At 69.1% G+C, this 56,165-nt stretch carries 52 protein-coding genes, 1 rRNA gene and 1 riboswitch (1 of these 54 running past the window's edge); of the genes, 31 read left to right on the top strand and 22 right to left on the bottom strand.

The genetic code is table 11. The features are described 5' to 3' along the window. The 4 genes from ACWESM_RS31520 to ACWESM_RS31505 form a co-directional block, all read left to right on the top strand. On the top strand, window positions 1–725 hold the 3' portion of the coding sequence (locus ACWESM_RS31520; protein WP_355078479.1) for a hemolysin family protein. The gene continues 340 nt to the left of window position 1, outside the view; only the last 725 of its 1,065 coding nucleotides appear in the window; its start codon lies beyond the left edge, outside the window; it ends in the stop codon at window positions 723–725. A 37-nt stretch (window positions 726–762) separates the two neighbouring features. Next, entirely contained in the window at window positions 763–1,677 is a 915-nt protein-coding gene (locus ACWESM_RS31515) for a 3-methyladenine DNA glycosylase (protein ID WP_452494901.1), read from the top strand. Between the two features lie 153 nt (window positions 1,678–1,830). Next, window positions 1,831–3,405: an LVIVD repeat-containing protein gene (locus ACWESM_RS31510; protein WP_452494867.1), complete on the top strand. Its 1,575-nt coding sequence runs from the start codon at window positions 1,831–1,833 to the stop codon at window positions 3,403–3,405. Between the two features lie 14 nt (window positions 3,406–3,419). Further along, window positions 3,420–4,049 carry a DUF305 domain-containing protein gene (locus ACWESM_RS31505; RefSeq protein ID WP_397281836.1) on the top strand — a complete coding sequence of 210 codons (630 nt, stop codon included), beginning with the start codon at window positions 3,420–3,422 and terminating at the stop codon, window positions 4,047–4,049. 12 nt (window positions 4,050–4,061) lie between these two features. Here ACWESM_RS31505 and ACWESM_RS31500 read toward each other — a convergent pair whose 3' ends face one another. After that, entirely contained in the window at window positions 4,062–4,820 is a 759-nt protein-coding gene (locus tag ACWESM_RS31500) for an NAD(P)H-dependent oxidoreductase (protein ID WP_355078482.1), read from the bottom strand. Between the two features lie 165 nt (window positions 4,821–4,985). On the opposite strand from ACWESM_RS31500, the gene ACWESM_RS31495 reads away from it, so the two are divergent. Then, the gene (locus tag ACWESM_RS31495; protein WP_452494865.1) at window positions 4,986–5,720 is read left to right on the top strand and encodes a PaaI family thioesterase; all 735 of its coding nucleotides are present in this window, start codon (window positions 4,986–4,988) and stop codon (window positions 5,718–5,720) included. A gap of 28 nt (window positions 5,721–5,748) precedes the next feature. On the opposite strand, the gene ACWESM_RS31490 is transcribed toward ACWESM_RS31495, so the two are convergent. Together ACWESM_RS31490 and ACWESM_RS31485 are read right to left on the bottom strand one after the other, a co-directional pair. Continuing rightward, a complete protein-coding gene (locus tag ACWESM_RS31490; protein ID WP_355078484.1) occupies window positions 5,749–6,264 on the bottom strand; it encodes a hypothetical protein in 516 nt (171 codons plus the stop codon). 618 nt (window positions 6,265–6,882) lie between these two features. Then, a complete protein-coding gene (locus ACWESM_RS31485) occupies window positions 6,883–9,063 on the bottom strand; it encodes a malate synthase G (RefSeq protein ID WP_452494863.1) in 2,181 nt (726 codons plus the stop codon). A gap of 242 nt (window positions 9,064–9,305) precedes the next feature. Here ACWESM_RS31485 and ACWESM_RS31480 point away from each other — a divergent pair, with 242 nt between their 5' ends. From ACWESM_RS31480 to ACWESM_RS31470, 3 genes are read left to right on the top strand one after another with little or no spacing between them, the layout of a single operon-like run. Then, window positions 9,306–10,046 carry an SDR family NAD(P)-dependent oxidoreductase gene (locus tag ACWESM_RS31480; RefSeq protein WP_452494862.1) on the top strand — a complete coding sequence of 247 codons (741 nt, stop codon included), beginning with the start codon at window positions 9,306–9,308 and terminating at the stop codon, window positions 10,044–10,046. Then, window positions 10,043–11,092 (top strand): zinc-binding dehydrogenase, encoded by a 1,050-nt coding sequence (locus tag ACWESM_RS31475; RefSeq protein WP_412808306.1) that lies wholly within the window; start codon window positions 10,043–10,045, stop codon window positions 11,090–11,092. Before ACWESM_RS31480 ends, ACWESM_RS31475 begins: the two co-directional genes overlap by 4 nt. Beyond that, a complete protein-coding gene (locus tag ACWESM_RS31470) occupies window positions 11,089–11,727 on the top strand; it encodes a TetR/AcrR family transcriptional regulator (RefSeq protein WP_355078488.1) in 639 nt (212 codons plus the stop codon). Before ACWESM_RS31475 ends, ACWESM_RS31470 begins: the two co-directional genes overlap by 4 nt. 206 nt (window positions 11,728–11,933) lie before the next feature. Here the strand turns inward: ACWESM_RS31470 and ACWESM_RS31465 are convergent, their stop codons facing one another. Continuing rightward, the gene (locus tag ACWESM_RS31465; protein WP_452494859.1) at window positions 11,934–12,632 is read right to left on the bottom strand and encodes a winged helix-turn-helix transcriptional regulator; all 699 of its coding nucleotides are present in this window, start codon (window positions 12,630–12,632) and stop codon (window positions 11,934–11,936) included. A gap of 89 nt (window positions 12,633–12,721) precedes the next feature. Between ACWESM_RS31465 and ACWESM_RS31460 the strand changes: the two genes are divergently transcribed. From ACWESM_RS31460 to ACWESM_RS31425, 8 genes are all read left to right on the top strand, one after another. Continuing rightward, window positions 12,722–13,861 (top strand): acyl-CoA dehydrogenase family protein, encoded by a 1,140-nt coding sequence (locus ACWESM_RS31460; RefSeq protein WP_397281851.1) that lies wholly within the window; start codon window positions 12,722–12,724, stop codon window positions 13,859–13,861. Window positions 13,862–13,941: 80 nt separating this feature from the next. Beyond that, window positions 13,942–14,478: a DM13 domain-containing protein gene (locus ACWESM_RS31455; RefSeq protein ID WP_355078492.1), complete on the top strand. Its 537-nt coding sequence runs from the start codon at window positions 13,942–13,944 to the stop codon at window positions 14,476–14,478. A 34-nt stretch (window positions 14,479–14,512) separates the two neighbouring features. After that, window positions 14,513–14,740: a hypothetical protein gene (locus ACWESM_RS31450; protein WP_355078493.1), complete on the top strand. Its 228-nt coding sequence runs from the start codon at window positions 14,513–14,515 to the stop codon at window positions 14,738–14,740. 54 nt (window positions 14,741–14,794) lie between these two features. After that, a complete protein-coding gene (locus ACWESM_RS31445; protein WP_356968594.1) occupies window positions 14,795–15,340 on the top strand; it encodes an HNH endonuclease in 546 nt (181 codons plus the stop codon). 28 nt (window positions 15,341–15,368) lie between these two features. After that, entirely contained in the window at window positions 15,369–15,641 is a 273-nt protein-coding gene (locus ACWESM_RS31440) for a WhiB family transcriptional regulator (protein ID WP_355078495.1), read from the top strand. A gap of 178 nt (window positions 15,642–15,819) precedes the next feature. Then, window positions 15,820–17,424, top strand: coding sequence for a VWA domain-containing protein (locus tag ACWESM_RS31435; RefSeq protein WP_364436654.1), 1,605 nt, complete (start codon window positions 15,820–15,822; stop codon window positions 17,422–17,424). A 77-nt stretch (window positions 17,425–17,501) separates the two neighbouring features. After that, a complete protein-coding gene (locus tag ACWESM_RS31430) occupies window positions 17,502–17,843 on the top strand; it encodes an ArsR/SmtB family transcription factor (RefSeq protein ID WP_452494856.1) in 342 nt (113 codons plus the stop codon). Then, window positions 17,840–18,322 carry an SRPBCC family protein gene (locus tag ACWESM_RS31425; protein ID WP_356968600.1) on the top strand — a complete coding sequence of 161 codons (483 nt, stop codon included), beginning with the start codon at window positions 17,840–17,842 and terminating at the stop codon, window positions 18,320–18,322. The genes ACWESM_RS31430 and ACWESM_RS31425 overlap by 4 nt, the downstream gene beginning before the upstream one ends. Before the next feature lie 25 nt (window positions 18,323–18,347). Here ACWESM_RS31425 and gcvP read toward each other — a convergent pair whose 3' ends face one another. From gcvP to ACWESM_RS31385, 8 genes are all read right to left on the bottom strand, one after another. Beyond that, a complete protein-coding gene (gene gcvP / locus ACWESM_RS31420) occupies window positions 18,348–21,158 on the bottom strand; it encodes an aminomethyl-transferring glycine dehydrogenase (protein WP_397281860.1) in 2,811 nt (936 codons plus the stop codon). A 157-nt stretch (window positions 21,159–21,315) separates the two neighbouring features. Beyond that, window positions 21,316–21,416: riboswitch (glycine riboswitch) on the bottom strand. Window positions 21,417–21,518: 102 nt separating this feature from the next. Next, on the bottom strand, window positions 21,519–22,871 hold the full coding sequence (locus tag ACWESM_RS31415; RefSeq protein WP_452494853.1) for a M14 family zinc carboxypeptidase: 1,353 nt from the start codon (window positions 22,869–22,871) through the stop codon (window positions 21,519–21,521). A gap of 112 nt (window positions 22,872–22,983) precedes the next feature. Next, complete coding sequence (locus ACWESM_RS31410) at window positions 22,984–23,541, bottom strand: MerR family transcriptional regulator (protein WP_067811025.1); 558 nt, start codon at window positions 23,539–23,541, stop codon at window positions 22,984–22,986. Between the two features lie 187 nt (window positions 23,542–23,728). After that, window positions 23,729–24,202, bottom strand: coding sequence for a bifunctional nuclease family protein (locus ACWESM_RS31405; protein WP_039797829.1), 474 nt, complete (start codon window positions 24,200–24,202; stop codon window positions 23,729–23,731). 159 nt (window positions 24,203–24,361) lie between these two features. Beyond that, window positions 24,362–25,165 (bottom strand): transcriptional regulator FtsR, encoded by an 804-nt coding sequence (gene ftsR / locus ACWESM_RS31400; RefSeq protein WP_364436709.1) that lies wholly within the window; start codon window positions 25,163–25,165, stop codon window positions 24,362–24,364. Between the two features lie 93 nt (window positions 25,166–25,258). Continuing rightward, window positions 25,259–25,744 carry an oxoglutarate dehydrogenase inhibitor Odhl gene (gene odhI / locus ACWESM_RS31395; RefSeq protein WP_043690204.1) on the bottom strand — a complete coding sequence of 162 codons (486 nt, stop codon included), beginning with the start codon at window positions 25,742–25,744 and terminating at the stop codon, window positions 25,259–25,261. 168 nt (window positions 25,745–25,912) lie between these two features. Further along, on the bottom strand, window positions 25,913–26,311 hold the full coding sequence (gene gcvH, locus ACWESM_RS31390; RefSeq protein ID WP_355078501.1) for a glycine cleavage system protein GcvH: 399 nt from the start codon (window positions 26,309–26,311) through the stop codon (window positions 25,913–25,915). Between the two features lie 42 nt (window positions 26,312–26,353). After that, window positions 26,354–26,947 carry a CDP-alcohol phosphatidyltransferase family protein gene (locus tag ACWESM_RS31385; RefSeq protein WP_355078550.1) on the bottom strand — a complete coding sequence of 198 codons (594 nt, stop codon included), beginning with the start codon at window positions 26,945–26,947 and terminating at the stop codon, window positions 26,354–26,356. 219 nt (window positions 26,948–27,166) lie between these two features. Here ACWESM_RS31385 and ACWESM_RS31380 point away from each other — a divergent pair, with 219 nt between their 5' ends. The 3 genes from ACWESM_RS31380 (at window position 27,167) to ACWESM_RS31370 (ending at window position 31,321) form a co-directional block, all read left to right on the top strand. Continuing rightward, window positions 27,167–28,861 (top strand): GMC oxidoreductase, encoded by a 1,695-nt coding sequence (locus ACWESM_RS31380; RefSeq protein WP_452494851.1) that lies wholly within the window; start codon window positions 27,167–27,169, stop codon window positions 28,859–28,861. Window positions 28,862–28,911: 50 nt separating this feature from the next. After that, entirely contained in the window at window positions 28,912–30,309 is a 1,398-nt protein-coding gene (locus tag ACWESM_RS31375; protein ID WP_397281864.1) for a DUF2252 domain-containing protein, read from the top strand. Between the two features lie 115 nt (window positions 30,310–30,424). After that, complete coding sequence (locus tag ACWESM_RS31370) at window positions 30,425–31,321, top strand: nuclease-related domain-containing protein (RefSeq protein WP_364436677.1); 897 nt, start codon at window positions 30,425–30,427, stop codon at window positions 31,319–31,321. 31 nt (window positions 31,322–31,352) lie between these two features. Here ACWESM_RS31370 and ACWESM_RS31365 read toward each other — a convergent pair whose 3' ends face one another. Continuing rightward, window positions 31,353–33,305 (bottom strand): acyl-CoA dehydrogenase family protein, encoded by a 1,953-nt coding sequence (locus tag ACWESM_RS31365; protein WP_452494848.1) that lies wholly within the window; start codon window positions 33,303–33,305, stop codon window positions 31,353–31,355. Between the two features lie 102 nt (window positions 33,306–33,407). On the opposite strand from ACWESM_RS31365, the gene ACWESM_RS31360 reads away from it, so the two are divergent. The 3 genes from ACWESM_RS31360 to ACWESM_RS31350 are packed head-to-tail and all read left to right on the top strand — an operon-like array spanning window position 33,408 to window position 36,624. Beyond that, a complete protein-coding gene (locus ACWESM_RS31360; RefSeq protein WP_356968613.1) occupies window positions 33,408–34,061 on the top strand; it encodes a TetR/AcrR family transcriptional regulator in 654 nt (217 codons plus the stop codon). Then, complete coding sequence (locus tag ACWESM_RS31355) at window positions 34,061–34,993, top strand: ABC transporter ATP-binding protein (protein WP_364436684.1); 933 nt, start codon at window positions 34,061–34,063, stop codon at window positions 34,991–34,993. Before ACWESM_RS31360 ends, ACWESM_RS31355 begins: the two co-directional genes overlap by 1 nt. Next, the gene (locus ACWESM_RS31350) at window positions 34,990–36,624 is read left to right on the top strand and encodes an ABC transporter permease (RefSeq protein ID WP_452494846.1); all 1,635 of its coding nucleotides are present in this window, start codon (window positions 34,990–34,992) and stop codon (window positions 36,622–36,624) included. The genes ACWESM_RS31355 and ACWESM_RS31350 overlap by 4 nt, the downstream gene beginning before the upstream one ends. Before the next feature lie 153 nt (window positions 36,625–36,777). Here ACWESM_RS31350 and ACWESM_RS31345 read toward each other — a convergent pair whose 3' ends face one another. Then, window positions 36,778–37,632: an LLM class F420-dependent oxidoreductase gene (locus tag ACWESM_RS31345; protein ID WP_355078551.1), complete on the bottom strand. Its 855-nt coding sequence runs from the start codon at window positions 37,630–37,632 to the stop codon at window positions 36,778–36,780. Between the two features lie 260 nt (window positions 37,633–37,892). Between ACWESM_RS31345 and ACWESM_RS31340 the strand changes: the two genes are divergently transcribed. The 4 genes from ACWESM_RS31340 (at window position 37,893) to ACWESM_RS31325 (ending at window position 44,168) form a co-directional block, all read left to right on the top strand. After that, window positions 37,893–39,290, top strand: a complete 1,398-nt coding sequence (locus ACWESM_RS31340; RefSeq protein WP_364436716.1) for a threonine/serine exporter family protein — start codon at window positions 37,893–37,895, stop codon at window positions 39,288–39,290. A gap of 106 nt (window positions 39,291–39,396) precedes the next feature. Next, complete coding sequence (locus tag ACWESM_RS31335) at window positions 39,397–40,053, top strand: biliverdin-producing heme oxygenase (protein ID WP_355078510.1); 657 nt, start codon at window positions 39,397–39,399, stop codon at window positions 40,051–40,053. An 85-nt stretch (window positions 40,054–40,138) separates the two neighbouring features. Beyond that, window positions 40,139–41,842: a bifunctional metallophosphatase/5'-nucleotidase gene (locus ACWESM_RS31330; protein ID WP_452494843.1), complete on the top strand. Its 1,704-nt coding sequence runs from the start codon at window positions 40,139–40,141 to the stop codon at window positions 41,840–41,842. A 301-nt stretch (window positions 41,843–42,143) separates the two neighbouring features. After that, on the top strand, window positions 42,144–44,168 hold the full coding sequence (locus ACWESM_RS31325; protein WP_355078512.1) for an SDR family oxidoreductase: 2,025 nt from the start codon (window positions 42,144–42,146) through the stop codon (window positions 44,166–44,168). A 69-nt stretch (window positions 44,169–44,237) separates the two neighbouring features. Here ACWESM_RS31325 and ACWESM_RS31320 read toward each other — a convergent pair whose 3' ends face one another. Both ACWESM_RS31320 and ACWESM_RS31315 read right to left on the bottom strand, forming a co-directional pair. Then, on the bottom strand, window positions 44,238–44,894 hold the full coding sequence (locus ACWESM_RS31320) for a cutinase family protein (RefSeq protein ID WP_452494841.1): 657 nt from the start codon (window positions 44,892–44,894) through the stop codon (window positions 44,238–44,240). 147 nt (window positions 44,895–45,041) lie between these two features. Then, window positions 45,042–46,040: a zinc-binding alcohol dehydrogenase family protein gene (locus ACWESM_RS31315; RefSeq protein ID WP_452494899.1), complete on the bottom strand. Its 999-nt coding sequence runs from the start codon at window positions 46,038–46,040 to the stop codon at window positions 45,042–45,044. A gap of 197 nt (window positions 46,041–46,237) precedes the next feature. Between ACWESM_RS31315 and ACWESM_RS31310 the strand changes: the two genes are divergently transcribed. Then, window positions 46,238–46,876: a TetR/AcrR family transcriptional regulator gene (locus ACWESM_RS31310; RefSeq protein WP_355078514.1), complete on the top strand. Its 639-nt coding sequence runs from the start codon at window positions 46,238–46,240 to the stop codon at window positions 46,874–46,876. Further along, a complete protein-coding gene (locus tag ACWESM_RS31305; RefSeq protein ID WP_355078515.1) occupies window positions 46,873–48,552 on the top strand; it encodes an FAD-binding dehydrogenase in 1,680 nt (559 codons plus the stop codon). The genes ACWESM_RS31310 and ACWESM_RS31305 overlap by 4 nt, the downstream gene beginning before the upstream one ends. Window positions 48,553–48,555: 3 nt before the next feature. On the opposite strand, the gene ACWESM_RS31300 is transcribed toward ACWESM_RS31305, so the two are convergent. The 3 genes from ACWESM_RS31300 to ACWESM_RS31290 all read right to left on the bottom strand — a co-directional run bounded on the left by ACWESM_RS31300 (window position 48,556) and on the right by ACWESM_RS31290 (window position 50,789). Next, window positions 48,556–49,422: an expansin EXLX1 family cellulose-binding protein gene (locus ACWESM_RS31300; protein ID WP_356968628.1), complete on the bottom strand. Its 867-nt coding sequence runs from the start codon at window positions 49,420–49,422 to the stop codon at window positions 48,556–48,558. A gap of 226 nt (window positions 49,423–49,648) precedes the next feature. Further along, complete coding sequence (locus ACWESM_RS31295) at window positions 49,649–50,386, bottom strand: IclR family transcriptional regulator (RefSeq protein WP_452494839.1); 738 nt, start codon at window positions 50,384–50,386, stop codon at window positions 49,649–49,651. A gap of 142 nt (window positions 50,387–50,528) precedes the next feature. Continuing rightward, on the bottom strand, window positions 50,529–50,789 hold the full coding sequence (locus ACWESM_RS31290) for a three-helix bundle dimerization domain-containing protein (protein ID WP_355081428.1): 261 nt from the start codon (window positions 50,787–50,789) through the stop codon (window positions 50,529–50,531). Between the two features lie 254 nt (window positions 50,790–51,043). Between ACWESM_RS31290 and ACWESM_RS31285 the strand changes: the two genes are divergently transcribed. Next, window positions 51,044–51,520, top strand: a complete 477-nt coding sequence (locus tag ACWESM_RS31285) for a nuclear transport factor 2 family protein (RefSeq protein WP_355081427.1) — start codon at window positions 51,044–51,046, stop codon at window positions 51,518–51,520. A 73-nt stretch (window positions 51,521–51,593) separates the two neighbouring features. Then, a complete protein-coding gene (locus ACWESM_RS31280; protein ID WP_356968636.1) occupies window positions 51,594–52,646 on the top strand; it encodes an aminotransferase class V-fold PLP-dependent enzyme in 1,053 nt (350 codons plus the stop codon). A gap of 531 nt (window positions 52,647–53,177) precedes the next feature. Here the strand turns inward: ACWESM_RS31280 and ACWESM_RS31275 are convergent. After that, the gene (locus ACWESM_RS31275; protein ID WP_364439636.1) at window positions 53,178–54,251 is read right to left on the bottom strand and encodes an NAD(P)H-dependent amine dehydrogenase family protein; all 1,074 of its coding nucleotides are present in this window, start codon (window positions 54,249–54,251) and stop codon (window positions 53,178–53,180) included. A 1-nt stretch (window position 54,252) separates the two neighbouring features. Next, the gene (locus ACWESM_RS31270) at window positions 54,253–55,044 is read right to left on the bottom strand and encodes an SDR family oxidoreductase (protein ID WP_364439633.1); all 792 of its coding nucleotides are present in this window, start codon (window positions 55,042–55,044) and stop codon (window positions 54,253–54,255) included. A 98-nt stretch (window positions 55,045–55,142) separates the two neighbouring features. On the opposite strand from ACWESM_RS31270, the gene ACWESM_RS31265 reads away from it, so the two are divergent. Then, window positions 55,143–56,024, top strand: a complete 882-nt coding sequence (locus ACWESM_RS31265) for a helix-turn-helix domain-containing protein (RefSeq protein ID WP_452494836.1) — start codon at window positions 55,143–55,145, stop codon at window positions 56,022–56,024. 59 nt (window positions 56,025–56,083) lie between these two features. On the opposite strand, the gene rrf is transcribed toward ACWESM_RS31265, so the two are convergent. Next, window positions 56,084–56,165 (bottom strand): 5S ribosomal RNA (rrf, locus tag ACWESM_RS31260); the annotation flags it as partial.

Raw genomic sequence — 56,165 nt, 5'->3', positions numbered from 1 at the left:
TCCTGCACATCCTGTTCGGCGAGATGATCCCGAAGAACATCGCGCTGGCCGGGCCGGAGCGCAGCGCGCTGCTGCTGGTGCCGGTGCACCTGATGTGGCTGCGGCTGGCCCGCCCGCTCATCGCGCTGTACAACCTGGCCGCCAACCTGTCGCTGCGCCTGCTGCGGGTCGAGCCGAAGGACGAGCTGGAGGCCACCGTGTCGACGGTGGAACTGGCCGAGATGATCGGCGAGTCCCGCTCGGAGGGGCTGCTCGACGAGGAGGAGCACCGCCGCCTCACGCAGGCGCTCGGCACCAGCGACCGGGTGGTCGCCGACGTGATGGTGCCGCTGGACGCGACCCGATCGATTCCGCTGCGCGGCAACGGGACCACACTCGGCGACATCGAATCCGCGGTCGCCGAGACGGGTTTCTCCCGCTTCCCGGTGCGGGCGAACGACGGCTCGCTGGTCGGCTACCTGCACGTCAAGGACGTGCTCGACAAGGTCGCCGACGAGAGCGCCGGTCCGGGGACGCCGATCCCGCGCACCGATATCCGCCCGCTGCCGACGGTGGGCATGGGCGCCACGCTCTACGAGGCGCTGGCGCGGCTGCGGCGCACCAACAGCCATCTCGGCCGCGTGGTCGACGACCGGGGCAACACCACCGGCATCGTCGCCTTGGAGGACTTGGTGGAGGAATTCGTCGGCACCGTCCGAGACGGAACACATCGGGTGGGCGAATGACGATTCGGGCAGCGTGCCCGCGCGGGGTGCGATGACCATGCGGGTGTTGTCCGGTGCGCGGTGGCGGGAGTCCGCCGCCGCGCACCGGGCCCGGCTGGACGATCTGGTCGGGCCCTATCTCGAGCGGCGGGCGCAAGGTTCGTCGCACCCGGTGATCGACTTCTTGTTCACCTACTACGGGCACAAACCCGCCCAGTTGCGGCGCTGGCATCCGGGATACGGCATCGGGATGGCCGATGCCGCCGAATACCGCGATGCGCGGGGGTATCACCGCGTCGTCACCGATTCCGGCGCTGCGGGCTTCTGCACCGCCGATCCCGCATACCTGGACAAACGCCGCGATACCGTCGCGTTCGTCGCGGAGTTGCTGCGGGCCACCGCGTCCCGGCCCGCTCATCTGTCCTGCTTCGGGCTGCACGAATGGGCGATGGTGTATCGCACCGACGACATCCGCCACCAGAGGGTGCCGCTGCGGCTGGGACGCGCGGGCACCGACAGCGTGCTCGACTCGATGTCGCTGCGCTGTACGCATTTCGACGCCTACCGCTTCTTCACCCCGGACGCCGTCGGCCGCAATGCCGAGCCGCTCACCCGAGCCGACCAGCTGCGTCGCGAACAGCCGGGCTGTCTGCACGCGAATATGGATCTGTACAAGTGGGGCTTCAAGCTGGTCCCGCTGATCTCGTCGGAGCTGCTCCTGGATTGTTTCGAGTTGGCTTGCGCCGCAAGGGAACTGGACATGCGCGCCAGCCCGTACGACCTGTCCGGCCTCGGCTACCAGCCGGTTCGCATCGAGACACCCTCGGGGCGGGCGGAGTACGTCCGCGCCCAGGCCGAGTTGGCGGAACGCGCAGCCGGACTACGATGCGTCTTCCTGGGTGCCTGCGACGAACTCCTGTCGGAGCACCCGAATTCGGCCACGCTCGGCACCGGACCGACCCAGTCGCGCTGACCACGCGGACCGGAAAACTTCGCGAATCGTCTGCGATTCGACGAAACTCACCCTCGGGCCGACGGAAATCATTACCATTCAGTCAGTTCAGCGGTGACTGTCCCAGTCACCCTGGGTAGCCAATCTCGACGACGAAGTTGGGGGGTCGCGACGATGCGCCCGTTGGCCAGACTGTGCCGTGCCAAACCGCTGGCTCTGCTCACCATCGGCATGGTTACGGCCGTGCTGCTGCCCATGAGCGCTTCGGCCGATCCGCCATCGGACGTTCGTAACGCGGTCGAGGAGTTCCTCGACGTCGGGCGCACTTCGGTTCCCCGCGCCGACTGCGGCCCCGGCGCCGCCCCCGAGAGCGGACTGCAAGGCGATGTCACCGCCGCCGACCGCGACAGCGGGCGCAGCACGCAGGGCTACCGGTGCAACATCTCCTACGTCGGCGGCTACGCGGGACGCGGCGCGGGCATCACCTCCACCAGCTTCGAGCATTGCGCCTATCTGGGCTCGTTCTTTCCCGGCGACCTGATCAGCGAGGGCCGTGGCGTCCAGGTGCTCGACGTGTCCGATCCGGCGAATCCGCGTCCGACGGCGACTTTGACCGAGCCCGCGATGCTCGCGGGCACCTGGGAGAGCCTCAAGGTCAACACCGAGCGCAAGTTGCTGGTCGGCACCGGCGTGCCGGTCGGCGAGGGTGTGGGCTACCTGTCGGTCTACGACATCTCCGATTGCGCGCATCCGCGGCTGCTCAATCCCGGTCCGGGGACGAATCTGGCGATGCCGCTGCCGATCACCACGCACGAGGGCGGCTTCTCCCCCGACGGCAACACCTATTGGGCCTCGGGAGTCGCGCCCGGCTTCGTCAGCGCGGTGGACCTGAGCGACCCCGCCGACCCGCATGTGGTGTGGCAGGGCTTGACGGGCATCGAAGCGCACGGATTCGGCATCAGCCCGGACGGCGATCGGATGTACATCTCCGCGCTCGGCGGATTCACCGTCCTCGACATCAGCGCGGTGCAGCGCCGCGACCCCAACCCGCAGGTGCATCATCTGGGCCGGGTGTTCTGGACGGACGGCTGGGCGACCCAGCACAGCATCCCGGTCTTCTACGACGGCAAGCCCTACCTCTACACCGTCGACGAAGGCGGTTCCGGCGGCGTCAAACTCATCGATATCTCCGACGAGACGGCGCCCAGGGTGGCCAACAAGATCAAGCTCGAGATCAACCTGCCGCAGCACATCGACAGCAATATCGGTTCGTCGATGGGCGGTTCCGCCTTCGCCTACGAATCGCACTACTGCGCCGCCGACCGGCAGGACAACCCGACCGCCTTGGCCTGCGGATGGATCTCCTCCGGCATCCGGGTGTTCGACATCCGCGACCCCTACGCCATCCGCGAGATCGCCTACTACAACCCGCCCGCCCGCACCGGGCAGAACATGAGCCTGTGGAACTCGCCGCACGCGCTCGCCTCGCTCATCGGCGTTCCGCTTATGAGCACCCCTCCGGCGGTACGCGCCGTACTGGAGGGACAGTTCAACCCCTTGGATGCCACCACCCCGCGCACCGGCCGCCTCGCCTTCGGCGATGTGTCCACCGACTGGTGCTTCTCACCACCGGAATGGCGCGGATCACAGCTGTACGTCGCGTGCTCGGACAACGGGTTCATGGTGCTGCGACTGGACGACGACGTGTACTCGCCACCGGCGGACCAGCGGTCGATCGTCGGGTCGTAGCGATGCGGCGCTGGATGTCGACCGCCGCCCTGGTCTCGGCGGTCTTCGCGCTGCTCGTGCTCGGCGCCGCTCTGCGGCCGCTGGTGTTTCCGGAAAGTCGTTCCGCCGCACCGGTGCTCACCGATGTCGAGATCGGCTTCGTACAGGACATGACCACCCATCACCAGCAAGCGCTGCTGATGGTGCAGCGGCTGGATCGCTCGGTCGATCCGGCGGTCGCCCGGCTGGCCGAACAACTCGACCGCACACAGCGCCTGGAGATCGGCACCATGCTCGGCTGGCTGCGCCTGGCGGACGCGCCGCCCAGCTCCGTACACCCGATGGCGTGGATGCACGGCGCGGACGCGTCGGCGCATGGCCATCAGGCGACGGCCGCGCAGACGGCACCGCTGATGCCCGGGATGGCGAGCACGGCGGAACTGGACAATCTGGCAGCGGCACATGGCCGGAACGCGGAGATACTGTTCCTTCAACTGATGTTTCGCCACCACCAGGGCGGTGTCGCGATGGCCGAGGCCGCCGACGGTCTCCTGGGCTCCGGGCCGGTCAAAGAGATCGCGCGTTCCATGATCCATGGGCAAGGCCAGGAGGCGGGGGTGATGGGCATGCTGCTCACCCAGCGCGGAGCGACCCCACTGCCCTGATCACCCGGGCGGCTACGACGCCACGTGCAACCCGAAGCCGGTCGCTCCCCGCGCTTCGCGACCAGCCACGAGACGCAGAGTCCGGTCGTAGTCGCCGCCGCCCTGCGGGCGGTACCGGATCGGCTCCAGTTCGGCCAGCTCCGACATCCGCCGCCGCAGGTCGTACGCGACGTCGTCGAAGCGCGCGGCGTCGAGGCGGATCGTGTCGTGCACCACGAACGGCGGCAGCACGTCCATGCCGGTGTAGTAGAGGATGCCGTGGTGGATCGGGAACAGCAGATCTTCGACGGGGCCGTTGATCCCGCGATCGGAGTAGGACGGCTGCCTGCCCCCGACCGAGACCACCAGCATCGCGCGCCGCCCGGCCAGGACGCCCGCCCCATATCTGGGCAACGCCTTACCCCCGGCTCCATAGGCGAAATCGCAGGTGAGAACCCGGTCCACCCAGCCCTTCATGATCGCGGGCATGCCGAACCACCAGAGTGGGAAATGCAGGACGACGGCGTCGGCCCACAGCAGTTTCTCCTGCTCGGCGCGTATGTCGGGACTCAGCGTCCCGTCGCGGTAGGCCACACCCGAGGCCAGCATGAAGTTGGGCTCCTCGACCGCGCCGAAATCGTCGGTGTCGGCGGCGGCCTTCCACCCCATCGCGTAGAGGTCGGTGATCCGCACCTCGTGCCCGTCCGCCCGCAACTGGCGCACCGCAACGTCTTTCAGAGCGCCGGTGAGTGAGTCCGGCTTCGGGTGGGCGTACACGATCAGTACGTTCATTCCAGCGTTCGTCACATGTCGGCGCAACAGCGTGCGGAGCGTCGGATATTCCGTCGTCCCCTCGACCTGCGTCGACAGGTGGCCCGGCGACGGCCCGGCGACACCGCGACGGTATGGTCGGCTGAACCGGGTCATGATCGTCGGCCGGGAGAGGTTGGGCAACAGATGATTCGGACCGATGCGATCAAGGTGCCCGCGCACGTGCGCGGATACCCGGGTGTGGCGTTCGGCGGGTATGTAGCGGGACTACTCGCCGCCGCGAGCGGCGCCACGCAGGTGCGCGTCGACTTCCGCCGCGGCGTGTCCGTGGACACTCCGCTGGTACTGGCGGCCGACGGCTCCGGCGGCGCGTCACTCACCGACCTCGACGGTGCGGTACTCGCCGAAGCGTCCCCATCGACGGTCACGGTCACGCCGCGGCCCGCGCCCAGCTGGGAACAGGCTCGAGCGGCGAGCGCGACCGCAGGCGCGCTGCGCAAGATGAGCCACTGCTACGGCTGCGGTGCGGCCTGCGCGCCCGGACGTGGATTGCGCTTGTCGCCTTGGGCCATGTCCACGCACGACATGGTCATCGCCGCCTGGACACCGGATCCCGCGCTCGCCGGACCCGATGGGTTCCTCTCCACCGAGAACATCTGGTCCGCTCTGGATTGCCCCGGCGGCTGGGCCGCGATGGCGCTGCGCGACCTGCGCCCCGGAGCGGTCACCGCCGCTCTCACCGCCACGCAGCTCGAACCGGTCCGCGCCGGCGACCCCTACCTGTCCTACGGGTGGCCGATCTCATCGGACGGCCGCAAGCACACGGTCGGCGTGGCCTTGTCACGAAGCGACGGAACGCTGTGCGCCCTCGCCGAAGCGCTCTGGATCGAGCCCCGCCGACCGCTCCCGTTCGAATGGTGATCGGTCCCCCCGAATCTGCCGACCGCGCTCAGTGAGTGTCGACGAAGCGGTACCACTGGCCGTCGAAAGCGGCGTATTCGATGCCGTTGGTGGCGGGTGGGCCGAGGTGCGGTGGGGTGGCCGGGTCGCGGAAGAAGGCGAAGCCCTCCGAATTCGAGTCACCCGTTTGGGTGTAGAACAGGCAGCCGCCGTCGCGGGGCGTGATGAAGGTGATCGTGTAGACGCCGAGGCGGCTGCGGTGGCCGGAGTGCGCGCAGTCGACGGCTTGATCTTCGAGGATCCCGCGGGAGAGGCGCCAGCCGGTGTCCTCAGGGACGTCGTAGAGGGCCGACGCCACGAGGGCCGCGATGAGCACGGGCGAGGCGAGACTGTGGAACACGGCACGGTAGCGCAGCAGCCCGAGCAGTCCGAACAGGACGGCGATCCCACCGAGCACACCGAGCACCGCCCAGAGCACGACGAGGGTCGGGAACGTGCCCTCCGCGGCGAGTTGCCAGAACAGCGCCGCGCAGCAGAGCGCGACCAGGGCGGTCAGGAGCCCCATCCACAGAACGAACCAACGAGGAATACGCGACCGTGTGCGCACGGACCCTGCGGAGTTCACGTGTTCAAGATACGAGGGGCAGGAGCTTCGCGCGCGGGATCGGCGGCGAAATCCCCCGGGGCACTGGCGATCACGGCGACGCGGGAAGCGGGCGGAAAGCCGCGCGGTCCAATTCCGGAGACCGCGCCCGAGTTCGCATGGTCCAGATGTCCGGCGAATTCCGGCACCGATGACTACGCACTTCACCAGGCGGCGAGATCCATCAGTGTGAAAACAAACAATTCGGAACGTTTCCCGATTCCGGACGGAATAGAAATCCCCCGGCCAGCACACCTGACCAGGGGATTTCACTACTCGCAGCAGATCGTGGACCGCACGTTCACAGCGGAGGGAAGCCCGCCGATCCGGTGGCCATCCAATTCCAGAACATCGCCGCGCGATTAACGACCAATGCCACGATGTCGAGCACAACGCTTCCCATGAATCTTCCTCACAAATCGACGATCTCGTGCGGCCCCCAGAGTAACGGACCGATATACAAGAGTCGAAACTCCTGGTCGCCCGAGAAAGCGCGAATCCCCCGGCCGACGGGACCGGGGGATTCGCGGCGCGCGGAGACTAGACGCAGGCCAGCGCCTTCGCCTCACGGCGACGGCGGTGCAGGATCGGCTCGGTGTACCCGTTGGGCTGCTTGGTGCCCTCCAGGATCAGTTCCTTGGCCGCCTGGAACGCGATGCTGCCCGCGAAGTCCGGCGCCATCGGCCGATAGTTCCGGTCGCCCGCGTTCTGCCGGTCGACGACCGGGGCCATCCGCTCCAGGCTGGCCACCACCTCATCGGCGCTGACGATGCCGTGGCGCAGCCAGTTGGCCATCAGCTGGCTGGAGATGCGCAGCGTCGCACGGTCTTCCATGAGCGCGACGTCCTTGATGTCGGGCACCTTGGAGCAGCCGACGCCCTGGTCGATCCAACGCACCACGTAGCCGAGGATGGACTGCGAGTTGTTGTCCAGCTCCTGGCGCTTCTCCTCGTCGGTCCAATTCGGCGCGGCGGCCAGCGGGATCTCCAGGATCTCGTCGACGGTGGCGCGGCGACCGCCCTTGGCGATCTCCTGCTGCCGCTTGAACACGTCGACCAGGTGGTAGTGCGTCGCGTGCAAGGTCGCGGCGGTGGGCGAGGGCACCCACGCGGTGTTCGCGCCCGCGCGCGGGTGACCGATCTTCTGGGTGAGCATGTCGGCCATCAGGTCCGGCATGGCCCACATGCCCTTGCCGATCTGCGCCTTGCCGGGCAGGCCGGCGGCGAGACCGGTGTCGACGTTCCAGTCCTCGTAGGACAGGATCCACTGCTGGGACTTCATGTCCGCCTTGCGGACCATCGGCCCGGCCTCCATGGAGGTGTGGATCTCGTCGCCGGTGCGGTCCAGGAAGCCGGTGTTGATGAACACCACACGTTCGGCGGCGGCCTGGATGCAGGCCGCGAGGTTCACCGTGGTGCGGCGCTCCTCGTCCATGATGCCGATCTTGAGCGTGTTGCGGCTCAGCCCGAGCACGTCCTCGATCCGGCCGAACAGCTCGTCGGTGAACGCGACCTCGTCCGGGCCGTGCATCTTCGGCTTCACGATGTAGACCGAGCCGGTGCGGCTGTTCTTCAGCTGCACGTCGTCGGCCAGGCTGTGCTTGGCGATCAGCGAGGTGATCAGCCCGTCCATGATGCCCTCGGGCACCTCGTTGCCCTCGGCGTCCAGGATGGCGTCGGAGGTCATCAGGTGACCGACGTTGCGCACGAACAGCAGCGAACGGCCGTGCAGCGTGAGTTCGCCGCCGTCCAGCGCCGTGTACACGCGGTCGGGGTTCATGGTGCGGGTGAAGGTCTTCTCGCCCTTGGTGACCTTCTCCGCGAGGTCGCCCTTCATCAGGCCGAGCCAGTTGTGGTAGCAGAGCACCTTGTCCTCGGCGTCCACGGCGGCGACCGAGTCCTCGAAGTCCATGATCGTGGTGACCGCGGACTCCAGCACGACGTCCTTGACGCCCGCGGTGTCGGTGCTGCCGATCGGGGACTGCGGGTCGATCTGGATCTCGATGTGCAGACCGTTGTGCTTCAGCAGCACCGAACTCGGCGCCTCCGGATCACCGAGGTAGCCGACCAGCTGGGAGGCGTCGGCCAGACCGATGCTGGTGCCGTCCTCGAGGCCGACCTCGAGCTCGCCGTCGACGATCTTGTAGGACGTCGAGCCGATGTGCGAACCGGTGATCAGGGTGACCGAGTCGTCGAGGAAGTTGCGCGCCCACTCGATGACCTTGTCGCCGCGCACCTTGTTGTAGCCGGTGCCCTTCTCCGCGCCGCCCGCCTCGGAGATGGCGTCGGTGCCGTAGAGCGCGTCGTAGAGCGAGCCCCAACGCGCGTTGGCGGCGTTGATCGCGAAACGGGCGTTCATCACCGGCACCACGAGTTGCGGGCCCGCGGTCGCGGCGATCTCCTCGTCGACGTTCTGGGTGGTGATCTGGAAATCGGCGGGCGCGGGCCGCAGGTAGCCGATGTCGGTCAGGAAGTTCTTGTAGGCGGCCTTGTCGTAGTTCGCGCCGGGGTGCTCCGCGTGCCAGGCGTCGACCTTGCCCTGGATCTCGTCGCGTTCGGCCAGCAGAGCGCGGTTGCGCGGAGCGAGATCATTGATGACCTGCTCGGCGCCGGCCCAGAACGCGGCGGAATCCACGCCGGAACCGGGGAGCGCCTCGTTCTCGACGAACTCGTGGAGAACGCGTGCCACCTGGAGCCCGCCGACCTGAATCCGCTCTGTCATCTACTGCCTCACTTCCGAGAAAACCGAGTGGGAAAACAGTGTCATGTTACCCGTGGGTAGCGGTGTAACCGCGCGCCGGGTCGCCCATGCCTGTGCCCGAATCCGTCGCCACGCCGAGGTGAGCTGTTCGTTGCGCCCGGCGGGTCGTGAGCCGTCGGCGGTCGGCCGGACAGCCCCTTGATCGTAACGCGCGCCGGATTTAATGTACTGATCGGAACATTTTCGGAGATGCAGGAGTCAAGGTGCCACTCACCGACAAGGTCGTTGTCGTCACCGGGGGAAGCCGGGGGCTGGGCAAACAGATGGTGCTCGCGTTCGCCGAAGCGGGCGCGGACGTGGTGATCGCAAGCCGCAAGCTGGACGGCTGCGCCGCGCTGGCCGATGAGGTGACCGAGCGGTTCGGCCGCCGCGCCCTGCCGGTGGCCTGCAACGTCAGCGACTGGTCGCGGTGCGACGCCCTGGTGCAGACTGTCTACGACACATTCGGCCGGGTGGACGTGCTGGTCAACAACGCGGGCCTCTCGCCGCTGTACCCCAGCCTGGACCAGGTCACCGAGGCGCTGTTCGACAAGGTCATCGGCGTGAACCTCAAAGGACCGTTCCGGTTGTCCGCTCTGATCGGCAGCCGGATGGCCGCCGACGGCGGCGGCTCGATCATCAACGTCTCCTCGATCGAGGCGATCCGGCCGGAACCCTTCGCGGTCCCTTATTCGGCGGCCAAGGCCGGTCTCAACGCCCTGACCGGAGGGCTGGCTCAGACGTTCGCGCCGAACGTGCGGGTCAACACCATCCAGTGCGGGCCTTTCGAAACCGACATCGCCACGGCGTGGCCGGACGAGTTGCGCGCGGAACTCACCGAACACAATGCCCTGCGCCGGGTCGGCAGGCCGGAGGAGATCGTCGGTGCGGCGCTGTTCTTCGCCACCGAGGCCTCGGCGTTCTGCACCGGCGCCACCCTCCCGATCGACGGAGGATGGCGATGAAGGCGCTGACTTATGACGGACCGCGACAGATCTCCTACGGCGACCGGCCCGATCCCGCGCTGCCCGGCCCCGACGGCGCGATCGTCCGGGTCACCGCGGCGGGCATCTGCGGCAGCGATCTGCACATTTACGCCGGACACGGATTCGTCGCGGGCGCCGGTTACGGCGTCGGGCACGAAGCCGTCGGCGAGATCGTGGAAGTGGGGCCGTACACCCGAGGATTCTCCGTCGGCGACCGCGTGCTGGTCGCCGCCTCTGCCGGTTGCGACAGCTGCGCGCAGTGCCGAGCCGGGATCGTCACCGCGTGCGCTCGCCACCCGTTGCCGGTGGATGCCTGCTACGGGCTCGGCGGCGCACTGGCCGGATGCCAGGCCGAGTTGCTCGCCGTCCCGCACGCCGCGGGCAATCTGGCGAAGTTGCCCGACGAGGTGAGCGACACCGCCGCCGTCGTGCTCACCGACAACGCGCCCACCGCGTGGTACGGAGCCCGGCGCGCCCGGATCGCGCCGGGCGACACCGTGGTGGTGATCGGGCTCGGCCCGGTCGGTCTCATGGCGGTCCAGTCCGCGTTCGCGATGGGCGCGGCGCGGGTACTCGGCGTCGACCTGCTGGCCGAACGCCGCAAGCGCGCCGCCGAGCTCGGCGCTGAGCCGGTCGAATCGGACGATCCGAAGCAGGCGATCCGCGAAACGCTGCGCGGCGGAGCGGATGTCGCGATCGAGGCGGTCGGGGCCGACGAAACCATCAAGCTGGCGATCAGCGCCGTCGGGCACGGCGGCCGGGTCAGTGTGATCGGCGTGAGCCACAACCGCGCCTACCCGTTCCACATGATGGCGGCGCAGGTGAAGGACCTCGAATTCCACATCGGGCTGTGTTCGATCCAGTACGAACTGCCCGCGCTGCTGAAGCTCACCGCGGGCGGCAGGCTGCGGCCCGAGGCGGTGGTCACCCACCACCTTCCGATGTCCGACGGGTCCGCCGCCTACCGGATGTTCGCCGAGCGGGCCGACGGGGTGGGCAAGATCGTGCTGGACCCGTCGAAATGACCGCACCGTCCCGTAGGCGGGGCCGTCCGCCCGCGGCCGAATCGACCGCGAGCGACACCAGGGCGCGGATCGTGCGGGCCGCGATCGACCTGTTCGCCGAACGGGGCTTCCACGGCACCGGTGTGGCCGAGGTCGGCGAGCGCGCCGACGTGCAGCGCGGCGCTCTATACTACCACATCGGTTCCAAAGAAGAGCTGCTCTGGCAGATCCTGCGCGACTACACGCAGCTCATGTTGACCGAGGCCGAACAGATCGCCGACGGGCCCGGCGATCCGGTCGCCAAGCTGCGCAAGCTGATCGACAGTCACGTGCGGCTGATCGTGCGGCATCAGCGCGAGGTGGCCATCCAGCTACGCGACGTCGGCGCGCTCACCGGCGAGCGCGCCGCGCAACTGCAAGACCTGCGCGACCGGGTGCAGCAGTGCTGGCAACGCGTCATCGACGCCGGTCACGCCGAGGGGCTGTTGCGCACCGACGACCACGTGGTCACCAACAGCGTGCTCGGCATGTTGAACACGGTGTCGTTCTGGTACCGCCCGCACGGCGGCCGCTCCCCCGGCGAGATAGCCGACATCCTCGCGACCACTTTGCTCGACGGCGTGGTGACCGGCACCGCGCGGGACACGAAAGGCTGACCGGGGCTTGGGATTTCGAGGCCAACCCGGAGCACCGGCGGAAGCTGGACTCGGCCGCGGAGTTCGTCCGCACCGAAGAGGAACTACGCCCCGGGCGACCCGGTGTATCCGAGCGGGTACCGGCCGCGCTGCGCGAGAAGGCCCGCGAACTGGTGGCCCAGCGCCTCGAACGCATCGGCGGGAATCTCTGAGCAGGCCGCCGGAGTTCAGGATGCGCGCTGAGCGGTGGCGTCCGGGTGCGACGTGTCCGCGTACCCGGCGACGGGGCTGAGCCGCAGCACCGAGGGCATCCGGCGGGTGAGCGCGGGCGTGCCGGTGAACGCCACCCGGCCCGTCCGCAGCGCGTGCGCCAGCGGCAGCCGCCCCAGCCACACCTGGTACAGCGAGGCGACATCGGAGCTGATCGCGACGTCAACGGGATAGCCGGGATCGGATTCGCACACCGAGGGCACCCCCGCCTCGATCACGATCCAGAATCGGCGCAGGTCGTCGGTGAAACGCACGTGCAGCACGTGGCGACGGCCCGGGAACGACGAGGTGTCGACCCTGGTGTGCATCCACCACACCAGCAGAGCGGGGTCACGCTCGTCCTCGCGCGGCGTGCCGAAGGTCCAGCGCGCACCCCATTCGCCGAGGCCGAACAGGATGGGCTCCAGTTCCCGCCCGGCGTCGGTGAGCAGGTACTCGCCGACCAGTTTCTCCACGAGCCCGGCTCGCTCGAACTGCCGCAGGCGTTTGGCCAGCAGGCTGCGCGACAGGCCGGGCAGTCCGCGCGCGAGGTCGTTGAACCGGGTGGTGCCCAGCAGCAGGTCGCGCAGGATCAGCAGTGACCAGCGCTCGCCCACCACGTCGAGTGCCCGGGAGATCGGGCAGTACTGGCCGTAACTCGGCGTCGAAATCGTCATGGCACCTCGCGAACGCGGTCTCGGTTCTGGACCGGGGCGGTCCACTTTCTGCACTATCCGGTTATCGCGGCCGTTCCTAACTTCGAAACATGACCACTACAGCTCCTGCCCCCACCGACACCACAACCGACTGGATCGCCAGCGCACGCCGCGTCGGCGAGGCTCTTCATCCCGAGGTCGCCGCCCGCGACCACTCCGGCGAGATCTCTCTCGCCGCGTTCGATCTCCTGCGCGAGAGCGGACTGTCCGCGGCGCTCGTCCCCGCCGAGTTCGGCGGCGGCGGGGTCACCCACCGCGAGATGGGCGCGATCCTGCGCGAGCTGGGCCGCCACGACCCCTCCACCGCGGTCGCCTTCGCGATGCACACCCACCTGGTCGCCGCCCAGGTGTGGCGGCACAACCACGGCATCGATGCCGCACCACTGTTCGCCAAGGTGGTCGCGGGTGCGATCCTGGTCAGCACCGGAGCATCGGACTGGGTCGGCTCCAACGGCCGCGCCGAGCGGGTCGACGGCGGCTACCGGGTGCACGCGCGCAAAGCGCCTGCCAGCGGATGCGAGGCGGGCACCGTCCTGGTGACCAGCGTGCGCTGGGATGACGCACCCGACGGCCCGCAGGTGCTGCACTGCGCCATCCCGTTCACCGCCGACGGCGTACGGATCGAGAAGACCTGGGACACTTTGGGTTTACGGGCGAGCGGTTCGCACACCGTGGTGCTCGACGATGTGTTCGTGCCCGACGCGGCGGTATCGCTGACCCGCCCGGCATCGGTGTGGCCGCCGTTGCTGAACGTCGTGATCGGCGCGGCGATGCCGCTGGTCATGGCGGCCTACCTCGGTATCGCCGACGGCGCGGTCGATATCGCGACCACGCTCGCCGCCGGGCGGGCCGACGCGCCGACCGTCCAATTGGCCGGCGAGATGGCCACCGCGCACACCACCGCGGGCGACCTCGTCGACGCCATGTTCACCGGATCGGAGAACCTGCACTTCGCCAACACCGATCAGTACGCGAGCCGGACGCTCAGCCGTAAGACCGCCGCGGCGGACGCACTCGTGCACACCGTGCGCCTGGCCATCGAAACCGTTGGCGGACTCGGCTATTCGCGCGACTGCGAGCTGGAGATGCGCTACCGCGACGTGCACGGCTGCCTGTTCCACCCGCTGCCGCGGGCCAAGCAGACCCACTTCACGGGCCACGTCCTGCTCGGACACTCCCCGATCGGATGACGTTCTTCCGTCGACGCCACCCCCGCTCGCCCCCATAATCGGATGGGGGCGAGTTTCCCTGAACACTCCGAGGAGAATCCATGGCGTCCGCACGGGGCATCGCTCGATCGCCGATCACCTGGGCCGTCGTGGCGTTGCTGATCGTGGGGCTGGGCGCGGGACTGGCCGTTTTCCAGCCATGGCGGCTGTTCACCGACACCACCGTGCAGGAGGCCGCACCGTCGGCATCCCCGGCGCCGGGTCCGGGCGGGACCGAAGCCCAGCCGCGCACCATCGCCCGGGGCAGGTTCATCTCGCACGAGCACGCCACCGCGGGCACCGTCGCGGTCCTGCGACTGGCCGACGGCAGCAGAGTGTTGAGACTGGAAGACCTCGACACCTCCGACGGCCCCGACCTGCACGTCTGGCTCACCGACGCGCCGGTGCGCGAAGGCCGCGACGGGTGGTTCGTCTTCGACGACGGCAGTCACACCGACCTGGGCAGGCTCAAAGGCAACCAGGGCAACCAGAACTACCCCATCCCCGCCGACGCCGACCTGGCCCGGTTGACCAGCGTCGCGATCTGGTGCGACCGGTTCAACGTCTCCTTCGGCGCCGCCGAACTGCGACCGGCCTGACCGCCGGATCACCCTCCGTAGCACCGCCCAAAAAATGACCCGACAACGGCGGGTGCGCTGTGCCACCATGTGTTTCGACACCGGCCACCACCTCGAGGTGGCCGCCGAGCAGTGGAGAGGAGGGGCGGCAGTGATTCCGGAGACGACGAAGCGAATGAATACCCTCGCGGCGCGATCGTCGGCCGCGGGCGACGCGATCGGCAGGCCGTTGCGCGCACGGCGCGGCGAACCGGTCGACAGCCGCCTCCAGATCCTCGGCTGATCGCCGCATCGCTCTCCTCCTTCGCTCGAATCCGCACGAAACATGGTGATTCCCATGACGTTCCGCCGTGCCGCCGATCAGGCGGCGACAACCGCAGACAACTGGATACACAGCGGGGTACTCGTCCTGAACGCCTCCTACGAGGCGCTCGACGAGATCAAGGCCGACCGGGCCGTCGTGCTGCTGGTCGCCGGCGCCGCGGAGACCGTGGCCGACCGCAGGCCGCACTTCCCGATCCGGTCGCGGCACGTGGAAATCGCTCTGCCACAGACCATTCGGTTGCTGCGCTACGTCTACCTCGAGCACGCCGTGCTGGTGCACGACGAGAGCAGGGCAACCCTGGCGGGCGTGCTGCGTCGCGACCGGAACCGGTGCGGCTACTGCGCCGGGTGGGCGCGCACCGTGGACCACATCCGGCCGCGGTCGAGGGGCGGCCCGAACACCTGGGGCAACCTCGTGGCCTGCTGCGCGCCGTGCAACACGGCCAAGGCGGACCGCACCCCGGAGGAGGCGGGCATGCGCCTGCTCTGGGAGCCGAAGGCCCCTACCCATCGGATCCGGCAGCAGCGCCGGATCTGGAAGCAACTCGCCGCGACCTGACCACGAGCCGAGAAAGGAGAAGATCGCGATGACGAGCGCCGAGACCACCGCCGTCGCGGAGCCGACCCTGGCCGACCTGCTCCCGCTCTCGGATTCCCGAGGGTGGCACCGGGCGGCCTGCCGCGGCGACCCGAACCACGAAGCCTGGTTCCCGTACCCGTCACAGGACTTCGACTACGCCCGGGAAGTCTGCGCGCGCTGCCCGATCCGGGATGCCTGCGGTGACTTCGCCGCGCGCACCGGGCAATCCGGCGTCTGGGGCGGGCACGAGTTCGACCGCGGACGGGTGATCCGCCACTGAGCGGTCCCGCCGTCGTGCCGTGCGGCACGGCGGCGGGACAACACGACCGCGCGCACCCGCGCCGGTATCGGGGAGCCTCGCCGACTTCGTTCGGCGCCGCTGACCATACACTGACCGCGTGGGCACTCATCGCAGCGCAACCAGATCCCGGGGCGTCAGCAAAGGTCCGGTTATCGCAGTGGTCGTCGTTGCGTTACTGGCCGCGATCGTCGTCGTCTGGTTCCAGCTGCGCGATCGCGCGGCGAACCAGGACAGTGCGGCGGCGGCCGAATGCGTCGAGGGGCCCGCGACACTCTCCGTGACGGCCGATCCCGGCATCGCCGCGCAGGTGCGGGCCGCCGCGGACAGCTACAACGCCACCCGGCCGAAAGTACGCGACCACTGCGCGCGGGTCGAGGTGACCGCACAGCCGTCCGCGGCCGTCGTCGCCGCGTTCACCAGCGGCAAGCCATGGGACAAGGCGCTCGGCCCGCAGCCGGCGCTGTGGATCGCCGATTCGACCCGTTCCATCGAGTCCATGCGGGTGCCCGGCCTGATCGAGGGCACGCCGGTACCCATCGCCACCAGCCCGATCGTGCTCGCGATGCCCGAGGACCTGCGTCGCGCGCTGGAGCAGGCCGACGTGTCCTGGGCCGACCTGCCGCGGCTGCAGCAGGGCTCGCTCGCCGATGTCGGCCTGAACGGATGGGGCGGGCTACGGATGGCCCTGCCCGCGGGTGACGCCACGCTCGCCGCGGCCACGGCGGTCGGCTCCGCGGTCTCGGGCGCGGAGCCGCTCAGCGAGCAGGCGGCGCAGTCCGGTCAGGTGGTCGCCGCGATCTCCGGGCTCGCCGCCGACGCTCCCGAGGCGTCCGACACCACGGCCGCGCTGACCGAGCTCACGGCGCAGGACGCGCCCATGCACGCGATAGCCGCTACCGAGCAGCAACTGAAGGGTCTGCCCGGCGTCGTGGCGTTTCGCCCCGCCGGGTCCGCACTCGTGGCCGATTACCCGGCCGCGTTGATGTCCGGCGCGTGGGTGGACAAGACGCAGAATCTCATCGCCGGACGGTTCACCGACTATCTACGCAAGCCCGAGCAGGCGCAGGCCTTCGTCACGGCGGGATTCGCCGCCGCGCCGCAGACCGCGGCCGCCGTCCCGCCCCGTGGCGCGCTCGACAAGGTCCGCGCCACGCTGGCGAATCCGGTACTCGGCGTGCGCTCCACCGTCCTGGTCGACGTGTCGGCGTCGATGGGGACGGCGGAGGGCGCCACGACGCGTCTGGCGAACGTTCTGGCCGCGCTGAATTCCACGATGACGGTCATGCCGCCGGAGTTCGGACTCGGCGTGTGGACCTTCGGCAAGAACCTCGACGGCACTACTCCGTACCGGGTGGCCGCCGCCACCGCCCCGCTGACCACCGACCAGCGCACGAAGATCGGCACCGCGCTGACCGCGGTGCGCCCGAGCGAGAGCCGGTCGGATCAGGCTTACCCGTCGCTGATCGCGGCGTACAAGAGCGCCGTCGCCGGGTACACGCCGGGCCGCACCAATTCGGTGCTGCTGATCACCGACGGACCCGACGACGATTCCACGGTCACCGGCACCCAACTGGCCGCGGACATCGCCGCGGCGACCGACCGCACCCGGCCGGTGCGCGTCGACGTCATCGTGGTCGGCGGCAGCGGCACCCAGACCCTCCAGGCCCTGGCGCGGCAGACCGGCGGGAACTACACCCGCCTGGCCACCTCCGACGACATCGGCTTCGGCTCCGCGGTCGTCCAGGCGCTCACCACGCCGTAGCGCGCCGCCCGCGCGAAGACAGAACTGCCGCCTCGCACTATAGACAGCCGCTATTGGTAAGTCTAAACTTACGGTTCGTGGGGACTTACCGAGATGCGGCGCTGTCCGCGCTGGGTGACCCGACGAGGCGGGCGATCTTCGAGCGCCTCGGCAAGGGGCCGTGCGTGGTAGGGCAGCTGGCCGCGGATCTGCCGGTGAGCAGGCCCGCGGTATCGCAGCACCTCAGGGTGCTGGAACAGGCCGGATTGGTGACCCACGAGGCGGTCGGCACCCGCCGGGTGTACCGCTTGAATCCCACCGGTATCGACGCGCTGCGCGTGTACTTCACGCGGTTCTGGACCACCGCGATGTCGGCTTTCCAGGACGAAGCAGGCCGGAGGGCCGCCGAAGAACCAGCTACCGACCAGGAGCAGTCATGACACAGCAGGCCAGCGACAAGGACGTACGCGTCGAACTCGTCGTCGACGCACCCATCGAGACCGCCTACGACGTGTTCACCACCGGCATCGACAGCTGGTGGCCGCGCGAGCACCATATCGGCGCGGGCCGGCTCGCCGAGGAGGTGATCGAGCCGCGCGTGGGCGGCCGTTGCCTCGGTCGCGAGGACGACGGCACCGAATGTCCATGGGGCACCGTGCTGGTGTGGCAGCCGCCGACCCACTTCGCGTTCTCCTGGGCGATCGGCCTGGACTGGAAGCACGAAACCGATCCGGAGCGGGCCAGCCGCGTCGATGTCACCTTCTCGGCGGTCGCTCCCGACCGCACCGCCGTCACGCTGGTGCACTCCGGTTTCGATAAGCACGGACCGGGCTGGGAGTCCATGCACGACGCCGTGGGTAGTCCGGGTGGTTGGCCGGACCTGGCGAACACCTATGCAAAAGTGGCCGCCACGCGGTGAGGTCGATACGCGACCGGACCGGCGGTCAGTCCGCGTACGCCTCCAGCGGTGGACAGGCGCAAACCAGGTTCCGGTCGCCATAGGCGCCGTCGATCCGGCGCACCGGCGGCCACACCTTCGCCCTGGCATGCCCGAGACCTCGGGGATACACGGCGACTTCCCGGCTGTAGGGGTGTTCCCACTCCCCCACCAGCGACGCCGCGGTGTGCGGCGCCCCACGCAGCGGGTTGTCGGTCACCGGCCACACGCCCGCGGCGACCTGGGCGATCTCCGCGCGGATCGCGATCATCGCCTCGATGAAATCGTCCAGCTCGGCGAGGTTCTCGCTCTCGGTGGGCTCCACCATCAACGTACCGGCCACCGGAAAGCTCATGGTCGGCGCGTGGAACCCATAGTCCGCCAAGCGTTTTGCCACATCGTCGACGGTGACGCCGGTTCGCTTGGTGATCTCGCGCAGGTCCAGGATGCACTCGTGCGCCACCATGCCGCGCTCGCCGGTGTAGAGCACCGGGAAGTACTCGTCCAGCCGCCGCGCGATGTAGTTGGCCGAAGCGATCGCCGACAGCGTGGCGCGGCGCAGCCCATCGGCGCCCATCATGCGGATGTAGGCCCAGGTGATCGGCAGAATGGAGGCGGAGCCGTACTTCGCGGCCGACACCGCGTGCGACCCCGCTTCCAGCGGGTCGCCGGGCAGATACCGCGCCAGGTGCGCGCGCACCGCGACCGGACCGACGCCGGGACCGCCGCCGCCGTGCGGGATGCAGAACGTCTTGTGCAGATTCAGGTGGCTCACGTCGCCGCCGAACCGGCCCGGCCGGGCGAGGCCGACCAGGGCGTTCAGGTTCGCGCCGTCCACGTAGACCTGACCGCCCGCGTCGTGCACCAGCGCGCACAATTCGGCGACCTCGTGCTCGTAGACGCCGTGCGTGGACGGGTAGGTGATCATGATGCAGGCCAGGCGATCGGCGTGATCGGCGATCTTGGCGCGCAGGTCGTCGAGGTCGACGTCGCCGTTGGCGCGACACTTCACCACCTCCACGCGCAGCCCGGCCATGGCCGCCGACGCCGCGTTGGTGCCGTGCGCGCTGGACGGGATGAGACAGGTGTCGCGGTGGGTGTCGCCGCGATCGAGGTGGTAGCGCCGGATCGCCAGCAGCCCCGCGTACTCGCCCTGGCTGCCCGCGTTCGGCTGCAAGCTCACCGAGTCGTAGCCGGTGATGTCCGACAGCCACCGTTCCAGGTCCGCCACCACCCGCAGCAGGCCGGGCGCGTCCTCGACCGGCGCGTAGGGATGCACGCGCGCGAAACCGGGCCAGGTGATGGCCTCCATCTCCGCGGTGGCGTTGAGCTTCATGGTGCAGGAGCCGAGCGGAATCATGCTGCGGTCCAACGCGATGTCCTTGTCGGACAGTGCGCGCAGATACCGCAGCATCGCGGTCTCGGTCCGGTACTTCGTGAACGCGGCGTGCGCCAGGAACTCCGAGGTCCGGCTCTCGATCGCCGCGACCGGCGCGGGCGCCCCCGGCTCGGACGACACCGCGGTGCCGAAGGATTCGAGCACGGCCGCGACATGCGCGTCGGTGGTCGCCTCGTCGCAGGCGATGCCGACGTGGTCGGCGTCCACCAGGCGCAGATTGATGCCGCGCGACTTCGCTTTCGCCACAACGGCTTCCGCGCCGCCGGGCACGTGCGCGAGCACCGTGTCGAAGAAGCTGTCGTGCACCACCGCGCCGTCCAGCCCGGCCGCGATCGCCGCGGCGTGCGCGTGCACCCGGCGGGCGATCGCCCGCAGCCCTTCGGCACCGTGGTAGGAGGCGTACATCGCGGCCACGACGGCCAGCAGCACCTGCGCTGTGCAGATGTTGGAGGTAGCCTTCTCCCGGCGGATGTGCTGCTCGCGGGTCTGTAAGGCGAGCCGGTAGGCGACGGCGCCGTCCGCGTCCACCGAGACGCCGACCAGGCGGCCGGGCAGCTGGCGGGCCTGCGCTTGCCGCACCGCGAGGTATCCGGCGTGCGGGCCGCCGAAACCGAGCGGGACACCGAAGCGCTGGGTGGTGCCGAAGCATACGTCGGCGCCCTGCTCACCGGGCGGCGTGATCAGCGTCATCGCCAGCAGATCGGCCCCGACCGCGACCAACGCGCCCCGATCGTGTGCCGCGGCGATCAACTCGGTCAGGTCCACGACGCGACCGGAAGCCCCGGGAGTCTGCGCCAGCACACCGAAGAACTCTCCGTCGGGCAGCTCTCCGGCGGACAGGTCCGCCTCCACGATCTCCAGGCCCAGCGGCTCGGCCCGGGTGTAGAGCACCGTTCTGGTCTGCGGGAACAGGTCGCGGTCGATGATCAGGCGTGCGGACTTCGATCGGCCCGCCCGGCGCAGCAGTGTCATGGCCTCGGCGGCCGCGGTGGCCTCGTCCAGCATCGACGCGTTGGCGACGTCCATGCCGGTCAGCTCCGACACCATGGTCTGGAAGTTGAGCAGCGCCTCGAGCCTGCCCTGGCTGATCTCGGGTTGATAGGGCGTGTAGGCGGTGTACCAGGCCGGATTCTCCAGCAGATTGCGCACCAGCACCGGCGGGGTCAGCGTGTCGTAGTAACCCAGCCCGATCATCGAGGTGGCCACGGTGTTGGTCCCGGCGAGCTCGGCGAGTTCGGCGAGCACCTCGTGCTCGGAGCCCGCCGCGGGCAGCCCGGCCAGGCCGTCGCCGTCCAGGATGCTCGCGGGCAGCGCGACGGCAGCCAGCTCGTCCAGCGACGACACGCCGACGACGTCCAGGATCCGGGCCAGTTCCTCCCGGTCGGGTCCGATATGGCGGTCGGCGAACGAGCGAGTCACAACAGCTCCCAAGGTCGGGCGGGGTCGACCAGGCGGTCGACGGGTACCGGCCCTCCCCCTCTGTCGTGGCGCCTGAGAGATTCGGGTCCCGCGACCGGTGGCCGAGACCCTTTCCCCATGGGCGGGCGGCTCGAAGCCGCCGCTTTCCAGAGGCGTCGAAGCCCGCACGGTCCTTTTTGCCTGAGAGATTGACGGGGAGGTGCTGCTCCTTCGGCGCTCGGACTCGTTTCCGGACCGAGGCTCTCCCGCACGGCGGCGACGCACCGTCAGTCTAAGCCGACGACACGCCGGAGCGCGCCACCGGACCCCGCGCGCACCGTGTCGTTCTGGTCACTCGGGGGACCGAGCGGGCATCACCCGTCAGATGGCGAGTCCGGCGCGCAGCCGCGCAGCCGCCAGCACGATCGACTTCGCTTGGACGCCCACCAGACGGGCCAACGGCACCGCGACACCGGGTGCGTTCTGCTCCACGTCGGTGCACCATTGATCGAATACCGCGGCGAACCGGTCGCGCTCGGCGGCCAGCGCCGTACCGCCGCCGAGCGCGTATTCGTCCTCCAGCAGGCGCAGCAGCATGCCGCCCAGCCGCAGGCGCAGCATGGCGGTCCAGTCGTACTGCTCGACGAAGATCTCCCCCCGGGTCGCGATCCGATTTCGTTGCGGCACCGACTGTCTGCTCACGGCGAGACCCGGCAGCCCGGCGACCAGCGCACGCACCGACCGTTCGAACGGACTGCGACCGCTCAATGTGCCGTCGACGCGAGCGAGCACCTCGGAGGCGACCTCGGCCATAGCCCGGTAGTCGGCGGCGGTAGCGTCGAGCAGGTCGCCCAGCACTCGGTCGCCCGCCGAACCGTCGCCGATCCGCGAGTCCACCCAGAGCGGCAACTCGCAGACCAGGATCGCCGTGCCGTAGCGCGCGGCGTAGTCCCGGCAGCCGCCCCCGCCCAGCGCGGTGACCGAGTCGAGGCCCTGGGCCGCGAGCAGATCCGCCATCGCCTCGAACAGCGGCAGCTCGAAGACTCCCGGAGCGAGCGTGCGGGCGCCCGGCGCGTCGGGTTCGCCCTGGTAGATCGGCACGCCGGCGGCGGAGAGGCCTGCGGTCAACGCCGACCAGTACCCGGGATCACCGCCAGAGGTGTAGAAGAAGCCGCCGCCGAACTCCGCGTTGTGCAGGGAGGCGATCAGCGCGGGCCGCGTGCGGTCGATCAGCGCCATCATCGCCTTCGTCTCCGGCAGCGGCACCCCGACGCGCCGGCCGCGCCATTCGGTGGGGAAACACCATTCCGGTTGTTCGGCCGCGGGCGGCCGGTAGAAGCCGCGGGCGACGCCGGTTCTGGTGTGCGGTCCGGCGAACCACCCCTCGTTCAACCGCGTTCCGTCCGGATCTACGCACAGCAGGAAATGCCACGTGGCGCCCACGGTCACCGTCTCGTCCGCGGCCATCCGGCCGAGCAGATGGCGAATCGTGGCCATGCCGATGGGCTCGTTCGGATGCGGATTGCCGAAGACCAAGATATGCCGGTCGCCGGATCCGACCGTCACCTCCCGAATCGGGTCACCGCCGCGCGAACGTCCTAGCTCGGTGATCGAGATCCGGTCCGGATGACCGGCCGCGAGAGTGTCGGCGAAGGCATTCAGTTCGTCGACGGTCGGAAACGCGTCGATCCGCTCGATCGGCCCGACGAGCCCGGTGATATCGCGTGCCTGCACCGCGCCCCCTCTCGCTGCCGCCCCGGCCCTTGCCCGCCGCCGACGACGCTGTCACGCACCACGGCCGGGGAGGCTGCACGCCTTGCCCGGCCGTGAAAGCGTTGTGCGAATCCTAGCCCGTCTTGCGGTTCATCCGCGCCTTACGACGGAACGACAGCTCGTCCTCCGGACGCTCGGTGATCGCCGACGCGCGCTCCGCGGGGAAGTTCGCGATGGCGCCGGTCAGCTCGCGCATGGCGCCGCTCACGGCGATCCCGAACACACCCTGCCCGCCCTGCAGTAAATCGACGACCTCCTCGGCCGACGTGCACTCGTACACCGAGGTGCCGTCGGAGAAGAGGGTGATTCCCGCCAGGTCCTGCACGCCGCGGCTGCGCAGATGATCGACGGCGATCCGGATGTTCTGCAGCGAGATGCCCGCGTCGAGCAGCCGCTTGACGATCTTCAGGACCAGGATGTCCTTGAACGAGTACAGCCGCTGGCTGCCCGAACCCGCGGCGCTCCGGATGGAAGGCACCACCAAACCGGTGCGCGCCCAGTAGTCGAGCTGCCGGTAGGTGATTCCGGCTACCTGACACGCACTGGGAACGCGATAGCCGACCATGTCGTCAGGTACCGAGTCGTCGGGGAACAGTCCTGGCTGTACCACATCCTGCGATTGCTCTGCCACTGACCACTCCCTTGCTTCGCCGACGCATTCCCAGCCTCATCGATGACCCGGCGCCGTCACCGACCGAATCGGTGCGGATTCGGCCGAAACGGTCGTGGCCCAACTGTCGAGATTACTCCCCACGATTGTCCAGCCCGCGGCGTCATCGAGCCAAACGCGACGCGCGGGGAAAGTCTCGACCTCTACTTCAGCTATCGGTCGCCTTGAAGTCGTCGGGAGACACCGACTCCAGGAATTCCTTGAACTTCTCCACCTCGTCCTCGCGCTCGTCCGGCATGACGAGACCGGCTTCCTCGAGAACCGACTCCTCGGCATGGATCGGGCAACCCACCCGCAAGGCGATCGCAATCGAATCCGATGGCCGCGCCGAAATCCGCAGATCGTTCTCGAAGACGAGATCCGCGTAGAAGGTGCCCTCCTGCAGATCGACGATCCGCACTTCCTTCAATGTGTGCCCCAGCTCGGTGATCAGGATCTTGATCAGGTCGTGGGTCAGCGGGCGGATCGGGGTCACCCCCTCCTGCTCGAGGACGATCGCCGTCGCCTCGGCTTGCCCGATCCAGATCGGCAGATACCGGTCGCCCGCCACTTCGCGGAGCAACAGCACGGGCTGGTTCTGTGGCTGCTCGACACGGATGCCGATCACGCGCATTTCGCTCATCGCACTGCCTCCCATACTCGCCGCCGGCCCGGCATGACCGCCGCAGAGCTCGCCGTACCACGAGTCTAGGCGAACCCGCACCGGTCCAGCGATCCGTCTGCACAGCAGAAATCAGGGTGTCCGTTCGCCGGAACCTACGGACCGTGGCCCCTCGGGGGGTCAGCCCCCGAGCGAGCCCCGGACCGAGGACTTGACCAGACAGGTGTGCAGGGTCAGCGACAGCGCGGCCAGTTCACGCACCGTCTCTTCCGCGCGGGCGCGCGCACCCGCGTCCCGGCTCTTCGCGATCGGGGCGACGATCTGCGCCACGAGCGCGGCCTCCCGGTCGGCGGCAAGCTTGAACGCACGCAGATGCCGTGCCTCCAAACCGAATTCGGCCATCGCCCGCGCGGTCTTGGCCAGCGTGACCGCGTCCGCGTCGAAGTACCCCGCCGGGCCGGGTGTGATCAGATTGGCCCGGATGAGGTCGCCCAGGAACTTCTCCTCGATCCCGGCCTGGTCGAGCAGATCGGCCCGGGTGACCCGGATTTCGTGATCGAACCGCAGATCATCCGGGGAGATCTCGCTCGGCACGACGCCGAGCCTACGAGGCGCGGCCACCGGGCGCACGCCACGTTCGGAAGCACCCACGGCCGGTTCCGCATCGGGCGTGCCGCGCCCGGACTCCGGCGCACCAGGGCGGACGGAGTGCGCTCGGGCGCGGGCTTCCCGCACACCGAGCGTCGCCGCACCGCTATCGATTGCCTCGAGCTGCTCCTTGATCACCTTCAGCGGGAGGTATTGATCGCGCTGCGCGGTCAATACGAACCGGAGCCGTTCCACATCCGCCACGGAGAACCTGCGGTAGCCCGAAGGCGTCCGCTCCGGCCGGATCAGGCCCTCCGCTTCCAGGAAGCGGATCTTGGAGATGGTGACGTCGGGAAAGTCGGGGCGCAGCAGGTCGAGCACGGAGCCGATCGACATCCCTCCGCGTGCCCACTGCGCCGCACCGGTCACAGCGCCAGGTCCTTCATGACTCCGAGCCTTTCATGAGTGCGCGACCCGGCACCGACGCCGTCATAGACTCCCCGCGCCCGCCGACGAGTCGGTCACCTGGGCGCGCGGTCCGGTGAGGAACACCAGCCGGAACTTGCCGATCTGGACCTCGTCACCGTTCTGCAGTTCGGAGGAGTCCACCGGCTCCCGGTTCACATACGTGCCGTTCAGGCTGCCCACGTCGACGACCTGGAAGGAATCGTCGTCCTGACGGAACTCGGCGTGCCGACGGCTGACGGTGACGTCGTCGAGAAAGATGTCACTGTCGGGGTGGCGCCCCGCCGACGTGGTCGGCTGATCCAGCAGGAACCGCGAGCCCGCGTTCGGGCCGCGCTTGACGACCAGAAGGGCCGCGCCCACGGGCAGACCCTCGACCCCTTGGACCGGCTGTTCGCCGGTCGGCTCTCCGGAGCGCGACGCGTCGACCTCGTTCAGGAAATCCGCGCGGAAGACCGACGTCGTCTCGGCCGCGGTCTCCCCGTAACCCGGGTCTTTGTTCTCGCTCACCGTTTCTCTCCTCCTCGAACCTGATTATCCCTGCAAGCAGGTGATACCTCTGGTACCACGACCTGCCGTCGAGTCACTAGATTCCCGGCACAGCCGCCGGGTGCATCTGTTGGCATTGACCGTACCCTGCCGGGCCGCACCCGTGCAGGTAGAACTGGGAAGGCTGCTTCAGCCCCCGATAACTCCTTGATAACCTGCGGCATCCAGCAGTTCACCGAGCGTCGCGTCGAGACTCGCCGCATCGCCCACCTCCAACTCGAACAGCCATCCGTCACCGTAGGGATCGGCGTTCAACGTCTCCGGCTCCGAGTTCAGCAAGTCGTTCACCGCAACGACTTTCGCGCTCAGCGGCGCGTAGATGTCGGACACGCTCTTGGTCGACTCCACCTCCGCGATGCTGTCCGCGGCGACCACCTCCGCGTCCGCCTCGGGCAGCTGCACGAACACAACGTCACCGAGTTGAGACTGGGCGTAGTCGGTGATGCCCACCCGCACCCGGGTCGGCGCGATCCGGCGTACCCACTCGTGCTCCTCGGTGTAGCGCAGATCCTCGGGGGTCTGGGTCACAGGCCGTCCTTTCGTTTGAACGTTGCACGCAAACTCTATCGGCTACGCCGTCCGATGCCCCACAGCCGGTATCGCTCTTGCGACCGCGATGGCTTTGCCGGTGTACAGCACGCCGGTCCAGACGTAGACCGCGGTGCCCCAGATCAGTAGTGCCCCGCCGAAGGCGCGCCCGAAACCGGCGGCAGCCCAGTCCATCTGCCCCGCCAGCAGCCAGGGCAGCGCGGACATCAGCGCGAAGGTGGCCGCCTTGCCCAGGTAGATCACCTCCGGCGGGGGCAGGTCGCGGCGCTTGTACACCGACAACGTCGCGGTCAGCACGAGGTCGCGGCCGACCAGGATCGCCGCGACCCACCACGGGATCAGGCCGCGGATCACGAAAGCCGCCAGCGTGGCGACCAGATAGAGCCGGTCGACGAACGGATCCAGCAGTGCTCCCAGCCGTGAGGACTGCCCCAGCAGCCGGGCGAGTTTGCCGTCCAGGAAGTCGGTGACGCCGCTGACGACCAGCAGGGCGAACGCCCAGCCATCGGCCCGCTCGATCAGCAGCAACCACAGGAACAGCGGGACGCCCAACAGGCGCAGCACGCTCAGCACGTTCGGCACGGTCAGGATGCGGTCGGCGAAGACTCCCCGCACTCCGCCGTCGGCGGCGCGTTCCTCCGGTTGGGCTGTGCCCGATTCGGTTGTCACGCCCCGTGCATACCCCACCGACCCCGTTCCTCGCCATCTTCGCGGGCCGAATTTTCCGGATATCGACGCGGCATGCCCGTGCGAGGATGGTTTCCGCCACAGCGCGACGGTGACAGAATGATTTGGAATATTTCTCACTATGTGGCCGGTGAGCGAGAGGAAGTCATGTCCGCATTCGACTACGACGTGGTGGTGATCGGCTCCGGCTTCGGCGGCAGCGTCAGCGCCCTGCGGCTCACCGAGAAGGGTTACCGCGTCGGGGTGCTCGAGGCAGGCCGCCGATGGAACGCCGAGGACATCCCGCGCACGAACTGGAATGTGCGCAAATCGATCTGGGCGCCGCGCCTGGGCCTCACCGGTCCGCAGCGGATCAGTCTGCTCGGCAAGTGCGCCGTGTTCTCCGGCGCCGGGGTCGGCGGCGGCTCGCTGATCTACGGGAACACGCTGTACGAGCCCCTGCCGAACTTCTACACCGACCGGCAGTGGGCGCACATCACCGACTGGCGCGCGGAACTGGCGCCGTACTACGACCAGGCCAAGCGCATGCTCGGCGTCGCGCCCAACCCGCGCACGACCCCGGCCGACGAGGTGATCCGGGAGATCGCCGAGGACCTCGGTGTGGCCGACACCTACCATCCGACCGATGTCGGCGTGTTCTTCAACGAGTGCGATCCGGGCACGGAGGTCGACGATCCCTACTTCGGCGGCGCGGGTCCCCGCCGCAACGGCTGCGTGCACTGCGCGCGCTGCTTCACCGGGTGCCCGCACAACGCCAAGAACACCACCACCACGAACTATCTCTACCTGGCCGAACAGGCCGGTGCGCAGGTTCACCCGCTGACCACGGCCACCGCCGTGCGGCCGCTGCCCGGCGGCGGATACGCCGTCGACACCGAGCGGTCCGGCCGCTGGATCCGCAAGCAGCGCAGAACCTTCACCGCCGAGCAGGTGGTGTTCGCCGGCGCCGCGCTCGGCACCCAGAAGCTGCTGCTCGAGATGCGGGACGACGGCGTGCTGCCGCACCTGTCGCCCCGGCTCGGCGAACTGACCCGGAGCAACTCCGAGGCCATCCTCAACGTGGTCAGCCGCGCCCGCCGCGACTTCGCCGAGGGCATCGCGATCACCTCATCGATCCACCCGGAGCCCGACACCCACGTCGAGGTGTGTCACTACGGCAAGGGTCAGAACGCGCTGTTCCCGATGTCGGTGCCGATCGTGGACGGCGGCGCGTTCCGCTTCCTGCGCTTCCTGCTGGCGATCCTGCTGCACCCGCTGGTGTTCCTGCGCAGCCTGAACGCACGGCACGCCTCGGAGAAGTCGGTGATCCTGCTGATCATGCAGTCGCTGGACAACTCGCTGACCTCGTTCCGCCGGCGCGGGCGGCTGCGCACCAGGCAGGGCACCGGCGAGCCGAACCCGACCTGGATCCCCCTGGCCCACGACATCGGCAGACGGTTCGGCGCCAAGGTCGACGGCGACACCCACGGGCTGATCATGGACGTGTTCGACATCCCGGCCACGGCCCACTACATCGGCGGATGCGTGATCGGCGAGAGCCCGCGCAGCGGCGTGGTCGACCCCTACCAGCGGGTCTACGGTCATCCCGGCCTGCACGTGGCGGACGGCTCGGCGGTGACCGCCAATCTCGGCGTGAACCCGTCGCTGACGATCACCGCGCAAGCCGAGCGCGCGATGGCGTTCTGGCCCAACCGCGACGAACCCGACCCGCGGCCGGAACTGGGGTCGGCCTACCGGCGGATCGCTCCGGTGCCGCCGACGCGACCGGCGGTGCCCGCCGAGGCGCCGGGCGCGCTGCGGTTGCCGATCGAGCCCGCGTCGCCCCGCACCCAGGTGAAGTGAGGCCGACACCACGCGGCATGAACGGTCGCTGGAGGCTAGCGTGATCCGTTGTGTCAGACAGTGGTATCGATCTGCGCTCCTACGTGCCCGCGGAGGAGGTGCGCGCCCGCGGACGCGCGTTGCGTGAGCGGGTTCCGGTCAGCGCAAGGGATCGGGCGGCCACCGGAGTACGGCGTCCGAGCGTGTTCGATTTCGTCGCGATGAGCAATGCGGGCAGGCTGGAGCACCTCATACCGCTGCGGATCGGGCGGATGATCGCCTCGCCGTTCACCTTCTATCGGGGCGCGGCGGGGTTGATGGCGGCCGATCTGGCAGGTGGCCCGGACAGTGGGCTCACCGCCCAGCTGTGCGGTGACGCGCACGCGGCCAACTTCGGCCTGTACGGCACCGCGCGCGGCGAGATCATCATGGACATCAATGATTTCGACGAGACTGTGCCCGGTCCGTGGGAGTGGGATCTGGAGCGCCTCGCGGCCAGCCTGGTACTGGCCGGGCGGGAGGCGGGCGCCGACGAGGACGAGTGCCGCACCGCCGCGCGCGACGCCGCCCGTTCTTACCGCCTGGCCGTGGCGGATCTGGCCGCGATGCCGTTCATGGCGTCCTGGTCCGCGCTGCCCGACGAGTCGGTGCTCGCCAGGGCCGAGGCCGACGACCTGCTCGACGACTTCAAGAAGGCGGCCAAGAAGGCGCGCAAGAACACCAGCGCCAAGGTGGTGGCCAAGTGGACCGAGCACCTCGAGGACCACCAGACCGGTATCCGCAAGCACCGCTTCGTCAGCGATCCGCCGATTCTGACCGCGGTGGACGAGCGCGTCGCGGAGGCGGTGATCGGCGGGCTGGAGCGCTATGCCGACACCTTGCCCGAGTCGCGGCGCAATCTCCTGGCCCGGTTCGCCGTGTCCGACATCGCGTTCCGGATCGTCGGAACCGGCAGCGTCGGGCTGCGCAGCTATCTCGCGCTGCTGCACGGCAACGACGGCGAGGCGCTGGTCCTGCAAGTGAAGCAGGCCGCGGCAGCGGCGCTCGCCCCGTTCCTGCCGACGGCCGCCGTACGGCACGAGGGTGAGCGAATCGTGCGAGGCGCCAGGCTTGTTCAGTCCGAGTCGGATCTCCTGCTCGGGTGGACGTCCCTCGACCCGGTCGGCGACGGCGTCGAAATGCCGTTCATCGTCCGGCAATTCCGCAATATGAAGGGCGGCATCGATCCCGCCGAGTTGCCCGCGGACGACCTCGACGACTACGGGCGGCTGGCGGGCGCGCTGCTGGCCAGGGCCCATTCCCGGTCGCTGGATCCGCGCTTGCTGTCGGGATATCTGGACGGCGACGAACGCTTCGACGACGCGGTCGCCGCGTTCGCGGTGCGCTACGCCGACCGCACCGAAGCCGACCACGCCGAACTGGCCGGGGCCGTGCGGGCGGGCCGGATCGCCGCCGAGGAACCGGAGTAGCCCGGCCGCCGTGCCTCGCGCCCGACACGCCGTCCGTCGGCACGGGCGCGGCGAATCCGTTGCGGCACCTCGTATCCTGTCCACTGTCGAGTGTCGACGTGAAGGGTGGCCGCCAATGCTCGTGCGAGTCCAGAACGCCGCAGGTACCAATGCCGAGCGGGTGCTGATCGATTGGCTGCGCACCTGGAAGGACCCCGGGAGTCCGCATGGTGTCGCGACGATCACCTGCAGCTTGTTCCACAAGGATCGGCTGCACCAATTCGACGCCGTGGTCTGGACCCCGACCAGCTGCGTGGTGATCGAGGCCGATGCACTGGTCGCCCGCCAGGATGGCGTGCTGGAGGTCCCGCTCAACGGCGAGTGGACGATCAACGGCGAGCCGGTGGCGATGGAGAGCCGCGACCGCAGCACGCCGCTGGACAAATCCCGCGAGCACACTTTCGCGTTGCAGGAATGGCTGGCTGCCCGCGGCCTCGGGCAGCGGGTCGTGCACGGCGTCGCGCTGCTCGTCCCGCTGTCGGGCGCCCAGTTGCGACTCGAACAGCGGTGGGCCGATCCGAGTTTCGACGTGATCATCGGCGACGACCCGGGCCGGCTGCGGCACTACTTCGACTCGCTCGCCACGGAGGAGAAGTTCCTCTGGACGGCCAACGACGTCGCCGTCGCGTTCCGCGGTCTCGGCATCCTGCCCTACCTGCCCGCGCCGCAGGAACTGCTCAACGAGGGCTTTCTCGGCCCGATCGACATCACGCTCTGGCACGGTGGGCCCAACCAGGCGCAGGCCGAGGCCTACGCGGAGGAACTCGCGCAGGCCGAGCGGGAAGCGCAGGCGTCCGCATTCGTCATCCGGGCGCCCTGGTACAGCCCGTGGAAGCTGTATCCACGCGAGTCCGGCGACCTCGACTTCGGGCGCGCGGTGATGCGCACCGTCCTGGCCATCGGCATGATCGTCGCCTTCGTCTGGATCGTGTGGTTCGTGGTCACCGCGCTCACGGCGTACGGACCGGGCTGAGCGGCCGCCGACGGGTGCGACCGCCCGGCCGCTAGGACGACGCCGAGATCGGCTGGTCCCGCTGGAAGACGCTCGCGTCGTCGAGCATGGCCGCGCGCAGCATCCGCTCCGGCACGCCCATGGCCTCGACCAGGGTCGAAGCGTGCGGACGCAGCCGGTCGACCAGTTCGTTGACGCCGCGGCGCACCGTCTTCGCCCGGTCCACCGACATGAACCGGTGCATGATGTACCAGGCCTGGTTCTCCTCGATGGTGGAGTAGACGAACAGGTCGCACATCCAGTCGGCGAGTTCACGCGCGGCCGGGTCCTCGATGTCGGAGATCCCCTCGATGAACGCCTCCAGCACCAGCCGGTCGATGTGCGCCGAGCCCGCTGCCAGGATGTGGTCTTGGGCATTGTTGAACGCCTCGAACGGGCCGGTCTCCTCGGCCCTGGCGCGCAGCCGGTGCGCCGCGGTGCGGACCAGGTAGTCCTCACGGTCGGCGAACAATTGCAGTTGCACCGCCCGGCGGGACAGATCGCCCTCATCGATGGAATCGTCGCCGCGGTCACGGAGGGTCTGGATCAGCTGGCGCACGCCCGAACGCTTGCGCACCACGTCACCGGCCATGGTCGCGGCGAAGCGCACCCAGCCCAGGGCGTCCAGGTCGCGCACCTCGTCGGCGTAGGCGGTGAGCAGTTCCTTGGCCACCAACTGGGTGAGCACCACGTTGTCACCTTCGAAGGTGGTGAACACGTCGGTGTCGGCCTTCAAGGTCACCAGCCGATTCTCCGTGAGATAACCCGCGCCGCCGCACGCTTCGCGGCACTCCTGGATGGCGCGGGTGGCGTGGTTGGTCTGCGCGACCTTGAGGCCTGCCGCGCGCTTCTCCAGTGCGCGCTGTGCGCCCGGCTCGAGATTCTGGCCGGTCTGCACCAGGTGCATCCGCCGCACCAGGTCGTTCTGCGCGAACGCGAGCGCATACGACTTCGCGACCAGCGGCAGCAGACGGCGCTGGTGGCTGCGGTAGTCCAGCAGCACGGTTTCCACCCCGGTGTCCGGGTCGGAGAACTGGCGGCGCAGCAGCGCGTAGCGCACCGCGATGCTCAAGGCGACGCGCGCGCCCGCCGCCGCGGCGCCGCCGACGCTCACCCGGCCGCGCACCAGGGTGCCGAGCGTGGTGAAGAACCGGCGGCTGGGGTTGTCGATTTCGGAGCTGTAGGTGCCGTCGGGGGCGACGTCGGCGTAGCGGTTGAGCAGGTTCTCCCGGGGCACGCGCACGTGATCGAAGACGATGCGCCCGTTGTCCACGCCGGGCAGGCCGCCCTTGAGGCCGTCGTCATAAGTGGTCACGCCGGGCAGGTCGGCGCCGTTCTCGTCGCGGATGGGCACCAGCAGGCAATGCACGCCCTTGTTCTCGCCCTGCGTGATCAGCTGCGCGAAGACCGCGGCCATCCTGGCGTGTTCGGCCGCGCCCCCGATGTAGTCCTTGCGCGCCGACGGCGTCGGCGAGTGCACCACGAACTCTTGGGTCTGCGGGTCGTAGGTCGCCGTGGTCTCCAGGTTCGCGACGTCGCTGCCGTGCCCGGACTCGGTCATCGCGAAGCAGCCGAGCAGATCCAGCGAGATCAAGCGCTCGATGAACTCCCGGTGCCGTTCGGTGCCGAGATTCTCCACGGCGCCGCCGAAAAGACCCCACTGCACGCCCGATTTCACCCACAACGACAGATCCGCGTACGCGAGCATCTCCAGGCCGACCACCGCCGCGCCCGGCTCACTGGTACCGCCGTTCTCCCGGCGGAAGCCGCGCTCGGCGAACCCCATCGTGGAGATCGCCTTCATCTGCTCGAGCACGCGCGCCCGGGCGGCCTTGTAGTCCTGGTAGGGATCGGCGGTGAACTCCTCCCCGGCCAGCAAGGTCCTGGCTTCGTCCCGGACGGCCGCCCAAGGGCCGTCGAGTGCCGCGCGTAGGTGGTCCGCCGTCGTTGCCGTGCCGCTAGTCATGTCTCGACGATAGCCCCGTACACGGGCGGCAAACCGTGATGCGCGACAAGTCGGCGACAGGTCTTGCTAGACCATTGAACGACTGTTTAATATACTGAACATGTGTTTAACCAACAGCCCGTTCCGCAAGGATCCGCCGACGATCTGAGCACCGCGGCGCGCATTCGCGATACCGCGATCGAGGTGTTCGGCGAACACGGATTCCAGGTCGGAGTCCGCAAGATCGCCGCCGCCGCCGGCGTCTCCCCCGGCCTGGTCAACCATCACTTCGGGTCCAAGGACGGCCTGCGCGCCGCCTGCGACGACCGGGTGCTGCAGTTGATCCGCGACGAGAAGGTCAAGGCGATCACCGCGTCGTCGGTGAAGGCGGGCATGCTCGACGCCCTGGCCGAGATCGAGTCGTACGCGCCGCTGGTCGCCTACATGGTGCGTAGCCTGCAGGCAGGCGGACCGATGGCGGAATCACTGTTCGAGCACATGGCCGCAGATGCCGAGGGATACCTCGAGAAAGCGGTCGAGGCGGGCAGGATCAAACCCAGCCGCGACCCGGCGGCGCGCGCCCGATACCTGATGATGCTGAACGTCGGCGCGACCATGCTGTACATGCAGATGCGCCAGCACCGCGACGAGACGATCGACTATCGCAAAGCGATTCGCGAACTCAGCGAAGAACTCACCCCACCGGCCCTGGAGTTCTACACCCAAGGGCTGCTCACCGATCCCACGATCTTGGACACATTCACCAAGGAGAAGTGATGTCCGACATCATCGAAGTGCGCGATCTGCGCAAGACTTTCGGTCACGTCACCGCGCTCGACGGCCTCGACCTCACCGTCACCGAGGGCGAGATCCACGGCTTTCTCGGCCCCAACGGCGCGGGCAAGTCCACTACCATCCGGGTACTGCTCGGCATCCTGCGCGCCACCGGCGGGCAGGCTCGACTGTTCGGCCGCGACCCGTGGGCCGACGCGGTCGCATTGCACCGCGAATTGGCTTATGTGCCAGGCGATGTCACGTTGTGGCCGTCGCTGTCGGGCGGGGAGACCATCGATCTGCTCTCCCGGATGCGGGGCGGTCTCGACGAGAAGCGGCGCGATGAGCTGATCGAGCGCTTCGATCTCGACCCTCGCAAGAAGGCGCGCACCTATTCCAAGGGCAACCGCCAAAAGGTCTCGCTGGTCGCCGCGCTGGCCTCCGACGCGCCGTTGCTGCTGCTCGACGAGCCGACCTCGGGGCTGGACCCGCTGATGGAGCAGGTCTTCCGGGAGTGTGTGCACGAGGCGCGAGAGCGCGGCGCGACCGTCCTGTTGTCCAGCCACATCCTGTCCGAGGTCGAAGCGCTCTGCGACCGGGTCACCATCATCCGCGCCGGGCGCACGGTGGAGAGCGGGTCGCTGTCGGATCTGCGCCACCTGTCGCGCACGTCGATCACCGCCGAATTGACCGGCGACGCGGGCGATCTGAGCCGCATCCCGGGCGTGGAGGATATCGAACTCGATAACCACACGCTGCGCTGCCAGGTCGACAACGAGCACCTCGGCGAGCTCATCCGGGTGCTCGGCGACGCGGGCGTGCGCAGCCTGACCAGCACGCCGCCCACGCTCGAGGAGCTGTTCCTGCGGCATTACCACGTCGACGGCCACGGCGCCGACTCCGGCGCGGCCACCGGGGAGAAGGTGCGAGCATGACCACCGCCATCGCCGGCCGCGCCACGGCGGCGCGGGCATTCGGCGTGTCCGGCGACTTCGCGGGCACCGGGCGATTGCTGCGGCTGTACCTGCGGCGCGACCGGATCGTGCTGCCGCTGTGGACGCTGCTCATCGGCCTGATGCCCGCGTTCCAGGTCGCCAGCATCAAGGGTCTGTACGACGACCAAGCGTCCCTGGACAGTTTCGCGCGGACCACGGCCGACAGTCCCGCGCTGATCGCCATGTACGGCCCGGTGTTCAGCTCCGCGCTCGGGTCGATCGGCACCTGGAAAGCAGGCGCCATGTACACCATGATCGCCATCGCCACGGTGCTCACGGTGATCCGGCACACCCGGGTCGAGGAGGAGACCGGCCGCGCGGAACTGGTGGGCGCCACCAGCATCGGACGCTACGCCGGTCTCACCGCCACCCTGCTCATGACCTATTCGGGAGCGTTGCTCGCCGGGATCGTGTGCGCCCTGTCGCTCTACGGCACCGACCTGCCCGGCGCGGGATCGATGGCCTTCGGCGCCGCCCTGGCCGCGTCCGGCATCGTCTGGGCGGCCGTCGCGGCGGTCGCCGCCCAGGTCAGCGCCGGTGCGCGGGTGGCGCGCGGCGTGGCCTTCGGCGCACTCGGCGCGGCGTTCGCGCTACGGGCGGTCGGTGACGCCGGAAACGGTGTGCTGTCGTGGTTGTCGCCGATCGGCTGGTCGCTGCAGATCCGCCCGTACGCCGGGGAACGCTGGTGGGTGTTGCTGCTCTTCGCCGCTCTCGCGGTGCTGGGCACCGGCGTCGCGTACGCGTTGCTCGGCAACCGCGACGTCGGTTCCGGGCTCATCGCCGAGCGTCCGGGGCCGTCCACGGCGGCGGCGATCCTGTCCGGTCCGTTCGGGCTGGCCTGGCGGTTGCAGCGCGGCACCCTGCTGGCGTGGACGGTGGGCTTCGCGCTCTACGGCCTGCTGATCGGCGGCGCGGTGAACAGCGTCGGCGACATGCTCGACGGCAGCGCGTCCATCCGGGACATGGTCACCCGGATGGGCGGCTCACAGCAGCTGCAGCAGTCCTTCATCACCTACGCGCTCACGATGCTCGCCGCGGCCGCGTCCGCCTACTCGATCTCCGCCGCCCTGCGGTTGCACGACGAGGAGACCAGCGCCCGGGTCGAGGCCACCCTGTCCGGCGCCGTCGGCCGCGTCCGCTACGCGTTGAGTCACATCGGCTTCGCGCTGCTCGGCCCCGCCGCCGCATTGCTGGTCTCGGGCGTGGCGATCGGCATCGTCTACGGCGCGGCGGACGGCGACCTCGGGACGAAACTTTCCCAATCGCTGGCCGCCGCCGCCGTGCAGGTGCCCGCGGTGTGGGTCGTCACGGGCATCGCGGTCGCGCTCTACGGTCTCGCACCGCGGTTCGCACCGGTCGCGTGGGGCGTGCTCAGCGCCATGGTGGTGATCTTCTTCGTCGGCTCGCTCGACGGCCTGCCGCACTGGATGCTCGATCTCGTGCCGTTCGTCCACCCGCCGAAGGTGCCCGGCGCCGAATTCCAGGCGCAGCCGCTGCTGTGGCTGCTCGCGACCGCCGTGGCGCTGCTCGCCGTCGGCATCACCGCCTTCCGCAGCCGCGACCTGCGCTGACGGCGTTCTCCGTGGCCCGCGCGAACCCGTTCGCGCGGGCCACTTCTCGTCAGCGGGTCGTTCGGCTCGCCGTCTGCCTGAGGCGGCGCTCGCTGCGCCCGGCGCGTGGGCACAGCCCGGCTGGGCCTGACGCGGTTGGTCACGCCGCGCGTGTCACCCGGCGTGCTCGATTCCCAGTTTTCCCGCCAGGCGCGTGAGGTAGGCCCGGACGTCCTCCGCGGAACGGTCGGGCAGTCCGAAAACGGCTTCGGTGACCCCGGATTCGGCCCAGCGCGCCAGCTGCTGCGCGTCGTGCCGCCCGGCGAGCGCGATGACCTCAGGATTGTCGGCACGCCCCTGCTCGCGCCAGATCCGGCGCAGCAGAGCGATCTTGGGGTCCAGGTCGTCCTCGGTGGGCGTGGTGATCCATCCGTCGGCGTACTTCGCCAGCCAGGTGAAGTTCTTCTCGGTACCCGCCGCGCCGAGCAGGACCGGAATGCGCTTCTGCACCGGCTTCGGCCAAGACCAGCTGGCGCCGAAGGTGACGAACTCGCCGTCGAAGCCGGCTTCCTCTTCGGTCCACAGCACGCGCATGGCCTCCAGATGCTCCCGCAGCACCGTTCTGCGTTTGCCCGCGGGCACGCCGTGGTGGGCCAGTTCGTCGGTGTTCCAGCCGAATCCGACGCCGAGGCTGACCCGGCCGCCGGACAGGTGATCCAGCGAGGCGATGGTCTTGGCCAGCGTGATCGGATGGTGTTCGGCGGGCAGCGCCACCGCGGTGGACAAGCCGATGCGCTCGGTCACGGACGCGGCGGTGCCGAGCGCGACCCACGGGTCAAGAGTCCGCAGATAACGGTCGTCGGGCAGGCTCGCATCGCCGGTGCGCGGGTGCGCCGCGGCCCGGACCACCGGAATGTGCGTGTGCTCGGGCACATAGAACGTGTCGAATCCGGCACGCTCGGCGGCCAGCGCCGCATCCGCGGGGGTGATGCCCCGATCGCTGGTGAACAACACGATTCCGTACCGCACCGTACGCGCTCCCATCGCTGAAATTAGAACAAGTTCTACCACGAACCGACGGTCCGACCAAGGGGTGATCGCGACCGGCGCGCCCGCCGCGACCCGCACGGATGCCGAGAAGACATCGGATGACTAGGTTCGCCTCCATGAGTCCTGAGGCAACTTCCGTAGGCGATGTCACCACCGGACGGGTGGATCACCTCGGCTGGCGTCGCGGGCTTCGCCTGCGGCGGGCCCGGCCGATTCCGGTCGTCACCCAGGCCGTCGGCATGCTGGTCGCGGACCGGCAGGCGACCGCGGACACCATCGTCACCGCGCCAACGCCGTTGCAGCCGATCGACCTCACCGACGACGCCAGGGTCGCCGAAGTCCTCGACCTCGCGGTCCGGGTCGGCGAAGTGGTGCTGGCCTCCGGCACCGGCGTGGTGGACACCACCACGACGGTGCGGTTCATCGCCGCCACCTACGGGCTGTCCCGGTGCAGCATCGACGTCACCTACGACGCCATCCGCATCTGGGCCGACCGCGGCGCCGCGCTGCCACCGGCCAGCACGATGCGGATCGTGCACTACCGCGCCCTCGATTTCACCCGGCTCGCCGCCGTCGACCGGCTGACCCGCCGTATCCGCCACGAAGTGGTCCCTCCGGTTCAGGCCCGCGCCGCACTCGACGCGATCACCTCGGCGCCGCACCCGTACCACCGCTGGACCGCCACCGCGGCGTGGTCGCTGATGGCGGCGGCGATCGCCGCGTTGCTCGGCGGCGGCGCCCTCGTGGCCGCGGTCAGTTTCGCGACCACCGCGGCGATCGACCGCACCAATCGCGTCCTCAATCGCTACGGACTGCCGTTCTTCTTCCAGCACATGGTGGGCGGCGCCATCGCGGCGATCCCGGCCATCGTGCTGGCGAGCCTCGCCGCGCGCTTGCGGATCGACGTCGACCCGACCCTGATCATCGCGGCCGGTATCACCGTGTTGCTGAGCGGATTGCAACTGGTCGGCTCGGTGCAGGACGCGATCACCGGCGCGCCCATCACGGCCACTGCCCGCATGCTCGAGGTGATGATGATGACCGGCGGCATCATCGCGGGTATCGCGCTCACCCTGCGCATCGCGGATCTCGTCGACGCCACCGTGCCCCCGGTGTATCTGACCTCCACCCGCGACATCACCGACCTGCCGGTGAAGATCGCGGCCGGTGCGGTGGCGGCCCTGGCGTTCGCGCTCGCCTGTTACGCCGAACGCCGGGCGCTGGCCGCGGCCGCGGGTAGCGGCGCCGCGGGCATCATCTGCTTCCTGCTCATCCAGGAGGCGGGTTTCGGCCCGGTGATCTCCTCCGGCGTCGCCGCGACGCTGGTCGGCCTGGCCGGTGGCCTGATGGCCCGCCGCGCGCTGACCCCGCCGCTGGTCGTCGCCGTCGCGGGCATCACTCCGCTGCTTCCCGGCCTCAAGGTCTACCGCGGCCTCTACGCCCTGCTCAACGACGAACTGCTGATCGGAGGCAACCAGCTGCTCGCGGCCGTCGGCATCGGCTGCGCGCTGGCGGCGGGCGTGACTCTCGGCGAATGGTGCGACCGCACCGTGCGCAGGCCGCGGATACTGCGCCGGTTCGGCTCGCTGCGCCGCCCGATCGTCCGGCGCCGCCGCCGATCGACGCCCGCGCACTGAGCCGCGAGGTGCATGCGCGCGCAACTTCCGACCGGTAATCTCTTATCGAACTGGTCAGGGCCCGCGATTCGGTGGCGGCCCCGCTGTGAGGTGAGGTGGTCCGGACATGTCGGAGGCAGTACCGTTCTCGGCGCAGATCCGCACCGCCACCGCGCAACAGCATGCGGAGGCGGAGAACTCCCGCTTCATGAGCGACATGCTCGGCGGATCGCTCGGCGTCGACTCGTATCACCGCTACACCGGCCAGCTCTGGTTCATCTACCGCGCGCTCGAACAGCGGTGGGCGGCGCTGGCCGACGACCCGGTGGCCGGGCCGTTCATCCGGCCCGAGCTGGCCCGCACCGCCGAACTCGAGCGCGACCTCACACATCTGCTCGGCTCCGGCTGGCGAACCGGCTTGGAGCCGCTGCCCGCCACCGCCGCCTACGCCGAACGCATCGACGAGTGCGCGCGCGACTGGCCCGCCGGGTACATCGCCCACCACTACACCCGCTACCTCGGCGACCTGTCCGGCGGACAGGTCATCCGTGGCACCGCGGAGAAGCTGTGGGACCTACCGCATCGCGGCGACGGCGTCCGCTTCTACGTCTTCGACGGAGTCGGCAATCCCGCCGCGTTCAAGCGGGAATACCGCGCCCTGCTCGACCGGCTGCCGCTCGACGACCTGGAGCGCCGCCGCGTGCTCGACGAGGGCAGGCGCGCCTTCGCGATGAACACCGCGGTCTTCGAGGAACTCGCCGAGGAATTCCCGGCCGCGCAGTAGCGGGATCGGGCGCGGCGCATCGCCGTGCGGCAGGCGGCATTTCGGCTGTCGTGCGCGAACGTCGCCGACGTGGGACAGTCGTGATATGAGAGCGCGTCGCCGCATCGCCGTGGTTCTTGCCGGTCTTGTCGGTGTCGGTCTGGTGGGGGGTTGCGGCACGACGTCCGACCCCGGCGCCGGTCCCGGCTCCTCGACGGCGGCCGGGATCGTGCCGTTGATCTCGACGAACGACCTGCGTGCGGCGCAACCGGACGAGGTGCACCTGTTCGGCTTCAACGATCTGCACGGCAATCTGCAGCCGCCGAGCGGGTCCAACGGCAGGATCGCGCAATACGACGCGGGCGGAGCCGCGTATCTCGCCACTCATCTCGCCCGGCTGAAGGCCGCCTATCCGTCCAGCGCGGTGGTGGCGGCCGGGGACAACATCGGGGCCAGCCCGCTGATCTCCAGCCTGTTCCACGACGAGCCGACGATCGACTTCCTCGACAACGTGGGAGTGGCCGCGTCCGCGGTCGGCAACCACGAATTCGACGACGGCGTGCTGGAATTGGCGCGCTTGCAACAAGGCGGATGTGCCTTCGACGGATGTTCTCCCGGCGCTCCCTTCACCGGCGCGAAATTTCCCTATCTCGCGGCGAACGTCATCGATGCGCAGGGCAACCCACCGCCCGCGCTGCGCCCGTGGACCATGCTGGAGGTGGGCGGCCATCGGATCGGCGTAGTCGGCACGGTCACGCCCGAAACCGCGAGCATCGTTCTGCCCGAAGGCATCCGGGGCTTCCACTTCGGCGACGAAGCCGCCGCGATCAATCGCTTTGTGCCGGAGTTGAAGGCGGCGGGCGCCGAAGCGATCGTGGCGCTGGTGCACGACGGCGGTTCCCAGCGGCCGGAGCGGAACGCGGCCCTGGACTACAACGGCTGTGCGAACGTCACCCCGAACGTGACGGGACTGGCCGAGCGGATCGACCCCGCGGTCCGGGCGGTGTTCACCGCCCACAGCCACCAGCCCTACGTGTGCACCATCGGCGGCAAGGTGATCACCCAGGCCGCCTCGTACGGGCGGCTCGTCACCGACGTCACGCTGCGTTTCGGCGGCGACGGCGTGCGGGCCTCGGCGGTCAACCGCGTGGTGACCCGCGAGGTGACACCCGACGCTCAGACGACCGCGCTGATCGATTTCTACACCGAGCAGTCCCGGCCGCGCGCGGGCCGCGTCGTCGGCGCGGCCGCGAACGCCCTCCCGCACGACCCGGGACCGGCGGGCACCTCGCCCCTGGGCGACGTGATCGCCGATTCCATGCTGTCGGCCACGGCGGGTCCGGCCGCCGCCGTCGCCGCCTTCATGAACCCCGGTGGCGTGCGCGCCGATCTGAAGCAGGGGCCGGTCACTTATGGCGACCTCTACACCGTCCAACCGTTCGGCAACCAGGTCGTCACGCTCACGCTGACCGGCAGCCAGATCCTGCGCCTGCTGGAACAGCAGTGGAACAACACCGGCAAATCGACCATTCTGTCTCCGGCGGGAATCAGCTATACCTATTCCGACACCGCCCCCACAGGCGCGAAGGTGATCGCCGACAGCGTCCGCATCGCAGGTCAGCCACTGAATCCCGTCGCGACGTATCGCATCACGACCAACAACTTCCTGGCTTCGGGAGGCGACGGATTCACCGTCTTCACCGAGGGAGCCGATACCGCGGTGGGCCCGACCGACTTGGACGCCTTCGAGACGTTCCTGCGCGACAAGCCTCCGCTGCAGACGCCACCCGCCCGCGTCGAGAAGAAGTAGCGAGACCGGACGCTGCCCAGTTGCTGGACACTCGACCAGAACTCGGGTAACTGGAAATCTTTGTAACACATACCGTTTGACCTGCGCCGACGGTGACCAGTCCCACAGGGTGAACGGGTCATGATCGCTTGCCGGGGCCGCACGCGGTCGATTACTGTTGAGTAATAAGTCAGGACGAAGGTGTTCCTACTTTCGGCCCGACGTCTGTCGCTGGGGGCCGAATCGACGCTGTCCGCATCCATTGCCGCATGCCGGATGAATTGTGCGACAACAAGGTTCGACTGAACAGCAGGAGAGTGCGATGGCCACTTACATCGTGACGGGCGGGACCGGTTTCCTGGGCAGGCGGGTTGTGCAAGACCTGCTGGACAACGACGCCGAGGCGATCGTCCACGTGCTGGTGCGTGAGACGTCACTGGGCAAGTTCACCGACATCGCGGCGGGCTGGCGCGGCGCCGAGCGGGTCTACGCGCTGATCGGCGATCTCACCGCCGAAGGGCTCGGTTTGGCGTGCGAAGCGCCACGGGCCGACCACATCGTTCATCTGGGCGCGGTCTACGACATGACGGCCGACGAGGACACCGCGCACGCGGCGAACGTCACCGGCACGCGCTCGGTGCTGGCCCTGGCTCGCGAGCTGGGCGCGGTGCTGCACCACGTGTCTTCTGTGGCGGTGGCGGGCGACCACAAGGGCAAGTTCTTCGAAGAGGACTTCGACCTCGGACAGCAGCTGACCTCGCCGTATCACCGCACCAAGTTCGCCGCCGAGAAACTCGTCCGCCAGGCGCGCGGCGTGCGCTGGCGGGTCTATCGGCCCGCGATCGTCGTGGGCGATTCCCGCACCGGCGAGATGGACAAGATCGACGGCCCCTACTACTTCTTCGGCGCGATCGCGCGGCTGGCCACGCTGCCGTCCGATCTGCCGTTGCCGCTGCCCGATCTCGGCGCCACGAATATCGTTCCGGTCGACTACGTCTCGGCCGCCATGAGCGAACTGATCCGTCGCCCCGGCCTGGACGGACGCACCTTCCACCTGGTCAACCCCGAGCCGCAGCCCTTCGGGGAGGTGTATCGCGCGCTCGCCGCCGCGGCGGGCGCCCCGACCGGCGTGGGAACGGTGCCCGGCAGCGGTTTGGCGCTCAGCGGACTCGCGCACATCCCCGGCGTCACCACCGTGCGCGATTTCCTGCTCGAGCAGGTGGGCATCCCGGCCGAAGTCGCTCCGCACACCTCGTTCTCCGCGGAGTTCATCAGCGATTCGACCCGCGCCCAGCTGCGCGGCTCCGGTCTGACCGTCCCGTCGTTCGACAGCTACGCCGAGCGGTTGTGGCAGTACTGGCGCGACCACCTCGACCCGCAGCGCGGCCGCGTGTCGGTCACCGGTGACCCGCTCGCCGGGCGGGTCGTGCTCATCACCGGAGCGTCCTCCGGTATCGGACTGGCCACCGCGCACGCCGTCGCCCGGCGCGGCGCAACGGTCCTCATGGTCGCCCGCGGTCACGACGACCTGGCGGCCGCCGCCGAGGCGGTGCGCGCGGAGGGCGGTGTCGCGCATACCTACCCGTGCGACATCACCGACTCCGAAGCGGTCGAGAAGCTCGTGCAGTGCGTCCTCGACGACCACGGCCACGTCGACTACCTGGTGAACAACGCGGGCCGTTCGATCCGCCGCTCCGTGCTCAACTCCACCGACCGGATGCACGATTTCGAGCGCACCATGGCGGTGAACTACTTCGGCGCCGTGCGGCTCATCCTGGGACTGCTGCCGTCGATGCGAGCGCGCCGCTTCGGGCACGTGGTCAACATCTCCTCGATCGCGGTGCAGACCAAGGTGCCCCGGTTCGCCGCCTACGTGGCGAGCAAGTCGGCGCTGGACAACTTCAGCGACATCGCGGCGGTGGAGAACCGGGATGCCGGTATCACGTTCACCTCGGTGCGGATGCCGCTGGTGCGGACCCCGATGATCGCCCCGACCGACCTGTACCGCTCGCTTCCGGTGCCGGATCCGGATCAGGCCGCGGCGATCGTGGTGCGCGCGCTCGAGGACCGGCCGCATCGCATCGACACGCCCGTCGGCACCTTCGCCCAGGCGGTCGAGTTGTTGATGCCGTCGGTGAAGCGTCAGATCATGCACCAGGGCTTCCGGCTGTTCGGGGAGTCCCGCGCGGCGCGGGGCGGCTCGGACCGCCGTCCGGCCGATCCGTCGCCCGCTGCCGAAGCGCCCGGCGGCGCGCTGTCCGCGCTGGCGCCGGTGATCATGCCGCTCATGGCGCTGCCCTCCCCCGCGGCGCGCGTCGCGCGCGTAGTTCCGGGCTTGCAGTGGTGACTGTGCAGGACTGAGGGGTGGGACCGACCTCGGGTCGGTCCCACCCCGCGGATTTCCCGTCTCGGGATGTCACATCCGGTCTACCGCGAACTCCACGGCGGGCCACATGGCCCACCGGTAGTCCGTGTGCGCGGCCGGACGGATGCCGCCTTCACACACCGGATCACCGCTCGCGCAGTAGTTTCCGGTCCGCCCGGCGTATCGGTCCGGCACGTTCCAGCCGATCAGCCGGATCGGGTCGCCGAACAGCAGCACCGCCGCCACCCGGGATTCCAGATCTCCGGGCAGCGAGTAGACGCCACCGAGCACGGTGACGATGCCGGTGCCGAGCACCCCGTGGGTGACGACGGCTCCTTGCGAGAAGCCGACCAGGATGAACCGCTGGTCCGGGCAGTTCTCCGCTTGCCACATCAGGTGCGCGGTCATGTCCTGCGTGCCGCGGCTGATCGAGGACGGATCGAGCAGGTCGGCGGGGTAGTCCACCCGATAGGCCTGCGAATCGACCGGAAGTGCTTGCCACAGTGCGTCGTACAGCGGATCGCCCACCACCGAACCCAGATACCCGGGTTCATGGGTGCCTCTGGCGACGACGACGTCGACCGCCGCACAGGACGCGGCCCATGCGTGCATTCCCGTCGCAGCCCCGAAACCCGCGACGAGCAGTAGCACGGCGAATGCCCTTACTACACGCCACTTCTCGAACTGGATTACCTTCCGGTTGGCCATCGTACTCACCTACTCACGCCGTTGTGAGACAGCCGATCGACACTTGTCAGTGACAATTACTCGGCTATATCCGCGAAGGTAAGAACGGCTCAGGAGGCCGTCAAGGAACTCCATCCGACCGATACGGAGTCAGCGCCGAATCGTGTTCTACGGCAGGAGAACCGCCGCACCGGCAAATCGTCCGTGCGCGAGATCGGCCAGCGCCCGATCGGCCATGTCCAGGGAATACCCGTGCGTGGTCAGATGTATCCGGTGTTCGCCGGCGAAAGCCAGGAATTCGCGGGCATCCGCGCGGGTGTTCGCGGTCACCGAGCGAATCTCTCGTTCCTGGAACAGATGCCGTTGGTAGTTCAAGGCGGGAATGTCGCTGAGATGAATACCGGCGACGGCAAGGATCCCGCCGCGATCGAGCGCCGCCAGCGCGGGCGACACCAGCTCACCGACGGGGGCGAACAGGATCGCCGAATCCAGCAGCACCGGAGGCGGATCCGCCGCGCCCTGCACCGAGGCGGCGCCCAGCGCGGCGGCGAGCTCCCGCGCCGCCGGATCCCGCGTCATCACGTGCACCTCCGCTCCGCGCGCGGCGGCTACCTGAGCGGCGATGTGGGCGCTGCCGCCGAAACCGTAGATCCCCAGCCGCCCGCCCTGCGGCACGGCGGCCCGCAGCAGCGCTCGGTACCCGATGATGCCGGCGCACAACAGCGGGGCGGTATCGGCATCGGAGTAGCCCGGGGGCAGGCGCAGCGCGTAAGTCGAGGGCACACAGGCGAATTCGGCGTAGCCGCCGTCGGCGTCCCAGCCGGTGTAGGCCGAATGCGGACAGAGGTTCTCCGCACCGCGCAGGCAGAACTTGCACTCGCCGCACGTGTGCCGCAGCCAGGCGATGCCCACCCGGTCCCCCACCGCGAAACCCTCCGCGGCCCTGCCGACCGCGACGACCTCGCCGACGACCTCGTGCCCCGGCACCACCCCCGCGCGGTGCACCGGAAGGTCGCCTTCGGCCACGTGCAAGTCGGTCCGGCACACGCCGCAGGCCAGCACACGCACCAGCAGTTCGCCGGGACCGGGTTCGGGAACGGGTGTTCGCTCCGCGTCCAACGGTCCGCTCTCGATCGGACCCGGCCTGCGCACCCGCCAGCAACGCATCGCGGACGTACCGCTGCGAACCTCGCTCATCGGATCACCTCGCACCGATCGGATCGACACGGATGGGCACCCCGACCGCGTCGGCCGGGCCGGAATCACCCTACTCGGCGAATACGGCCACGCGGCCCGGCAAATTCTGATACGTTTCTGTATCGAGTACATTCCTGTATCCAACGCCTCGACCGAGGAGGTGCCCGATGACGTCCGATGCCGCGCAGGCCGCGCCCGCCCGGGTCACCCGCCGCCGCGCCGAAACCAGGAACCGGCTGCTGACCGCCGCCTACGAGGCGTTCGCCGAGGAGGGTTTCGGCCGCGCCACCGTGGAGCGGGTCTGCGAGCGCGCCGGATTCACCCGCGGGGCGTTCTACTCGAACTTCAGCTCGCTGGACGAGCTCTTCCTGGCCATGTGGGAGCAGCGCTCCACGGCGATGCTCACCGAGGCGAGCGCCATCCTGGACGAGATCGCGGCCGAGGGCACCGATGACGTACGCGCCGCCGTCCAGCGACTGGAACGGGCGGTCCCGGTCGACGAGGGCTGGTACCGGATCACCGCCGAATTCACCGCGCACGCCCTGCGCACCCCCGCGCTGCGCCGGGTGATGGCCGCTCGTGAGGAGGCCATCGTCGCGGCGCTCATGCCCACGATCGTCGCGGCGCTCGCCCGCGGCGGCCGCACCGTGCCCGATCCGGAGGCGTTCGGGCAAGCGCTCATCGCCGTCCACGACGGCACCAGCGTGCAGGTACTGATGGAGCCGGACAGCCGCGCCGTGCGCGAGCGCCGCACCGAACTCTTCCACCACGTCGTGCTGGCCTACAGCACCGCAACCGAAGGATGAACATGTCCCACAGCAGCCCCGAGGCGGACGTCCTCGTCGTCGGCGCCGGGCTGGCCGGCCTGGTCGCCACGCACGAACTGGTCAAGGCCGGTCGCACGGTGCACGTGCTCGATCAGGAGAACCGCAACAACCTCGGCGGCCAGGCGTTCTGGTCGCTGGGCGGGCTCTTCTTCGTCGACAGCCCGGAGCAGCGGCGTCTCGGCATCGAGGATTCCTACGACCTTGCTCTGCAGGACTGGCTCGGCTCGGCCGGGTTCGACCGCGACGACGAGGACAAATGGGCCAGGCAGTGGGCGCAGGCGTACGTACGGTTCGCGGCCACCGAGAAGCGGGACTACCTGCGCGACCTCGGCCTGCGCGTGACGCCGCTGGTCGGCTGGGCCGAACGCGGCGGCGCTACCGCTGACGGGCACGGCAACTCGGTGCCGCGCTTCCACCTCACCTGGGGCACCGGCCCCGAGGTGGTCCGGGTCTTCGCCGAGCCCGTGCTCGAAGGCGAGCGGCGCGGGCTGGTCCGCTTCGGCTTCCGTCACCGGGTGGACGAATTGATCGTGGAGGACGGCGCGGTGGTCGGTGTGCGTGGCGCCGTGCTCGAGGACACAGATCTGGAGCGCGGTCGCGCCTCGTCCCGCACCGAAGTCGGCGGGTTCGAACTGCGCGCCAAGGCCGTGATCGTGGCTTCCGGCGGGATCGGCCACAACCACGAGCTGATCCGGCGCAACTGGCCCACCGAACGACTGGGCCCGTGCCCGGAGACCATGATCTCCGGCGTGCCCGCGCACGTCGACGGCCGAATGCTGGCCATCACCGAGACCGCGGGCGGCGCCATCGTCAACCGCGACCGCATGTGGCATTACACCGAGGGCATCGTCAACTGGGACCCGATCTGGCCCGACCACGCCATCCGGATCATTCCGGGGCCGTCCTCGCTGTGGTTCGACGCCAACGGAAAGCGGCTGCCCGCACCGTGTTTCCCCGGATTCGATACGAACACGACGATGAAGGAGATCCTGAAGACCGGCTACGACTACTCCTGGTTCGTGCTCACCCAGTCGATCATCGAGAAGGAGTTCGCGCTGTCGGGCTCCGAGCAGAACCCGGACATCACCGGCAAGGACCTCAAACTCACTTTGAAGAGCCGCGTGGCCAAGGGCGCGCCGGGCCCGGTCGAGGCGTTCAAGCAGCACGGCGTCGATTTCGTCGTCGCGGACACGCTGCGCGAGCTGGTCGAGGGCATGAACAAGATCGCGCGCGGCCCCCAGTTGGATTACGACGACCTGGAACGCCAGATCGTCGCGCGCGACCGGGAACTGGCGAACAAGTACGGCAAGGACAGCCAGCTGATGGCGATCGCCAACGCGCGCCGATACTTCGGCGACAAGGCGGGCCGGGTCGCCAAACCCCACCGGATCCTCGATCCCGCCGCGGGCCCGCTGATCGCCGTCCGGCTCAACATCCTCACCCGGAAGACCTTGGGCGGTCTGCAGACCGACCTGAGTTCCCAGGTGATCAGGCCGGACGGCACGGCGTTCCCGGGTCTGTACGCCGCGGGTGAGGTCGCCGGATTCGGCGGCGGCGGTGTGCACGGCTACAACGCGCTCGAGGGCACCTTCCTCGGCGGGTGCATCTTCTCCGGCCGGGCCGCTGGGCGTGCGCTGGCCGCGAGGCTCACCTGAGCGCTACCGTCGACAGCCGGACGCGACCGTGACGGGCCCTGTCGCGGTCGCCAGCGACGGCGACGACGTGAACGACGGCGCGCCGGAATAGAGCCGGGTGCCCGCCGAGTATCGCCCCGGTTCCACCCGCACATCGGTGATCTCGGCCTCGTTGCCGAAGACGTCCGTCACGCGCGCGGTGAACGGGCCCAGCCCGGCGCCGGAAAGGGTCCAGTAGTTGTCGGCCCGTCGGCTGAGCTGTCGCCACGGCCCACCCTCCGCCGGACGAACAGCCGCCTCGCGCAATGGGTTTCCGGTGCCGCCGAACAGGATGCCGAACCAGGACGCGGACGAATCCGGCTTCACCTCGTAGGTCAGCTCCTGCGCCGGTTGCGGATCGCGGACCAGACGGTAGCCGACCCGCGCCACTCCGTCGCGGGGATCGGCGATCCGCTCGAACGCCGCAGCGCTGAGATCCAATTGTCCCGGAGCGCATGCCGGGCAGTGGTCGACCACCAGCGCGCGGACCGACCCCCGTGGGCCCGCGATGTCCAGCAGTGCCCCGCAGAGATCGGCGCGCCCGTAGTCGCGGGTCGAAAGCCCGGCATAGTAGCCGTCCGGCGGCAGCTCGCGGAAGGAACACGATGTCCGCGTGCCGAAGACGTAGTAGCGCACCTCGGCGGACATGTCCGGCCCGATCGGCGCGAAAGTCACGGCGGACACGGGAAATCGGGACGGCGAGGACACCTCGTCGAGCGGATGCGCCGCGGCGCAGGTCGGCGCCGACGGCCGCACCAGCCAGACGACCACCGCGACGGTGGCCAGCGCGCCCGCCGCAAACCATAGCCATTCGGAACGGAATGGCCGCTCTTGGATCGGTACCCGGTGCATCGCTTCCCCGACTCCGGCTCGGCTCCTCGCGGACTGTCCATCCTGACTCCACCAGGAAAGCAGCCCGGCCGCTCGCGCGCACAGCGAACGAAAATTCTTCACAGTGAAAGGCGGGCAATTCAGCAAGCGCACCGCTAATTTCGGCCATTCCGCCCGGGGACGGCCGCGGCCGATCGGAAATGATCCGGCGGAGCAGGGCGCACCGATGCCGGGCCGCGCGATGCAGCTAGAGCCTACGCGCGTGCCGAGGACACAGGGTTCGCCCCGCCTCACGGGCGATCTCGGCCAGCGCCATGGCCAGCCGCGCGGTGTCCGGCGCCACCGCGTCGGCACCGATCAGGCCCGACAGCGACACCGCGGCCACCGCCGCGCCGCGACCGCGAATCGGCACTGCCACGCATGTGATTCCGGGCACGGACTCCTCGTTGTCGACGGCGACACCCTGACGGTTGCGGATGCGGCCGAGTTCGCGATGCAGTTCGGCGCGGTCGGCGAGGGTGCGAGGGGTCAGTTGCGGCAGGCGATCCCGGAAGGACGCCTCCACGATGCTCGGGTCCAGCGTCGCCAGCAGCGCCTTGCCGAGTGCGGTGCTGTGCGCGGGCATTCGGCCGCCGAGCCGGGTGGGCACGCTGGCGGCGATCCGGCCGCCGACCTTGTCCAGGTACAACACATCGCGCCCGTCCAGAACGCCGAGATGGCCCACCATTCCGGTCTGCTGGCAGACGTCGTGCAGCAGTGGGCTCACCACATCGCGGATCTCGTTTTGGTCGGCGGCCAGGCCACCCAACTCCAGAGTGCGCAAGCCGAGCCGATAGCCGCCGGGCGCGTGCGCCAGCCAGCGCAGCCGGATCAGCTGGTCGAGGATGCGATGCACGGTAGAGCGCGGCAGTCCGGTGCGCTCGGCCAGTTCGACGAGGGTGAGCGTCGGCGTCGCGCCGTCGAACGCCTCCAATATCAGCGTCATCCGCTCGATCATCGATGCCGGGGGCTGGCTCGGTCGTGCTGCCTGTCCGGATCCGGTCGGCAAATCCCCCGTCTCGGAATCGGTCATCACCTCGACCGTCATTGCCAACCTCCACGCGTGCTCGCGTAGAGCTTAGAGGCCGCTAAGCGGACCCGTGCGCGGAATCCTCGAGGGCGAAAAGCCACTCGCGGGTGTACCGCTCGGCCAGCAGGGGCAGGAAGTTGACGATGGTGGCGTGGTGGGCGACATGGTCGTAGGAGGCCTGGAGATGGTCCTCGATCGCGGCTTCGCTGGCGACGCCGTCGAATTCGTTCTCCAAGCGCCGCGCGGCCGCCTCGAGGGCAAGTTCTTGGTCGAGAGGGATCTGCTGGTTCGAGTCGTGGGTGGCATGGCGGTCGGTCATCGCAAGATTCCCCTGGTCGTGACGGATCGGTACCCAGGACGCTGTCGTGGCGCACGATAACGCCCGTCATATGGGTACCCGCCCCCGGCCGGTTCGACACCCTCGCCCGCGGCTGAGGTCCCCGATCCGGCCTCCGCTCCGGACGACGACACAGTTGATCCCCGCGGATCTCGATCCGTCCCTTCGCGATGCCGACTCGCACCAAAATAGAACACGTTCTTGTCTGCGGGGGCTGCGCGTGCCAGGCTCGACAGATGGATCTCGACGCCATCGAAGCCGTCCGCCAGTTGAAGTACCGCTACTTCCGTGCCCTCGACCTCAAAGAGTGGGACGAGTTCGCCGACACCCTCGCGGTCGACGCGAAAGGGCGCTACGGCACCCACGCCATGGGCGAACCGCTGAACCTCGACGGCCGTGACGCCATCACCGCGTTCATGCGGGAGAATCTCGGCCCCTCGGTGGTCACCGTCCACATCGCCAACCACCCGGAGATCGGCGTCGACGGCGCGACGGCCACGGGATCCTGGGCCTTCGAGGACACCGTGCTCGCCACCGAGTACGGGGTGCTGATCCGGGGAGCCGGCTACTACACCGACACCTACCGCCGCGACGACGACGGCAAGTGGCGCATCGCCTCCACGGCCTACCGGCGCATCTACGAATCCATGCAGTCGCTGTCGGACACACCCAGCTTCCAGTTGCTGTCCAACATGTGGGCGCCCGGTAAGTGACGGGCGGGAAAACGGTCCACTATCCGCCCGGTGGCGCTGGACGGTCCCGCGCCGCCCGGCGGATGCTGCGAACATGCCCTCGCTAGCGCCTGACGAGTTCACTCCCGAGATCACCTACCTGAACACCGCCTCCTTCGGTCTGCCGTCCGCCCGCGCCCTGACCGCGGTCCGCGAGGCGAGCACGAGCTGGGCCACCGGCCGCAGTGGCCCGACATCCCAAGTGGACCTTCTGGTACCGGACCTGCGCGCGGGCTTCGCCCGGCTGCTCGACGGTGCCACCGCCGATGACATAGCGCTCGGCAGCGGTGTCGCGGGCCTGATCGCACCCGTGGCCGCCGCACTGCCACCGGGCGCGGAGGTCCTCCTGCCGGAAGGCGAATTCGCCTCGGTCTCGATGCCTTTCGTGTACCGGGACGATCTCGTCGTGCGCTTCGTCCCTTTGGCGGAGCTGGCCGCGCAGGTCCGCCCGGAGACGGAGTTGGTGGCGGTGAGCGTGGTCCAATCCGCGGACGGCCGCGTCGCCGATCTCCCCGAGTTGCGCGCGGTCACCCGGGCCAACAACGCGCGTTTGCTCGTGGACGCCACCCAGGCCGCGGGCTGGCTGCCGCTGCGCTTCGCCGACGCGGACTACTGGGTCTGCGCCAGCTTCAAATGGCTGATCGGCGCGCGCAGCGTCGCGTTCCTCGCCACGCCGCCCGAGTTCGTCCCGCAGCTGCGTCCGATCGGCTCCAGTTGGTACGCCGCCGAGGACCGCTGGGCGGAGCTGTACCGCCCGGCCGCGCTGCCCGCGACGGCACGGCGATTCGACACGACGCCCGATTGGCTCGGCGTCGTGGCGGCGCTGGCGGGACTGTCGCTGATCGAGGAACTCACCGTCGACAAGATCGGCGCGCACGACCTCGAACTCGCCGGCCATTTCCGTGCCGGACTGCGCGAACTGGGTTTCGAGCCCGTCGAGGCGCCCTCGCCGATCGTCTCCGTCCCTGGCGCGGGCGACCTCGCGGCCCGGCTCGAGCAGGCCGAGGTGGTCGCCTCAGCGCGAGGCGGCGGCTTGCGATTCGCCTTCCACCTCTACAACAGCGCCGACGACATCGAGCGGGCACTGTCCGCGCTGCGAGCCGGGTAGTCCCCGCCGCGGGCCGCCTACTTGCGCGGCCAATCGAAACGGGCGAGCCCGAAGTGTTGGCCGAGCAACCGCGCCGACGACATCGAGCGGGCACTGTCCGCGGCGCGAGCCCGGTAGTCCCCGCCGCGGGCCGCCTACTTGCGCGGCCAGTCGAAACGGGCGAGCCCGAAGCGTGGCCGAGCAACAGCGCCAACACTTCCGGTCGGCTGTTTGCGTCCGAGTTGGCGACGACGGGGCACTGTCGCCTGCGGGCCGGGTAGCTCCGCGTGCTGCCGAGCCGGTCACACGACCGGGCGGGGCCAATAGCGTGACACGCTGTCGCCGGCCGACCGGCACGCCGTGCAGCCGGTCGGTCGGTCGGTAGGCCGGTCGCCCGGTCGGTCGGCAAGCCGCAGCTCATCGATGACCTCGACCGCGCACAGTCCGCGCGGTACGCCGAATAGCCTCGGCCGGGGCCGCCGTGCGATGGGCCAGTAGCTCCGCAGGCCTTCTACCTCCTACCTCCGCGTACCGCGTGGGCCGGGTGGTGGGTCAGCGACCGGGACGCTGCGCGGGAGCGGTGATCAGCGGGAGATCGAGCGCGGTGAGAATTCCGGCGGGCGCCGCGACCACGGCTGGAATCGCGTTGACGATGCGCAGGCCGGTCGCCAGCACGGTCGCGTAGTTGTGATCCCCGTTGCGGCTCGAGGTCACCAAGTCCAACGCGTAATTGGGCTCGCCGGTGATCTCGACCCGGTAGGAGCCCTCCGGGTCCGCCGGTTGGGGCCAGTCCGGGCACAGGTCGGGACGCAGCCTGGTCACGTGCTCGAGCACCGTGACGGGCACGTCTCCGACCATGCCCCGCACTTCGAAACGCAGTGCCGCCGCCGTTCCTTCGGCGATGTGCCCGGTCGCGATATCGAACGACTCCGGCGCCGCGATCCGCTCGTAAGATTGCGTGACGGCGTCGAGGGTGACCCCGATCCCGGCCGCGAGCTGGCGAACCGTGCCGCCCCAGGCGAGCGACAGCACGCCGGGCTGCAACAGCATGGGGATCTCGTCGAGTGGCTTGCCGAAGCCCATGATGTCGAACATGACCGCGCGGTTGTCGTAGCTGGCGTAGTCCACGATCTCCAGACAGCGCAGCTGATCGATGCGCAGACAGGTCCCCGCGAGCGCGAGCGGCAGCAGGTCGTTGGCGAAACCGGGGTCGATGCCGTTCACCCACAGCGACGAATTGCCCTGCGCGGCCGCCTCCTGCACCGGCTTCAGCAACTCGTCGGGCAGCACGCCGTAGGGGTACTGGAAGAATACGGGTGCGCACGCGACGACATTGATCCCGGCGGCCAGGATGCGTTGCAGATCCTGTACGGCTTCGAACAGCCGGTTGTCGGTCATGCAGCAGTAGACGACGCAGTCCGGACGCGACGCGAGCAATGCCTCCGCGTCGGTCGTCGCGGCGACGCCGACGGGCTGATCGAGCCCCCCGAGCGTCCCCGCGTCCGCTCCGCTCTTGGAACCGGACACCCACACCCCGGTCAATTCCAGCTCGGGATGGGCGATTACGCCGGCCAAGGCATGCTTGCCCACATTGCCGGTGCCCCATTGCACTACGCGATATGTCATGTCACAGGTCCGGGATCGGAAGGTCGAGGTTGGGAACGATCAAACCGCCGTCGGGCTCGAGAATCTTGCCGGTGAGATACTTCCCCGCGGGGGACACCAGATAGAGCGCGGCCGCTGCGATGTCCTCCGGTTCGCCGATGCGATGCAGCGGTGTCTTCGACTCCAATTCGGTACGCATGGCGTCGTTTCCGGCGACGACCTCCAGTGCGGAGGTCAGGATCGAGCCCGGCGCGATGGCGTTGACCCGGATACGCGGATTGAGGTCGAGAGCGGCGAGCTTGGTGTAATGGGCCAGAGCCGCCTTGGCGGTGCCGTATGCCGCGAACGCTCGTCCGGGGAGCCGCCCCATCGTGGACGTGATGTTGAGAATCGAGCCGCCGCCCGCTGTTTCGAGCATGCGCGGCACCGCGGCGCGGACCAAGGCGTGCGCGTTCGAGACATTGAAGTCGAAGGCGTCCCGCAGTGCCTGCGGCGTCGTGTCCAGCAGCGGGCACGGCAGTGCGCCGCCCACGTTGTTCACCACGATGTCCAATCGCCCGAAGCGTTCGACCGCCGCTGCGGCGAGTGCCGCTGTGGCCTCGGCGTCGCTCAGATCCGCGGGCACCACGTGGGCCTGTCGGCCGGTGGCGGAAACCCGCTCGGCTACCTCATCGAGCTGGCTTTTGGTTCGTGCGGCGATGACGACATTCGCACCCGCCTCCGCGAACGCGACCGCTATAGCCGCGCCCAGGCCACGACCTGCGCCGGTGACTATCGCGACCTGATCATCGATTCGGAACCGTTCCAGAATCATTCACGCTCCTAAGCGTCGACTGACGAATATTCGACAGCATGTGATGTAATATTCGTCATCGTAAGTCGCTCACCGAGCCGGGACAAGGGATTGCCATCATGCCGGACCGATCTGCGTCGCCGCCCACGCGGCGCGTCGTCGACATCGTGTCGCTACTGGCGACCTCCGGGGAGCCGATCAGCGTCGCGGGCATCGCCGAACGGCTGGGCATCGCGCGCGCGACCGCGACCGCGATCCTGGTCGAGTTGGACGCGGCCGGTTGGGTCGTGCGCGACCCGGCTCGTGGTTACGGCATCGGCCCGGCGCTGGTGGGATTGCACGGCGCCGCGCTTCCACAGGACGTGGGCGAGCTCCTCGCCGGTCTCGCTGCCCGGACCGGCTATGGCGCCACGTTCAGCCGCATCGAGCCGGACCGGCTCACCGTGCTCGACGTCCGGCACGGCGTCGACCGGGTGGTGCCGGGAATCCCGGTGGGACATCGTATTCCGCTCCAATTCCCGGCCGGCGCGAGTGTGATGCCGTGGCGTCCGGCAAAGGAGCAGAATACGTGGCTGAACACCGCCGACGAGGCGGATCAACGCATCGTCGGCGCGCTGCTGGCACTGGTGCGTGAACGCGGGGTCGCGGTGTTCCGGCCGCGCGCCGACGATGCGGGCCTGGTCGACCTGCTCGCCGATCTACTCGGCGCGGTCGGATCCGAATTGCTGCGACCGCATCTGCGTACTCGCGCGCTACGCCAGCTCGCCGCGCTCACGTCCCGGCCTTTCACGCGGACGGAGCTGGATTCGGATGAGATATTGCCGCTGAGTTATCTCGCGGCCCCGGTTTTCGATGCGAGCGGCACCGCGGCCTACGAAGTTCAGCTGGGGCCATTGCAGGTGGCGACGACGCGCGTGGAACGCGATGAATTCGTCGATGCGACCCGCAGCGCGGCAGCCGAATTGACGAACGCGCTCACCGCCGGTCGGCATGGAAAGTAATTCTGTGCATAAATGACGAAAGGCCCTCGACGGTGTCGAGGGCCTTTCGTGAAAGGATGTTCCGGCGGTGTCCTACTCTCCCACACCCTGTCGAGTGCAGTACCATCGGCGCTGGCAGGCTTAGCTTCCGGGTTCGGAATG

The sequence above is a fragment of the Nocardia sp. NPDC003999 genome (assembly GCF_053604885.1).
This window is presented reverse-complemented; position numbering and strand designations above follow the sequence as displayed.

Bases quoted from the DNA above. Each gene is read 5' to 3' on its own strand.
- ACWESM_RS31365 (WP_452494848.1), bottom strand. From the start codon at position 33,305: ATGACTAGCGGCACGGCAACGACGGCGGACCACCTACGCGCGGCACTC.
- ACWESM_RS31495 (WP_452494865.1), top strand. From the start codon at position 4,986: ATGATTCGGACCGATGCGATCAAGGTGCCCGCGCACGTGCGCGGATAC.
- ACWESM_RS31350 (WP_452494846.1), top strand. From the start codon at position 34,990: ATGACCACCGCCATCGCCGGCCGCGCCACGGCGGCGCGGGCATTCGGC.
- ACWESM_RS31465 (WP_452494859.1), bottom strand. From the start codon at position 12,632: ATGACGATTTCGACGCCGAGTTACGGCCAGTACTGCCCGATCTCCCGG.
- ACWESM_RS31455 (WP_355078492.1), top strand. From the start codon at position 13,942: ATGGCGTCCGCACGGGGCATCGCTCGATCGCCGATCACCTGGGCCGTC.
- ACWESM_RS31285 (WP_355081427.1), top strand. From the start codon at position 51,044: ATGGATCTCGACGCCATCGAAGCCGTCCGCCAGTTGAAGTACCGCTAC.
- ftsR (WP_364436709.1), bottom strand. From the start codon at position 25,165: ATGTCGATCGGCTCCGTGCTCGACCTGCTGCGCCCCGACTTTCCCGAC.
- ACWESM_RS31325 (WP_355078512.1), top strand. From the start codon at position 42,144: ATGGCCACTTACATCGTGACGGGCGGGACCGGTTTCCTGGGCAGGCGG.
- ACWESM_RS31270 (WP_364439633.1), bottom strand. From the start codon at position 55,044: ATGATTCTGGAACGGTTCCGAATCGATGATCAGGTCGCGATAGTCACC.
- ACWESM_RS31320 (WP_452494841.1), bottom strand. From the start codon at position 44,894: ATGGCCAACCGGAAGGTAATCCAGTTCGAGAAGTGGCGTGTAGTAAGG.
- ACWESM_RS31505 (WP_397281836.1), top strand. From the start codon at position 3,420: ATGTCGACCGCCGCCCTGGTCTCGGCGGTCTTCGCGCTGCTCGTGCTC.
- ACWESM_RS31380 (WP_452494851.1), top strand. From the start codon at position 27,167: ATGTCCGCATTCGACTACGACGTGGTGGTGATCGGCTCCGGCTTCGGC.
- ACWESM_RS31290 (WP_355081428.1), bottom strand. From the start codon at position 50,789: ATGACCGACCGCCATGCCACCCACGACTCGAACCAGCAGATCCCTCTC.
- ACWESM_RS31485 (WP_452494863.1), bottom strand. From the start codon at position 9,063: ATGACAGAGCGGATTCAGGTCGGCGGGCTCCAGGTGGCACGCGTTCTC.
- ACWESM_RS31340 (WP_364436716.1), top strand. From the start codon at position 37,893: ATGCTGGTCGCGGACCGGCAGGCGACCGCGGACACCATCGTCACCGCG.
- ACWESM_RS31265 (WP_452494836.1), top strand. From the start codon at position 55,143: ATGCCGGACCGATCTGCGTCGCCGCCCACGCGGCGCGTCGTCGACATC.
- ACWESM_RS31275 (WP_364439636.1), bottom strand. From the start codon at position 54,251: ATGACATATCGCGTAGTGCAATGGGGCACCGGCAATGTGGGCAAGCAT.
- ACWESM_RS31295 (WP_452494839.1), bottom strand. From the start codon at position 50,386: ATGACGCTGATATTGGAGGCGTTCGACGGCGCGACGCCGACGCTCACC.
- ACWESM_RS31335 (WP_355078510.1), top strand. From the start codon at position 39,397: ATGTCGGAGGCAGTACCGTTCTCGGCGCAGATCCGCACCGCCACCGCG.
- ACWESM_RS31445 (WP_356968594.1), top strand. From the start codon at position 14,795: ATGACGTTCCGCCGTGCCGCCGATCAGGCGGCGACAACCGCAGACAAC.
- ACWESM_RS31370 (WP_364436677.1), top strand. From the start codon at position 30,425: ATGCTCGTGCGAGTCCAGAACGCCGCAGGTACCAATGCCGAGCGGGTG.
- ACWESM_RS31310 (WP_355078514.1), top strand. From the start codon at position 46,238: ATGACGTCCGATGCCGCGCAGGCCGCGCCCGCCCGGGTCACCCGCCGC.
- ACWESM_RS31305 (WP_355078515.1), top strand. From the start codon at position 46,873: ATGAACATGTCCCACAGCAGCCCCGAGGCGGACGTCCTCGTCGTCGGC.
- ACWESM_RS31450 (WP_355078493.1), top strand. From the start codon at position 14,513: ATGACCCGACAACGGCGGGTGCGCTGTGCCACCATGTGTTTCGACACC.
- ACWESM_RS31280 (WP_356968636.1), top strand. From the start codon at position 51,594: ATGCCCTCGCTAGCGCCTGACGAGTTCACTCCCGAGATCACCTACCTG.
- ACWESM_RS31300 (WP_356968628.1), bottom strand. From the start codon at position 49,422: ATGCACCGGGTACCGATCCAAGAGCGGCCATTCCGTTCCGAATGGCTA.
- ACWESM_RS31475 (WP_412808306.1), top strand. From the start codon at position 10,043: ATGAAGGCGCTGACTTATGACGGACCGCGACAGATCTCCTACGGCGAC.
- ACWESM_RS31355 (WP_364436684.1), top strand. From the start codon at position 34,061: ATGTCCGACATCATCGAAGTGCGCGATCTGCGCAAGACTTTCGGTCAC.
- ACWESM_RS31405 (WP_039797829.1), bottom strand. From the start codon at position 24,202: ATGAGCGAAATGCGCGTGATCGGCATCCGTGTCGAGCAGCCACAGAAC.
- ACWESM_RS31490 (WP_355078484.1), bottom strand. From the start codon at position 6,264: ATGGGGCTCCTGACCGCCCTGGTCGCGCTCTGCTGCGCGGCGCTGTTC.
- ACWESM_RS31440 (WP_355078495.1), top strand. From the start codon at position 15,369: ATGACGAGCGCCGAGACCACCGCCGTCGCGGAGCCGACCCTGGCCGAC.
- ACWESM_RS31510 (WP_452494867.1), top strand. From the start codon at position 1,831: ATGCGCCCGTTGGCCAGACTGTGCCGTGCCAAACCGCTGGCTCTGCTC.
- ACWESM_RS31470 (WP_355078488.1), top strand. From the start codon at position 11,089: ATGACCGCACCGTCCCGTAGGCGGGGCCGTCCGCCCGCGGCCGAATCG.
- ACWESM_RS31515 (WP_452494901.1), top strand. From the start codon at position 763: ATGCGGGTGTTGTCCGGTGCGCGGTGGCGGGAGTCCGCCGCCGCGCAC.
- ACWESM_RS31425 (WP_356968600.1), top strand. From the start codon at position 17,840: ATGACACAGCAGGCCAGCGACAAGGACGTACGCGTCGAACTCGTCGTC.
- ACWESM_RS31460 (WP_397281851.1), top strand. From the start codon at position 12,722: ATGACCACTACAGCTCCTGCCCCCACCGACACCACAACCGACTGGATC.
- ACWESM_RS31315 (WP_452494899.1), bottom strand. From the start codon at position 46,040: ATGCGTTGCTGGCGGGTGCGCAGGCCGGGTCCGATCGAGAGCGGACCG.
- ACWESM_RS31330 (WP_452494843.1), top strand. From the start codon at position 40,139: ATGAGAGCGCGTCGCCGCATCGCCGTGGTTCTTGCCGGTCTTGTCGGT.
- ACWESM_RS31500 (WP_355078482.1), bottom strand. From the start codon at position 4,820: ATGAACGTACTGATCGTGTACGCCCACCCGAAGCCGGACTCACTCACC.